The sequence below is a fragment of the Dactylosporangium sp. NPDC049140 genome (assembly GCF_040648435.1).
This window is the reverse complement of record NZ_JBEZDS010000056.1, coordinates 1-57,671: the sequence shown is the minus strand read 5'-3', so window position 1 is coordinate 57,671 and position 57,671 is coordinate 1. Positions and strand designations below refer to the sequence as shown.

Annotated in this window: 52 protein-coding genes and 3 pseudogenes; 17 read left to right on the top strand and 38 right to left on the bottom strand. The window is 70.4% G+C overall.

The window, feature by feature from the left end; all coding sequences use genetic code 11:
* Positions 1-156 precede the first annotated feature (156 nt).
* From AB0B76_RS49715 to AB0B76_RS49675, 9 genes are all read right to left on the bottom strand, one after another.
* On the bottom strand, positions 157-900 hold the full coding sequence (locus AB0B76_RS49715) for a nucleotidyltransferase domain-containing protein (protein ID WP_360390354.1): 744 nt from the start codon (positions 898-900) through the stop codon (positions 157-159).
* 107 nt (positions 901-1,007) lie between these two features.
* Complete coding sequence (locus AB0B76_RS49710; RefSeq protein ID WP_360390389.1) at positions 1,008-1,289, bottom strand: tyrosine-type recombinase/integrase; 282 nt, start codon at positions 1,287-1,289, stop codon at positions 1,008-1,010.
* Between the two features lie 37 nt (positions 1,290-1,326).
* Entirely contained in the window at positions 1,327-2,151 is an 825-nt protein-coding gene (locus tag AB0B76_RS49705) for a hypothetical protein (RefSeq protein ID WP_360390351.1), read from the bottom strand.
* A gap of 2 nt (positions 2,152-2,153) precedes the next feature.
* A complete protein-coding gene (locus AB0B76_RS49700) occupies positions 2,154-2,666 on the bottom strand; it encodes a SigE family RNA polymerase sigma factor (protein ID WP_360390348.1) in 513 nt (170 codons plus the stop codon).
* Positions 2,667-2,740: 74 nt separating this feature from the next.
* Positions 2,741-2,920 (bottom strand): hypothetical protein, encoded by a 180-nt coding sequence (locus AB0B76_RS49695; protein WP_360390345.1) that lies wholly within the window; start codon positions 2,918-2,920, stop codon positions 2,741-2,743.
* A gap of 83 nt (positions 2,921-3,003) precedes the next feature.
* A complete protein-coding gene (locus AB0B76_RS49690) occupies positions 3,004-3,396 on the bottom strand; it encodes a nuclear transport factor 2 family protein (protein ID WP_360390342.1) in 393 nt (130 codons plus the stop codon).
* 73 nt (positions 3,397-3,469) lie between these two features.
* Positions 3,470-3,919, bottom strand: coding sequence for an AAA family ATPase (locus AB0B76_RS49685; protein WP_360390340.1), 450 nt, complete (start codon positions 3,917-3,919; stop codon positions 3,470-3,472).
* Between the two features lie 102 nt (positions 3,920-4,021).
* A complete protein-coding gene (locus AB0B76_RS49680; protein ID WP_360390337.1) occupies positions 4,022-4,627 on the bottom strand; it encodes an AAA family ATPase in 606 nt (201 codons plus the stop codon).
* Positions 4,628-5,630: 1,003 nt separating this feature from the next.
* The gene (locus AB0B76_RS49675) at positions 5,631-6,170 is read right to left on the bottom strand and encodes a hypothetical protein (protein ID WP_360390334.1); all 540 of its coding nucleotides are present in this window, start codon (positions 6,168-6,170) and stop codon (positions 5,631-5,633) included.
* Positions 6,171-6,398: 228 nt separating this feature from the next.
* Here AB0B76_RS49675 and AB0B76_RS49670 point away from each other — a divergent pair, with 228 nt between their 5' ends.
* Positions 6,399-7,400, top strand: a complete 1,002-nt coding sequence (locus AB0B76_RS49670) for a hypothetical protein (RefSeq protein WP_360390331.1) — start codon at positions 6,399-6,401, stop codon at positions 7,398-7,400.
* Between the two features lie 195 nt (positions 7,401-7,595).
* Here the strand turns inward: AB0B76_RS49670 and AB0B76_RS49665 are convergent, their stop codons facing one another.
* Entirely contained in the window at positions 7,596-8,789 is a 1,194-nt protein-coding gene (locus tag AB0B76_RS49665; RefSeq protein ID WP_360390328.1) for a DUF418 domain-containing protein, read from the bottom strand.
* A 23-nt stretch (positions 8,790-8,812) separates the two neighbouring features.
* A pseudogene (locus AB0B76_RS49660) lies at positions 8,813-9,013 on the bottom strand (ATP-binding cassette domain-containing protein); the annotation flags it as partial.
* Between the two features lie 100 nt (positions 9,014-9,113).
* On the opposite strand from AB0B76_RS49660, the gene AB0B76_RS49655 reads away from it, so the two are divergent.
* Positions 9,114-10,001 (top strand): TetR/AcrR family transcriptional regulator C-terminal domain-containing protein, encoded by an 888-nt coding sequence (locus AB0B76_RS49655; protein ID WP_360390325.1) that lies wholly within the window; start codon positions 9,114-9,116, stop codon positions 9,999-10,001.
* A 102-nt stretch (positions 10,002-10,103) separates the two neighbouring features.
* Here AB0B76_RS49655 and AB0B76_RS49650 read toward each other — a convergent pair whose 3' ends face one another.
* From AB0B76_RS49650 to AB0B76_RS49625, 6 genes are all read right to left on the bottom strand, one after another.
* Positions 10,104-10,319 (bottom strand): hypothetical protein, encoded by a 216-nt coding sequence (locus tag AB0B76_RS49650; protein ID WP_360390322.1) that lies wholly within the window; start codon positions 10,317-10,319, stop codon positions 10,104-10,106.
* A complete protein-coding gene (locus tag AB0B76_RS49645; protein WP_360390319.1) occupies positions 10,316-10,477 on the bottom strand; it encodes a hypothetical protein in 162 nt (53 codons plus the stop codon). The genes AB0B76_RS49650 and AB0B76_RS49645 overlap by 4 nt, the downstream gene beginning before the upstream one ends.
* Complete coding sequence (locus AB0B76_RS49640) at positions 10,474-10,827, bottom strand: transcriptional regulator (protein ID WP_360390317.1); 354 nt, start codon at positions 10,825-10,827, stop codon at positions 10,474-10,476. The genes AB0B76_RS49645 and AB0B76_RS49640 overlap by 4 nt, the downstream gene beginning before the upstream one ends.
* On the bottom strand, positions 10,824-11,507 hold the full coding sequence (locus AB0B76_RS49635; protein WP_360390314.1) for a hypothetical protein: 684 nt from the start codon (positions 11,505-11,507) through the stop codon (positions 10,824-10,826). The genes AB0B76_RS49640 and AB0B76_RS49635 overlap by 4 nt, the downstream gene beginning before the upstream one ends.
* 69 nt (positions 11,508-11,576) lie before the next feature.
* Positions 11,577-11,912 carry a hypothetical protein gene (locus tag AB0B76_RS49630; protein WP_360390312.1) on the bottom strand — a complete coding sequence of 112 codons (336 nt, stop codon included), beginning with the start codon at positions 11,910-11,912 and terminating at the stop codon, positions 11,577-11,579.
* A gap of 231 nt (positions 11,913-12,143) precedes the next feature.
* Positions 12,144-12,548, bottom strand: a complete 405-nt coding sequence (locus AB0B76_RS49625) for a hypothetical protein (RefSeq protein ID WP_360390309.1) — start codon at positions 12,546-12,548, stop codon at positions 12,144-12,146.
* A 133-nt stretch (positions 12,549-12,681) separates the two neighbouring features.
* On the opposite strand from AB0B76_RS49625, the gene AB0B76_RS49620 reads away from it, so the two are divergent.
* Positions 12,682-13,608: a hypothetical protein gene (locus AB0B76_RS49620; protein ID WP_360390307.1), complete on the top strand. Its 927-nt coding sequence runs from the start codon at positions 12,682-12,684 to the stop codon at positions 13,606-13,608.
* A gap of 204 nt (positions 13,609-13,812) precedes the next feature.
* On the opposite strand, the gene AB0B76_RS49615 is transcribed toward AB0B76_RS49620, so the two are convergent.
* The 5 genes from AB0B76_RS49615 to AB0B76_RS49595 all read right to left on the bottom strand — a co-directional run bounded on the left by AB0B76_RS49615 (position 13,813) and on the right by AB0B76_RS49595 (position 26,158).
* The gene (locus AB0B76_RS49615; protein ID WP_360390304.1) at positions 13,813-14,055 is read right to left on the bottom strand and encodes a hypothetical protein; all 243 of its coding nucleotides are present in this window, start codon (positions 14,053-14,055) and stop codon (positions 13,813-13,815) included.
* 15 nt (positions 14,056-14,070) lie between these two features.
* On the bottom strand, positions 14,071-14,253 hold the full coding sequence (locus AB0B76_RS49610; RefSeq protein WP_360390302.1) for a hypothetical protein: 183 nt from the start codon (positions 14,251-14,253) through the stop codon (positions 14,071-14,073).
* A gap of 797 nt (positions 14,254-15,050) precedes the next feature.
* Positions 15,051-15,542, bottom strand: coding sequence for a hypothetical protein (locus AB0B76_RS49605; protein WP_360390299.1), 492 nt, complete (start codon positions 15,540-15,542; stop codon positions 15,051-15,053).
* Between the two features lie 448 nt (positions 15,543-15,990).
* Positions 15,991-22,245 carry an RHS repeat-associated core domain-containing protein gene (locus tag AB0B76_RS49600; RefSeq protein WP_360390297.1) on the bottom strand — a complete coding sequence of 2,085 codons (6,255 nt, stop codon included), beginning with the start codon at positions 22,243-22,245 and terminating at the stop codon, positions 15,991-15,993.
* A 100-nt stretch (positions 22,246-22,345) separates the two neighbouring features.
* On the bottom strand, positions 22,346-26,158 hold the full coding sequence (locus tag AB0B76_RS49595) for a helix-turn-helix domain-containing protein (RefSeq protein ID WP_360390294.1): 3,813 nt from the start codon (positions 26,156-26,158) through the stop codon (positions 22,346-22,348).
* Between the two features lie 79 nt (positions 26,159-26,237).
* Here AB0B76_RS49595 and AB0B76_RS49590 point away from each other — a divergent pair, with 79 nt between their 5' ends.
* The 3 genes and pseudogenes from AB0B76_RS49590 to AB0B76_RS49580 form a co-directional block, all read left to right on the top strand.
* Entirely contained in the window at positions 26,238-27,116 is an 879-nt protein-coding gene (locus tag AB0B76_RS49590) for a peptidoglycan-binding protein (protein ID WP_360390291.1), read from the top strand.
* Positions 27,117-27,127: 11 nt separating this feature from the next.
* Positions 27,128-28,264: a GH25 family lysozyme gene (locus tag AB0B76_RS49585; protein WP_360390288.1), complete on the top strand. Its 1,137-nt coding sequence runs from the start codon at positions 27,128-27,130 to the stop codon at positions 28,262-28,264.
* A pseudogene (locus AB0B76_RS49580) lies at positions 28,261-29,601 on the top strand (AfsR/SARP family transcriptional regulator); the annotation flags it as partial. The gene AB0B76_RS49585 and the pseudogene AB0B76_RS49580, both read left to right, overlap by 4 nt.
* 299 nt (positions 29,602-29,900) lie before the next feature.
* Here the strand turns inward: AB0B76_RS49580 and AB0B76_RS49575 are convergent.
* Positions 29,901-31,427 (bottom strand): alkaline phosphatase D family protein, encoded by a 1,527-nt coding sequence (locus tag AB0B76_RS49575; RefSeq protein ID WP_360390285.1) that lies wholly within the window; start codon positions 31,425-31,427, stop codon positions 29,901-29,903.
* 12 nt (positions 31,428-31,439) lie between these two features.
* Positions 31,440-31,820 (bottom strand): hypothetical protein, encoded by a 381-nt coding sequence (locus AB0B76_RS49570; protein ID WP_360390282.1) that lies wholly within the window; start codon positions 31,818-31,820, stop codon positions 31,440-31,442.
* A gap of 90 nt (positions 31,821-31,910) precedes the next feature.
* Between AB0B76_RS49570 and AB0B76_RS49565 the strand changes: the two genes are divergently transcribed.
* Positions 31,911-32,876, top strand: coding sequence for a hypothetical protein (locus tag AB0B76_RS49565; protein ID WP_360390279.1), 966 nt, complete (start codon positions 31,911-31,913; stop codon positions 32,874-32,876).
* A 217-nt stretch (positions 32,877-33,093) separates the two neighbouring features.
* On the opposite strand, the gene AB0B76_RS49560 is transcribed toward AB0B76_RS49565, so the two are convergent.
* Positions 33,094-33,672 (bottom strand): hypothetical protein, encoded by a 579-nt coding sequence (locus AB0B76_RS49560; RefSeq protein ID WP_360390276.1) that lies wholly within the window; start codon positions 33,670-33,672, stop codon positions 33,094-33,096.
* Between the two features lie 339 nt (positions 33,673-34,011).
* On the opposite strand from AB0B76_RS49560, the gene AB0B76_RS49555 reads away from it, so the two are divergent.
* Positions 34,012-36,828 (top strand): BTAD domain-containing putative transcriptional regulator, encoded by a 2,817-nt coding sequence (locus AB0B76_RS49555; protein ID WP_360390274.1) that lies wholly within the window; start codon positions 34,012-34,014, stop codon positions 36,826-36,828.
* A gap of 171 nt (positions 36,829-36,999) precedes the next feature.
* Positions 37,000-38,424, top strand: a complete 1,425-nt coding sequence (locus tag AB0B76_RS49550) for an RtcB family protein (protein WP_360390271.1) — start codon at positions 37,000-37,002, stop codon at positions 38,422-38,424.
* 82 nt (positions 38,425-38,506) lie between these two features.
* Here AB0B76_RS49550 and AB0B76_RS49545 read toward each other — a convergent pair whose 3' ends face one another.
* Together AB0B76_RS49545 and AB0B76_RS49540 are read right to left on the bottom strand one after the other, a co-directional pair.
* Positions 38,507-38,932, bottom strand: a complete 426-nt coding sequence (locus AB0B76_RS49545) for an archease (RefSeq protein WP_360390386.1) — start codon at positions 38,930-38,932, stop codon at positions 38,507-38,509.
* 92 nt (positions 38,933-39,024) lie between these two features.
* The gene (locus AB0B76_RS49540; RefSeq protein ID WP_360390269.1) at positions 39,025-39,549 is read right to left on the bottom strand and encodes a 2'-5' RNA ligase family protein; all 525 of its coding nucleotides are present in this window, start codon (positions 39,547-39,549) and stop codon (positions 39,025-39,027) included.
* A gap of 388 nt (positions 39,550-39,937) precedes the next feature.
* Between AB0B76_RS49540 and AB0B76_RS49535 the strand changes: the two genes are divergently transcribed.
* Entirely contained in the window at positions 39,938-41,557 is a 1,620-nt protein-coding gene (locus AB0B76_RS49535) for a Na+/H+ antiporter (RefSeq protein ID WP_360390266.1), read from the top strand.
* Here the strand turns inward: AB0B76_RS49535 and AB0B76_RS49530 are convergent.
* The 3 genes from AB0B76_RS49530 to AB0B76_RS49520 form a co-directional block, all read right to left on the bottom strand.
* Positions 41,544-41,798: a TIM-barrel domain-containing protein gene (locus tag AB0B76_RS49530; protein ID WP_360390263.1), complete on the bottom strand. Its 255-nt coding sequence runs from the start codon at positions 41,796-41,798 to the stop codon at positions 41,544-41,546. The genes AB0B76_RS49535 and AB0B76_RS49530 overlap by 14 nt on opposite strands.
* Before the next feature lie 78 nt (positions 41,799-41,876).
* Positions 41,877-42,113: a hypothetical protein gene (locus tag AB0B76_RS49525; RefSeq protein ID WP_360390261.1), complete on the bottom strand. Its 237-nt coding sequence runs from the start codon at positions 42,111-42,113 to the stop codon at positions 41,877-41,879.
* Positions 42,114-42,291: 178 nt separating this feature from the next.
* Positions 42,292-42,936, bottom strand: a complete 645-nt coding sequence (locus AB0B76_RS49520) for a helix-turn-helix domain-containing protein (RefSeq protein ID WP_360390258.1) — start codon at positions 42,934-42,936, stop codon at positions 42,292-42,294.
* 65 nt (positions 42,937-43,001) lie between these two features.
* Here AB0B76_RS49520 and AB0B76_RS49515 point away from each other — a divergent pair, with 65 nt between their 5' ends.
* Positions 43,002-44,570: an MFS transporter gene (locus tag AB0B76_RS49515; RefSeq protein ID WP_360390255.1), complete on the top strand. Its 1,569-nt coding sequence runs from the start codon at positions 43,002-43,004 to the stop codon at positions 44,568-44,570.
* A gap of 232 nt (positions 44,571-44,802) precedes the next feature.
* Here the strand turns inward: AB0B76_RS49515 and AB0B76_RS49510 are convergent, their stop codons facing one another.
* Entirely contained in the window at positions 44,803-45,684 is an 882-nt protein-coding gene (locus tag AB0B76_RS49510; protein WP_360390252.1) for a hypothetical protein, read from the bottom strand.
* A gap of 423 nt (positions 45,685-46,107) precedes the next feature.
* Between AB0B76_RS49510 and AB0B76_RS49505 the strand changes: the two genes are divergently transcribed.
* The gene (locus AB0B76_RS49505; RefSeq protein WP_360390249.1) at positions 46,108-46,728 is read left to right on the top strand and encodes a hypothetical protein; all 621 of its coding nucleotides are present in this window, start codon (positions 46,108-46,110) and stop codon (positions 46,726-46,728) included.
* A gap of 343 nt (positions 46,729-47,071) precedes the next feature.
* Here the strand turns inward: AB0B76_RS49505 and AB0B76_RS49500 are convergent, their stop codons facing one another.
* Positions 47,072-48,163 carry an amidohydrolase family protein gene (locus AB0B76_RS49500; RefSeq protein ID WP_360390384.1) on the bottom strand — a complete coding sequence of 364 codons (1,092 nt, stop codon included), beginning with the start codon at positions 48,161-48,163 and terminating at the stop codon, positions 47,072-47,074.
* A 368-nt stretch (positions 48,164-48,531) separates the two neighbouring features.
* Between AB0B76_RS49500 and AB0B76_RS49495 the strand changes: the two genes are divergently transcribed.
* The gene (locus AB0B76_RS49495; protein ID WP_360390246.1) at positions 48,532-49,083 is read left to right on the top strand and encodes a hypothetical protein; all 552 of its coding nucleotides are present in this window, start codon (positions 48,532-48,534) and stop codon (positions 49,081-49,083) included.
* A gap of 610 nt (positions 49,084-49,693) precedes the next feature.
* Positions 49,694-50,455 (top strand): hypothetical protein, encoded by a 762-nt coding sequence (locus AB0B76_RS49490; protein ID WP_360390243.1) that lies wholly within the window; start codon positions 49,694-49,696, stop codon positions 50,453-50,455.
* A gap of 350 nt (positions 50,456-50,805) precedes the next feature.
* Here the strand turns inward: AB0B76_RS49490 and AB0B76_RS49485 are convergent, their stop codons facing one another.
* Entirely contained in the window at positions 50,806-50,994 is a 189-nt protein-coding gene (locus tag AB0B76_RS49485; RefSeq protein WP_360390241.1) for a hypothetical protein, read from the bottom strand.
* On the opposite strand from AB0B76_RS49485, the gene AB0B76_RS49480 reads away from it, so the two are divergent.
* Positions 50,995-51,117, top strand: coding sequence for a hypothetical protein (locus AB0B76_RS49480; RefSeq protein WP_360390394.1), 123 nt, complete (start codon positions 50,995-50,997; stop codon positions 51,115-51,117). It begins immediately after the preceding gene.
* A 32-nt stretch (positions 51,118-51,149) separates the two neighbouring features.
* Here AB0B76_RS49480 and AB0B76_RS49475 read toward each other — a convergent pair.
* Positions 51,150-51,236, bottom strand: a pseudogene (locus AB0B76_RS49475) (hypothetical protein); the annotation flags it as partial.
* Between the two features lie 92 nt (positions 51,237-51,328).
* Between AB0B76_RS49475 and AB0B76_RS49470 the strand changes: the two are divergent.
* Positions 51,329-51,727, top strand: a complete 399-nt coding sequence (locus AB0B76_RS49470) for a nuclear transport factor 2 family protein (RefSeq protein WP_360390238.1) — start codon at positions 51,329-51,331, stop codon at positions 51,725-51,727.
* A 241-nt stretch (positions 51,728-51,968) separates the two neighbouring features.
* On the opposite strand, the gene AB0B76_RS49465 is transcribed toward AB0B76_RS49470, so the two are convergent.
* The 4 genes from AB0B76_RS49465 to AB0B76_RS49450 all read right to left on the bottom strand — a co-directional run bounded on the left by AB0B76_RS49465 (position 51,969) and on the right by AB0B76_RS49450 (position 57,185).
* Positions 51,969-52,781, bottom strand: a complete 813-nt coding sequence (locus AB0B76_RS49465) for a hypothetical protein (RefSeq protein ID WP_360390235.1) — start codon at positions 52,779-52,781, stop codon at positions 51,969-51,971.
* Between the two features lie 403 nt (positions 52,782-53,184).
* Positions 53,185-54,147, bottom strand: a complete 963-nt coding sequence (locus AB0B76_RS49460; protein WP_360390232.1) for a sialidase family protein — start codon at positions 54,145-54,147, stop codon at positions 53,185-53,187.
* A 517-nt stretch (positions 54,148-54,664) separates the two neighbouring features.
* Positions 54,665-55,810 (bottom strand): endo-1,4-beta-xylanase, encoded by a 1,146-nt coding sequence (locus tag AB0B76_RS49455; RefSeq protein ID WP_360390229.1) that lies wholly within the window; start codon positions 55,808-55,810, stop codon positions 54,665-54,667.
* 730 nt (positions 55,811-56,540) lie between these two features.
* Positions 56,541-57,185 carry a PQQ-binding-like beta-propeller repeat protein gene (locus tag AB0B76_RS49450; RefSeq protein WP_360390227.1) on the bottom strand — a complete coding sequence of 215 codons (645 nt, stop codon included), beginning with the start codon at positions 57,183-57,185 and terminating at the stop codon, positions 56,541-56,543.
* Between the two features lie 122 nt (positions 57,186-57,307).
* On the opposite strand from AB0B76_RS49450, the gene AB0B76_RS49445 reads away from it, so the two are divergent.
* A partial coding sequence (locus tag AB0B76_RS49445) for a transposase (RefSeq protein ID WP_360390381.1) occupies positions 57,308-57,671 on the top strand: 364 nt, incomplete at its 3' end.

Sequence of the window (57,671 nt, the reverse complement as noted above, 5' to 3'; positions counted from 1 at the left end):
CCAGTACTCCGGCCGCACTTCACAGAGTTGGAGTCTTCGCTGGTAGTGGCTGGTTCGGGCCCGGAACTGGTGGCGGCGGAGCCATCGTGACCATCGATCAATAACGCCTGCACAACGTCTCAAGACGTGACCGGCGCGCGCAGCACCCGCGGAAGATCAGCGCGCCTGCCGGACCGCTCGGGAAATTCTCGGCGGCAGGGAGCCGGGTCCCGCTGCGAAGGTCCGGATGAGTTCGATGTCGCTGCCCCAGGCGTCGAGCACGTCTGCGTGTCCGTGGTGGCGGGCCAAAGCTTCGACCGCAGGGAAAAGGCCGGACGCTTGAGCGAAGACCCGCGTCGGCATGAGCGCGGCGTTCCAGTCGCCGGGGAGCGGGAAGTGCTCCAGCTCCCATTGGAGGTACTTGTTGTAGGGACGGAGCCGCCCGTGCAACGCGAATACGGTCTCCAGGAGCCAGGGCACGCTTTCGGCCTCGTCCAGGTATGCCGCCTCGACGCAGCCGTCCCGGTGACTCTTGACCGCCCGGTAGAGCTGGTTGATGTAGCCGTCCAGTGCGGCGCGCGCCTGCTGGACGGCTTCCTCTTGCGAGGGATTCGCCTGCCGGTCAACTAGCTGTGCGATGCCGCCGTCGAGCCGGTCCAGGAGTACCTGCGCGCCGCGGAAGGCGTACCGCTGCCAGTGCAACGAGGTGTCGGCCAACGCCTCCAGCGTGTACACCACCTCGTCCAGTTCGGCCGTCCGCATGGTGTGCCGCCAGGGCACGGTCTGCTCGGCAACCACGATGACGACGTCGTAGTCGGACCACGCGGTGGCCATACCGCGGGCACGCGAACCGGTCAGGATCACGCCGCGAACAACTGGATCAATGTCCGCACGGGCCAGGACCCGCTCAAGGATCTCCATGCGTACGCCCCCTACATCGCCGATCACACTCCAGGCCAGGCTCAGACGTAACGGACCGGCGCTACCGCAGCAACGGATTTCCACATGTATGGTCGCGAACCGCTGGGTCAGGTTCCGCAGGTCATGTAGGCGGCGAGGATGTAGTTGGGGTGGCGGTCGAGGTTGTTGCGGGCTCGGTCGTAGCGCATCGTCGTGTGTGGGTCGGCGTGGCGGGCGGCGATTTGGACATCGCGGAGGCTGACCCCGGCTTCGAGCATGGTCGTGACGAATGTATGTCTGAGCATGTGAGGGCGCATCCTGGGCATCCGCACGCCGGCGGCCGCGGCCAGGTGTCTGAGCCGGCGGGACGCGGCGTGGCGGTCCATCCGTCCGCCGAGCGTATTGCGCAGGAACGTGGCTGGCCACCACCGGCTACGGCGACGAGGATCAGCCGCGGAAGTCGGGCAACACCGCGAGGTCGGCCAGCTCCTGGTCGGTGAAGACTGGCTGGTCCAGCATGCCGAAGCCGGGCTGCTGGGCGCCGGGCCCCTGCTCCACGGACACCGCCCGGTCGTCGGCCACCCAGGTCGCTCGGACCTCGCGCGGCACCTTGCCGCTGCCGCCCCGCCAGGACACCGAGACCGGGGTACCGGTGACCGCGGTCAGTACCGTACAACCGTCGTACGAGCCGGCGGCCTGGTAGGCGGCGGCGCACGGATCGTTGGTGCCGGGCGGGCCGTAGTCGGTGAACGAGCTGACCCGCACCATGCCGGCCTTGCCGTCGCGGTAGACCTCGGTACTGATCGAGTAGCGCCAGCCAGTCTGCTGCCAGCCCTGCACATATGCGTAACGGGTGAGCGGGTGGCCCGCCGCCGGAGTGGCGCCCGCCGCCGGAGTGGTATATCCGGCCGGTATCGCCGCAATGAGCACGGCCAGCATCTGGTTGGCGCGCTGCTGCTGGGCTTCCGGGATCGTCGACACCGCACGACCGGTGGGCGACTTGGTCACTCCCGGGCTGCGTGCGCCGACGGTGCCTGATGCGCTGACGGTGCCTGGCGTGCCTACGGTGCCTGGCACGCTGGGTGCCGGTACGACCTGGGTCGTGGCCGCCACCGCGGCGACCGCGGCCAGCGCGACTCCGCCGACCCACCACCGGCGCCGGCGGTTTCTGGCCCGCCGCCCGGCCGCCACCATCTCCTCCCGGCTCACCGGCCGCGGCCCGGCCTCGCCGACCACCCGCGCCAACAGATCCCGCACGTCGTTGTCGTGCATCGTCACTCCTTACCTGTGAAAGCGGTGTCGGGCACGCCGAGCAGGCGGCGCAAGGTTTCCAGCCCGCGGGAAGCCTGGCTTTTTACCGTGCCGACCGAGATCCCGAGCAGCTCCGCGGTCTCCTCGACCGACAGGTCCTCCCAGAACCGCAGCACCACTACGGCGCGCTGGCGCGTGGGAACGGCCGCCAGGGCGCGGCGCAGGATCAGGCGGTCGTCGACCCGGTCGGTCCCGGCCGGGGCACCCGGGTCGAGGTCGACGAACTCGGCCGTCGGCCGCTCCCGGCGCCACGGCCGACGGCGCTCGTCGAGGAAGACCCGCACGAGGGTTCGCCGCACGTAGCGGTCGATGGGCTCCTTACGTTGGATCCGGGGCCACGCAAGATAGAGCTTGGCGAATGCAATCTGGGTGAGGTCGTCCGCCAAGTGCCAGTCGCCGCACAACAGGTAGGCCGTCGCCCGGAACGCCGCGCCCCGGGCGGCGTAGTAGTCGCCGAACTCCTGATCGCGGCTCATGCCCGATCCCATGTGACCTCCCTCGTCCCTGACGGCAATACTCACGTAAGCAACGGGCGGGCGGGTTGCACGGATTACAAGGCGATCGTGGACCGGTCCTCGTCGCGGATGAAGGCCACCACGCCGCCCACCACCTCCGAGACCTTCGCGATCCGCCGGTACCCGAGCCCGTTGGTGGGTCGCAGGCGTGCGCCGGTCCAGGTGTCGGCGACGAACGCTTTCCGCGCAAGGGATCTCGGCGTCCCGCCCGTCACGAACGACCGGTGCCGGGATCTTCACAGGCGACGAAATCGCCGTAACGCGTCCAAGCGGGTGCTCAGCGACCGAGGACTGTCTGCTAAGGGTGGTCGATGGAGGTCGCCTGCGACCAACGGGCCCTCCAGAGCCCGTCCTGCTCGCGGCGGTAGCAGTCGAGATGCCAGCATTCCAGCAGCCCCGCCTCTTGTCCCCGGACCGCGATGTCGATGACTGACCTGTAGCGCAGAACGGCCAGGTCGCCGTCCATCATCACGTCGATGCTCGACACCGCCTCGAAGCGGCGGTAGTTGATGTCACCTGACGCGATGCCGCCGAGGTACTGCTCCTTGGACCAGACCCCGCCGCTGGGATGAACGAGCTCGAAATCCGGGGCGTGCAGGGCATCTGCTTCTACCAGCCTCACTTCGACCAGCGCCCGAAGCCGCCGTCGTTCAGTGTTCGCCATCTCAGTTGCCAGGGCGTCTGCTGTCACGTCGCCAACCTAACCACCCTCGGCGCTCGTGTGATCGCCCGCATCGCGTAGGCCGTGCACCCATGCCGGCAGATCAGGACGCTACGGCAAGCAACCTCTCGACGATGTCGGCCAGCTCTCCGACTGGACGCCGGCCGTCGAGTTCCACGGAGGCGCCGAAACGCAGCAACGGTTCCACCTCGCCCAGATAGCGCTCGATCTCCGCTCGCTGCCCGGCTGTCTTCCCGTACGGGTTGTTCAATCGCTTCAAGACACGGTCGAGAAGAACGTCGAGTGGTGCACTGAGCAGAACGACCTGGTCGAAACGGTCGTAGAAGCGGCCCTGGTTCTCCACCGTCCCCGACACCACGACGTCGCTCCCCTCAGCGAGCAAGGCCGCCATGCGGGGCTCGTCCCACGTGCCGTCCGACAACGTCCAACCGTCGTAGTCGGTATCGACGACCAGGTAACCGCGACGCGAGATTTCCTCGAGCAGCGTGCTCTTGCCCACGCCCGACATTCCCGTCACCAACACCCGCGCCACGCCGCCACTTTAGGGACCGGTCGGCCACGATGACCGAGCGGGCGCGATGGACTTCCGGCCGACTCGCCTCGCGGGCAGAACAGGAAGCTGCGGTACCTTCGTTCAGTCCTGTGTCCGGCAGCCCTGCGAGCCCGGCTGCGGAGCGATGCCGAAATGCGTGATGGTCATGTCGGCCACGTCGGCGGGACTCCGCCTGGTGTTGTCGATGCGCAGGTAGTCGGTACGGTCGTCGAACCGGCCTCCCGAGCCGAGGCGGTACTGCTGATCCAGTTCGAGCAGGTTGCGCTCCGAGAAGGCGACATCCCGCTTGGACGGCTTCTCCGCCAGGCGTGACGCGCCGCGATTCCGCCGGAGCCGTTCCTCCTGACTGGCCTCGAGCTCAAGGAAGAGGACCCGGCCGCCGCGGCGTCTGAACGGCTCCGCGAAGCCATCCACTGCCAACTCATCGTCGGGAAGGTCGAAGGCCCAGACAAAAGTGAAGATCAGTCCGGGCAGATCGCTGGCCGCCACCTCTTCGATCAGGTCGCGACGGAACCGGTCAACCAGCCGCCCGAACGGCGGACTACCGAACGGGAAGAACCGAAGCACCGGCTCAATCGCCATGTGGTTGTGGAACAGCCGCAGGCCGGTCCGGGCGGCGATCTGCTCGCCCACGGTCATCTTCCCCACGGCCGGCGGCCCGACGATGAACAGCAGCGTCCCAGTCACCTCGCCTACGCTAGTGCTCCGACTGGGAAGGTTCACCGGGTCGTTGGCGCGTTGAAAGGCCGGGCCTGGCGAAGAAAACGCCTGAGACGGTGCGGGTCTCCGTAGCACCCGTGAGGTTCCCGTGACGATTTACTTCTATGGTGCCGACGAAGTCCCTTATGTCCGCCGCTCTATCCGATTGATCAATCCGAGGACTTCGGGGGACTCGAACCCCCAACCTGCGGCTCCCTGAAGTAAACGGTGCCTGCACACCGGGTATGCGGTGTGGTCGCGCCTCCCGAGATCAAAGACGGCGACGGACGAGCTCTTCACCGGGGAGCCATCCCCTCCAAGATGTAACCGTCGCCTGCGCACCGGGAAGTGCGTGCACGAGGCTAGCTCGGGTGTTGATCAGCGGGCAACAGAGTTTGCCATGTCTGTGATCATGAACCGGTTGTCCGGCAACGCGCCAGCGGTGCTCCCACCTCGGCGCGACAGTGCACCGGCCACAGACACGGCTCCGTGACGAACGGTCGAAACTCGCGGGCCCCGCCGGCGCCGTGAGCGTGTGCCGATTGGGCTACGGCTCAGCGCCCTGATCCTGCGCCCAGTCGCCGGAAATGGCGGTCCAGATGGGCCGTGTCGGCCGGCCCAGCAAGCGTTGGTGAGTACGGGTGAGCATCCAGCCAAGCCAGGGTTGTGAGTAGCACTCGGTCGCAGTCGGCCATCGAGCGTGGCTCGCACACGTTGGGCAGCGAACACGTTGGGTCGCATGCTGTACGCCACCGGCGCGATGACAGCGGCATGATCGAGTACGCAGTCTTGGGCGATTCGTGGTGGGCAGATGCGGACGTTGCGAGTAAGCCGCGGGCTTGACCGATGTCATCCGTAGGGTCGGATCCGTGTGAACCTCGCGTGGAGGCGTTCGGGAAGCGCGTCAACCAGTCCTTGCCCGGGCCGGGTCGGTCCTGGCAGCATGTGGGTGCACCTGGTCAAGTGATTCTGACGAGCGCCTCACAGCCCGTCACACCGTCGGATGGTGCCCGAAGTTGGCCATCGTGGCGCCGGTCGCCTTCTCGTACAGCAGCACGTCGCTGAGGCCTACCCGTCGCCCGTCGGCGAGGCTTCGACACGACGGCCACAGGACCGATCGCAGTCCAGGATGTTCGACGGCGCGCAGCGATGCACTCGAATCCAGCTCCACCCCGCTCTCGTCGCACCAGGCGACGACCGCGGCCCAAAAGAGGTCTACCGATTCCCAACCGTCCACCGTCCGGGGCCCTCGCAACGGCAACAGCTCCCCTGTCGTGAGGAAGCCCTCCGTGCCGTGCGATGCCGCGTTCTGAAGATCCTCAAGGAACTCCAGCGCGCCACGCGACACGTTGCCCTCCTCGACGAGCAAGTCCTCGACCACGGCAAGGGTCGCCGCGACCCGCCCGCTGCTGCGGCGTACGACCTCCATGACAACGTCCCCCACGGGGATCTCACCGCCTGCGGTCGGCAGCCCGGCGGCGGCCATGAGCCGCTTGACGGGAGTCGGCGGACGCCGCTTGAAGAGTCCCATTCCACCACCTCGATCATGGCGACGTTCCAGCGGCCGCCCCGCGGTCACATGATCATGTCAGCAAGGTCCATCCGTGCCAAACAGTTGCCTCCTGCCAGGCAACATCGGTCGGCGGCAAGTCCGTGCACCCGGTCAAGTGGCTCTTACGGCCGTGACGCTCGATTGGTGGTGCAACGTACTGGATCTTTGCGTCGCCTGCCAGCACGGTTTTCGCGTACCGTCGCGGGCGTGTATTTCGTCTACCGGACGCACTACGAGGGCCCGCTGAGCCGGCGGGTGCGGCGGCTGCCCGACGCCAGCGTCCTGGACTGGTTCCGGCGCGGATGGGGCTGCGACGACGGGTGGGACTGGGTCGCGGCGGAGCTCGACGGCTACGCATACGGCCTCGCCTCGATCTTCGACGACGCGCGCACGGAGCCTTTGCCCCGGCCGGAGACGGTCGACGAGCTGCGCACGCTGCTGCACGAGCACCTGTACGTCGAGGGCGGCCCCGATTACATCCGGCTGGACGAGCACAGCCTGCGCGCGCGTACCAACGACGACGAGGTCGAACTCGCCTACTTCTTCCTCGACGACGACGTGGTCGCGGCCCGCGGCGACCGGCTCGCCTATCTGCTGCACGCGGCCTGGCCACTACCCAGCGACGCGGGCGGACCGGCGGCGTTCGACCCGGGGTGCGCGGTGACGGTCGCGGCACCGGCCGGCGGCGGCGACGCGACGACCTACGCGGTGTTCCTCACCCATTACGACGGCACGACCCTGGCCCGGCTGGCACCGCTCGCGTTCCCCGGCGTCGACCTGCCGGGCCTGGCCGCCCACCTGCGCGCCACCGACCCCGCCACCGATGCCGGCTGGCCGCCCGAGCTGCTCGTGCTGCGGGCCCTCGTCGCGCCGGACGACGACACGCTCGAGCCGGCGCTACGCCGGTGCAACCACTGGCCGGGCTTCAACCTCAACGACGACCCGTGGCCGCGGGGCATGCCAGACGCGCACGCCGCCGTGCACCGCGAGGCCCTCGACCTGATCGCGGTCGGCGAGTCTACCCACGAGCGAAACCCCGACGCGTCCCTGCTCCAAGTCGACCAGCACCTCGCCCAGCTGGCAATGCACTGCAACAAGCCGTTCGGCTACCAGCAATGGTTCCTGTTCGACACCGTCTGGGCGGCCGCACATCCGGACCTGGCGCGCTCTCTGCTGCGCTACGCCGGACACTGGGACCCACTCGACTGATCGACCGGCTCGCCGGCAACCCTCGACGAGCTGGTCGGTGACGACTCGTCCCCCGACGTACAGTAAGCGCGGGGTCCCAGCCGGGCACTACGATGCGTGGCTGGGTATGGGCCAACATTCTGCCTGCGGCCGCAGAGCCGACGTGACGGCCGCACACCTGGACGCCGCCGCGCAGCTGGTGGTGAGCTGTCGGGCCTATCGTTGCATGGCGGGTCGCCTGCTGTGCGTCCACGCGCGCAACGCCCATTCGAACGGGCCGTACCGGAACCGCCGCATCCACCAGTAACTGGCAGCCGCCTGGACCACAAAGATCGTCAGTGCGATGAACAGCGTCTGCGCCGGCGAGGTGTGGCCGGCCAGGCCGAGCCCGACGCCGGTGAAGACGAGCACGCAGATGAGCGACTGGCCCAGGTAGTTCGTCAGGGCCATGCGTCCCGCAGGCGCCAACGCGTCCGCGACGCGCGGTCGCCGTGTGAACAGACGCAGCAGGGTCGCGGCGTAGGCCGCCGCGAGGAACGGCGCGGTGACGATGCTGACCATCAGTCCGGTCATGTTCGCCGTGCCGCCGCCGATCGCGAACACGGTGGCGCCGGCCAGACCAACCGGATAGCCGACCCGCTCGCAGCGGCGCAGCAAGTTCTCGTGAGTGTCCACGGCGGCGAGCATCCGGTGCTTGCCGGCGGCGAGACCGACGAGGAACGCGGCGAAGGCCAACGGCCCTTGTACGGCAAGTGCGCCGAGCATTGCCGGCAACGAGCGCAGGTGCTCCAGGACGACATCACCGAGCCCGCCGAGCAGGGCCTCCGTCGAACGCGCACCGGCGGTGACCGCGGCGGCCTCGTCCGGGACCACCGCGGCACCAAGAACCGCGGCCAGACCGACCACGAACGCGATCACGCCCACGACGATCGCCGCTGCGACCAGGGCGGTGCGCGGCTCGATCCGCCGAACGGCGAGCAGCGGGAGACCGAGCAACGCGTACGTGATGAGGATGTCGCCGTGGAACAGCAGCACCGCGTGCAGCACCCCGAGCACGAACAACCCGGAGAGCCGGCGCAGGAACGACCGGCCGAAGGCCGCCCCACGCCGGGCCGCCGAGTCGAGTTGCAGGGTGAAGCTGTAGCCGAACAGGAATGAGAACAGCAGGTACGCCTTCATCGCGAACAGTAGTTCCACCGCACCTGCGACCAGCCGGTCGAGCGCACCGTACGCCGGATCGTCGACCAGTTGGAACGCATAACCGGAGCTGAAGTACCACACATTGACCAGCAGGATGAGCAGCAGCGCAATCCCGCGCAACGCGTCGACAACGTTGATCCGGGCGTCGTCATTGTTCTCAGCGGCTACATCCGGGGCGTGGCCCTGCTGGTCAGGTCGGAGCACACTCATGACATCGAGCCTCGCGAGACCACGGTGCCGTCGATGAGCACCTGCCCGGCGGTGGGCCGGTCCAGGCCGGCCGCGCACTGCAGCAGGGTGCTCTCGCCCGAGCCCGAGGGGCCCATGACCGCCGTGAAACTGCCCGCGGCGAAGCCGACGGTGACGCCGTCGGGCGCGGTCACCGGGCCATCGTAGGTCTTGCGAAGCGACTCGAAACGAACGACATCAGTCATGTCGTACAGCGTATTGGTGCACTAGTACCGGTGACAGTGAGGCTGCCCCCAGTATTCGTCCTCGGGGTACCGTGAGTGAACTAGTGCACGGGAGGCTGCCGTGGAGGAACCGCCGTACCGCCGGATCGCCGCTGATCTCGCGGACCGGATCGCGTCGGGCGAGCTCGCGCCCGGAGCGAGGACCCCGTCGACCCGGCAGCTCATGGCCGATTACGGGGTCGCGATGGCGACCGCGACGAAGGTCCTGACAACCCTGCGCGAGCGGGGTCTCGTCGAGCCCATGCGGGGCGTCGGCACCGTGGTCGTCGCGGCCGGTGCGGGTAGAGCACCCGGCCCCGACCGCGAACAGGTGGTCGCCACCGCCGTGGCCATCGCCGACGCCGAGGGGCTGCACGGCCTGTCGATGCGCCGACTCGCCGGCCAGCTCGGCATTCCGACGATGGCGATCTACCGGTACGTGGCCGACCGTGAAGAGCTGGTGCTGTTCATGATCGACAAGATCATGGCCGATAACCCGCCCCCGGCCCTCACCCCGGACCGCGACGGCTGGCGGGCCTGCCTCGAGGCCGTCGCCCAGCTACATTGGGCGATGTACCGCCGGCACACCTGGCTGGCCCAGGCGGTCTCCTTCACCCGGCCGCTGCCGGCCCCACACGCCATGGCCCACACCGAGTGGACAATGCGGGCCCTGGACGGGCGCGGGCTCGACCTGAACGCACAGTTCACGGCCGCGGTGACGGTGGCCAACTACGTGCGCGGCACGGCGGTGAACCTGGCCGACGAGGCGCAGGCCGAGCAGGACAGCGGCCTGACCGACACCCAGTGGATGGAGGCCCACGAAGAACGGATCGGCACGGTCCTGGCCGACGGGCGGCTCCCGCTGATGGCCCGCTTCATCACCGCCGACGACGCGGTCTGGAACCTGGACATGCTCTTCGAGTTCGGCCTCCAGCGGCTCCTCGACGGCCTCACCCCGCTCCTGCGATGACGGAATCCGCCTCGCGCGCCGCCACGACGACCACTGGCGCTGCGGGCTCAGCCTCGCCGCGAGATCGTCACCGAGCCGGCGAGTGCGGCGGCCACCATCCATCTACCCAGCGACCGGATCGTCAACAAGCACTACGACCTGACCGGCGGCGCCGATCTCGTCGTGCTTCTCGACGAGCTCATCGCCCTGCTGCTTCACGATGAGGTCCCCGCCGCGGCCGTGGTTTTCCACGCGCAGGATGGCGGTCCGAGCGACCAACCAGCCGATAGGCAGCGCGCCCCTCGCGGCAGATCCGTGCGCCAAGATCGTCGCGATCACGGTCCCGACACGATGAGGCCCGGTGGTGGGGGCAGCGTGAGCCGTGCCGGGCCAGATTCGGCCTGGGCCGCCCACCCGCGGCCGGCGCCGAGCGGCACGGCGGCCCCGGTGGCGGGCGCGGCGGTGAGCAGGTGTCGACGGGTCAGTGCGGTGGTCATCGGTCCTCCGGGGTGTCGGTGGTCTCGACACGGGCGATGAGCAGCTTGAGCCGGGCGATCTCCTCGGCGAGCGCGGTGTCGCCGGCAGCGGTGAGCGTGATCCAGGTACGGCCGCGCTTTCCGGCGTAGCCCTTCTCGATCTCGATCAGGCCGGCCGTCTCCAGCACGCCGAGGTGCTGGGAGAGGTTGCCGGCGGTCAGCTGCAGCTGGGTGCGCAGATAGCCGAACTCGACCCGGCGGGCCTCGTGCGTGATGGCGAGAATGCCCAGGCGGACCCGCTGGTGCACCACGTCGTCCAGGCCGTTGACCGGATGCTCGTGCGGGTCCGGGGTCCCGTCCTCTGCGGTCACCGGTGCCGCTGGCGGGCCAGCGCGAAGCCGATCGCGCCCAGCAGCAGCAGGGTGCCGTTGATGGCCTGCTGCCGCAGCGAGTATCCCCAGTCGGCACCCCAGCCGAAGTCGATCGGCACCAGCACCACCGCCAGATACCCGAGGGTGAACGCCAGCAGCGCGACGTGGCGCTCCAGCCAGGCCAGCACCAGCAGTGCCACCCCGATCGTGCCCCACGGTGCGATCAGGCGGTCCAGCAGCAGCGCCCAGTACGGGAGCGGGTGGGTCGGCACCGGGTGGCTAAGCAGGTACTGGCGCACCACCAGCCCCGCGGCGGTGTACAGGACGGCCCCTGCGGCGCCGGTGAACGCATACGGCAGCACCCGGGCGCCCAGCCCCCGCGCCCGGGCGACCCGCACGTAGCAGACGGCGATCGCCGTGTACGCCAGCAGCAGCGCCGGCGGCCAGTAAAACGCCGCGCCCCGATGCCAGACGCGGCATTCGGAGCCGTCGGGCGTGGGCACGCAGTGCGCGTCGAGGAAGTACCAGTCGAACGCGATCCCCACGAAGGTTGCCGCGGCCAGCACCAGCAGCGCGAACCAGGTCACCCGCTGTTCAAGCCGCACCCGGTGGGCGAGGGCCCGCACGTCCGACAGCAGCCGGCGGGGATCGCCGCCGGCGGGTACCGAATCAGTGGTCATGCAAATAGATTTCCATAGCAAACCTATTTGCGCCAGTATCAACTGCGACGCGAGGAACCGGCCCCGAAGTCAGCGATATTGATCAAGGAAAAGTGCCCAACCCGGTTCCCGAAGTCGCGCATACCTGTTCCCCGTTCCCACGAACGAAGCCAGGCGGCGATCCCTGAACGCCTCCATGACGAGGGCGAGCGTGGACGGATCGTCGTCGAGGCCGTGGGACGTGGCCAGGCAAACGCCCACGCCCCAGTCCTCGTCGTGCCGCAGCATCGTCGGTACCGCGCCGAAGCGCCCTAAGGCCAGCGCGATCGCGGCCCGTTCACGCCACGGAGACTCTGCGAGTGCGACGGTGACGGTGATGATCAGGACTTCAACGTCGCCGCGGCCTTCGCTCGGCTCGACCCACACGGCCACCTGCTCGATCCCGTCGCCCAGTACTCTTCGCTGACCGGAGTTACAGCCGCGACCGCCAGCTCGTCGCCGTGGAAGTCGGACCCAGATGCGGGGGTTCTGCACGGCCGAGCCAACGATCCCCACCAAGCGGCTCCAGCCACATCAGCAACCAGCCGGCTGACCCGTTCGGGACCTCCATGATCGCCATGGCCGCGCTGTAGTGCAGCGCCGCCCGACTCGGTGTCGTCACGATGCTGCTTCTGCGTCCTGCGTCCGATGGACGTTCGGGTGACTCTCGTCCCCGGTGAGCACGGCATCGGCGGTCTCGGCATAGGCGATGAGCGAGACGGGGTTCAGCCGGGCCGCGACATGTTCCTCGTCGGCCCCGTCGATTAGCCACGACCGGTAGTCGCGGAGGAACTCGCGAAACGCCTCGACGCGCCCGTCGTCGGTCAGGAACTCGTCGACGCCGATGTAGCTCGCGCCGTTTCCCTGGTTGCCGACCGAGTGCAGCCAGAACTCCCGCCACTGCAGCAGCCACGGCACCGCCGAGTACTTCGGGGTCGCCGCCACGTACATCGCGGCGGACTCCATGAACGCGTCCTGCTGGACGTCGTGCGCAAAGGCCCAATGGTTTCGGTACATCAGCATCGACCAGCTCACGGCGGTTCCCCGTCCCCTCGTGCGGTCATGCGTCGAAACGCAAGACCAACCGTGCCCGGTCGCCATCGTAGCCAGGCCGCGAGAGTCGGTCGCCTGGCTTTCGAGCCCTACGATGTGCGGCATGCAGCCGACCCGATACGACCGCGAGCGCGAGGCCAACGAGCTGGCCGGGATGGCGACGCAAGCGCACGCCGCCGGCCGGTTGGACGAGGCACTGGCTCATGCCGACGGTGCCGTCGCCGCCGCGGAGGCGATCGTCTCGGCCCACCCGGCTGATGCCCAGGCGCGGTGGATGCTAGCCGGTCAGCTGTACAACCGCGCGGGCGTCCACAACACACTCGGCGACCATGTGGCGGCCGGCGGCGACGCCCAGCGCTCCTTCGAGATCTACCAGCGCTTGGCAGCGCTGGCGCCGCCGTGCATACCGCAGCGGGCCGACGCCCAAGCGAGGCTGGCCCGGGCGCTGGCCTTCGCCGCCACGCGGCCGGGCGTGAGCGCCGTCTCCGCCCGCGAACACGCCGAGGCCGCAGTACAGACATACCGCGAACTCGTAGCCTACGACGCCGCGCAGCGTCCCGGCCTGGCCCGGGTGTACTACCTCCAAGGCGAGGTGCACCGTGCCCTCGACGGGGAGGGAACGCCCGGCTCGATCGCGGCGTACGCGGCCGCGGCCGCCGAGTACCGAGCACTGGGCCCGGTGTCCCCGGCGGATCGGCTCTCCTTCGCGGACGCCGTCATGCGCCTGGCGTACGGGTACGCAGAGGCGGAAGCACTCGACGAGGCCCGCGACGCCGCGACGGAGGCGGTGGATCAATACGCGCTGGTGGCCCGCGAGACCGGGTTGCACGAGAACTACCCGCGGGCTCTGTCGCTGCTCGGCATGGTGCAGCGCATGCTCGGCGATCCGGAGGCAGAACAGTCCCTGGTCGACGCGCGGTACCTGATCACCCGGCTACACGAGCCGCTGGCCCCCGACCTCGCCGAGATCCGCGATTGGCTCGACCCGGCCGCAACCCGGCGCCGGCCGAGCGAGCGGGACCCAAGTTGACGGAATCGAGACAGGTGCGCGCTCATGTGCCAGTTGCGGACGTCCGCGGCTCCACCGGACCGGTGACCGACCGTAAGGAGCGGCTACCTGGTACGCACGCACGAACGGCGGCCATGTGCGCGCAGCTGATCAAGCCGTCCCGTCCGGGTGGTTCGAGGTGCGCGCAGTCGACGGAAGAGCGGTACCACTGCGGATCGCCGTTGATCAGTTCGACGCGAAGTTCCACTGCGCGGGCAGGGCGCTGCCGCACTGGTGCATAAAGTCGTTGTCCCGCACGACGTTGCGTTCGCCGCAGGCGGGGCAGCGCCGGAATGTGACCTTGTCGGTGAAGTCGTCTGGATGCCGTACGCCGATTCGGTCGAGCGCTTCGCCGACAGCCGGCCAGGACTCCGGGTCGGGGCAGTACCCGGTCGAGCGGGCATGCCATGCGTTCGTCTCTGTCTGCACGAGCAGGAGGCATGACTATGGACGTGGTCTCTCCTGATCGAGAATGGTGACCTTGTCGTCGTCGTCACGGGTGAACTGTGCGCTGTCGCGCCAACGAGGCAACTTGCGCTGCAGCCCACGAAGTACTTCGATCGTCTCCGCGTCACTGAAACCCGACGTGAAGCGCCAGTCCAGACCCGAGCCGACCACATCACTCACAAAGACAACGTGGCAACCGGCAACGCACGACCCCTACATGATCCGGTGAGCGCCCATCGGCACGAGTACGAGCCAGCGGCGCCGAGCCGTCGCCACAGAGCGTGGCGATCTTCAGGTCGGCCCGGCGCACGAGACCTGCGGCATATGCGGATGCCATGATCGTCACAGGACACAGCGACCTCACGCGCACCTGGCGAACTCGGGAGAGACTCGGTCGCAGACGGTCTCGGTCCCCACGAAAGGTCCTGAGGAGCGAGGCGCGGGGAGGCACGGTCGATGCCGAGGTGGTCGACATCCAATACATCGCCTCAGGCCGGCGGGTCTACGACGTCCGATTCGATGTGGCCGGGCGTATCTGCTCGGCCCAGGTGGACTCCGGCTCGAACCCGCTGCCGCGTGAGGTGCACATCGGCGGGACCTCGAGGCTGCGGTACTCGGCGTCCCGCCCGTGCACCAAGGTGCATGAGACCACCAGCCCTGGGCCCGGACCGTTCCCGATCGTCATCGCGGTTGTAGCCGTCGGGTTGTGGACGGGGGTATGGCGGCTCCGGCCGGGTCCGAACACGCCGATGCCGAACCAACGCCCCGCGTCCGGACCGGGCGAGGCCCGATAGCAACCACATATAGGCACGGCGCAGATCAGTTCCCGAGCGGCAAGTCGGTGTCGGGCAACGTCGGGCCCAGGCGCTGGCCGCCGACGCCGAGCAGATCGCCCGGTCCATCACCAACCGTGCCGCATGCGCGGCCACACCTCCGTCTCCACCGAGGGCGGCCGGCACACGGTACACCTCTGACCGCTACTCGTAGACCTGCACCGCGCCCGCGCTCAGCCGCCGCCACTCCTCAGCGGTCTCCGGGTCGACGTCGCGCAACTCGATCCGGCCCGACCAGCCGTGCGTGGCGAACATGTCGAACGGGACCCGCGGGTACACCCGCGGGCTCGTGACCATCAGGACCACGTGGTAGACGACGTTGGTCGCCGCCAGGGCGAGGAACACGGGGAAGAGGTCGTAGAGGACGCTGGCCCGGCCGGCGATACCGGACGCTATGCCGGCCAGGACGAGCACCAGCATCACCGCCCTCAGCGCGACGGCGCCCACGATGAGCCCGTGGACGGGGCGCAGGCGCCGGGCCTGCTCGGCGGTGAGCGGCACCCGAACGCGCACGATCCGCAGGCCGGCGAAGCCGAGGACGTTGAGCGCGACCGGGGCGGCGTGCGCGGAGCCGTCGACGATCGAGCGGGACGGCAGGGGGAGATCACGGGCCTTCACATCCCACGAAACCTTCACGACGTCATGGTCCTACCGTCCGTCAATGCGTGCGGGCCCGCCGCATCAGCAGCTACGCCCAGTGCACGGCGAGCCACGTTTTGCCGACTCCCCCGGTGCCCGCAATTAGGACAATGACTACCGCCTTACCCGGGGCGGCGGACTCGTCAAGGGCAGCGGTGAGCCGGCCAAACAGCCGGCGCCGCACGCAAGCGATCCGGAGACCGCGGCGAGGCTCTGGGACGCGAGCGCCACCGCCGGGCTGTAGAGCGGGTGTAACCGGCGCCGCGCCCGCCATCTGAACGATCAGCGGCGGGAGGCTCCGTTGCCGACACCCGCAACGGCGCGCTGTCGATGTCCTGGTAGAAGTTGCCGGCGGCGGTCACGACGACCCGGTGCAGTGGCCACCAACGTTCGCCGGGGCAGCGCGCGCCAAGCCCGCGTCGAACGTTGGTGGACACCCCATGTCTCATTCGCCTCCGGTGTCTCCGAACAGGTCCCACGCATCGAGTTCGGTGGCGCCGGCAATTCCCACCGCGTTGATGGCAAGGCCGCGTTCGAGCGGGTGCAGCAGGAACTGGGCCTGGCTGAATCGGCTGAACTGGCTGCCCCGGCTCCGCATCTCCGATGCCGCCCGGCGCCCGGCCTGGGCCGGGTTGGCGCCGGCCCGGCTGGCGGCGGCGCGCAGGCCCATCCTGACGTCGATGGCGCCGCGTTCTCCGTAGTATGCCGCTTTGGCGACGTCCACCCCGACCTCGACGCCCTTGGCGGCGTGGAAGGTGAGGATGCCGACTGCGGCCCAGGCGAGTGCCCCGGTCCCCTCGCCGTGGGTCGCCTCGAGATAGCCCAGGGCCAGGTCGGCGCCGAGGGCGATCGCGGCGCAGACGCCGGGACACAGCGGTGTGAAGGACAGGATGCCGGCGGTGACGGCAACGATGGGCAGGACCTTCTGCCACCAGTGGTGCTTATTGGGATGGTCGGCCTTCTCCACCTTCTCCACTGTGTGCGCGATGGACTCCGCACCGCAGTAGAACGCCTGGGTCAGGCAGGGCGGATCCGGCCGGTACCCGCAGTAGAAACCGGACACGAGGCACGACTTCTTGCTCGCCGCGTGGCCCGCGGACCGTCCGGACGAGCGGTGCGAGGAGCCCGACGGGTGGTGCTTGGAGCCCGAGGAGTGGTGGGACTTGGGCTTCGCTCCGCCGGCGTGGCCGGTCGTACCGCAGCCGCCGTGCCCGCTCTCGCACGGCACCATGAGACCGGTAGGGTCGGCAAAGGTCGTCGGGTTGCCGGAGGCGTAGCCGTACGGGTTGGCGCTGTCGGGATCGTCGTTGTTGTCGAGCGGGTCGGGCGAGATGAACATCGCCATGGCCGGGTCGTAGTAGCGGCTCCCGAGCAGGTCCAGCCCGGTCGAGGCGTCCTGGACCTTGCCGAGGAAGCCGCGGTCGCCGGGCGTCTGGCCGGCGCCGCCGCGCGGTGCGCCGTAGGGCAGGTAACGCTGCCGGCTGACGGTACCGCCGGGTGTGATGGCGAGCTGTTGCGAGCCCTGCAGGTCGGCGGTGAGCCAGGTCAGCCCCGCCGGTGTGCGCTCGGCGACGGTGGCGCCGGACGCGGTGTAGTAGCGGGTCGCGGTCGCGGCGGCGGTCCCGGTGGTGGTGAGTTCGGTGCCGTCGAGGAACACCGTGGTGGAGCCCGGGTCGTGGCGCACCAACCGTTCGCCGTTCGCGTCGTAGACGTAGGAGGTCGTCATCCCTGCGGTCGTGACGCTGGCCAGTTGGTTGCGCTGGCTCCACGTGAGGGTTGACGTGGTCCCGCCGACGGTCCGCGTGACGAGTTCGCCGTTGGCGTCGTAGCCGTAGCTGTTCGTGCCGATCGTGGTGGCCGCGTGCGGGCGGACCGCGCCGGCGCCCTGGGCCGGGTAGCTGTAGGTGGTGGCGGCGCCGTTCTGCGTGACGGACGTGATGTTGCCGGCGCCGTCATAGCTGTAACCGAGGTTGTAGGGCACCGGCCCACTGGCGTCGGCCGGCTGGGCGCAGCCCGTGCTGTTCGTGTAGGCACTGGTCAGGCGCTGCCGGCCGTCGTAGCCGAAGCACTGCGTCTGGCCGGCGATGCGGTCCACCGTGGACGTGACGTCGCCGCCCGCGTTGTACGTGTACCCGTCGTCCTGGACGGTGGCGCCGTTGACCAGGGTCTTGATGGTGGACAGCCGGTCGGTGACGGGGTCGAAGCCGTACTGCCGCTGCAGCGTCGGACTGTACAGGCGCCCGGTGAGCTTGCCGTCGCCGGAGAACGTGGTGCCGGCCACGTAGGTGTCGGCGCCGGCCAGCACGTTGGGCAGGCCGAGGCCGGTGTAGTTCTCGGTGACGGTCTCCTGCGGCAGCCCGCCCGCGGCGGGGTAGGTGATGGACGTCTGGTGGTCGGCCGAGTCGTAGCCGTAGCCGAAGTCGTAACTGTCGCTCAGCCCGGTCTCGGCGACCGGGATGGTGTACCGGCGGCCCGTCACGCGGTACCGCGCGTCGTATCCGGTGACCGCGTCGGTATAGGTCTGGCCGTCGGCGTACGTGGTGGAACTCGCGGGTTGGCCGATCGCCCCGGGCACGGAGTCGTAGGTCAGGGCGGTCAGCCGGGTGCCGCTGGTGATGTCGCCGCTCCAGGTCGACGTCACCCGGTTGAGCGCGTCGTAGCCGGTCGAGATCTTCTGTCCCTTGGCGTCGGTGGTCGACGTGACGTTGCCGGCCAGGTCGTAGGTCGAGGTGGCCGCGCCGCTGTCCGGGTCGCTGTCGGTCAGCTTGTGCCCCAGCCAGTCGTAGGTGTAGCTGGTGACGTTGCCGTTGGGATCGGTGACACTGGCCAGGTCGCGGTGGTCGGCCGTGTAGGTGTACGTGGTGTCCTGGTGGTTCGTGGCGTCCAGGTAGTCCTGCGTCTTGGTGGTCTTGTCGAAGGCGTCCGTCCAGGTGACGACCTGGCCGCCGGTCGGCGGCACGGTGACGGTGTGGTCGCCGTGGTCGGTGCTCGTCGTGCGCCACAGCTCGCTGCCGGTCGATGTCGCCGCCACCACGGTCTTCTGCTCCAGCGCGTCGTAGCTGGTCGTCGTGGCGTTGGGGATCGCCGCGGCGGCCGGGTTGAGCAGGCCCGAGCCGGGCGCGCCGGCGTTGTAGAACCGCTGTGAGCTCAGTGCCGTCAGGCCCCGGCTGTCGTACCGCGTGACGGTGACCTCCCGGCCGCCGGACTGCGGCGACGGCACCTGGGTCTCCACCGGCTCGGCGAAGCCGTCGTCGTACTCGTAGCTGCTCAGCCAGACGGCGTTGGCGCCGGTGCCGGACTGCAGCTGCCGGGACGTGATGACGGTCGGCCCGGTGGGCGAGCCGATCCCGGTGGCCGGCGTGGCGTAGCTGAAGGTGTACGACGGTGTCCCGCCCGAGCGCGGCTCGCTCGCGAGGTAGATCGCGGTGATCCGGCCGAGCGCGTCGTAGTCCCGCTCGGTGGCCTTGCCGTTCAGCTGGCCGTTGGCGTCGTGCCCGTTGGCGTCGGCGACCTTCGTCGCGTCCCCGAAGGCGGGGCTGGTCCACGTCGTGGTGCGGTGTCCGAGCGGGTCGGTGACGGTGACGCCGTTGGTCGGGAATCCGGTCGCCGGGTCGTACACGGTGGTCGTGATGTGGTGCAGCGGGTCGGTTTCGGTAAGCACCCGGCCCTGCTCGTCGTAGGTCTTGGCGACCGAGCTGTACGTGCCGTCGTCGAGGTAGGAGCGCACCTCGGTGCGGTTGCCGTCGATCGGCTGGTTCACCGTGTCGTCGGTCGACGTCGCTCCGTCGTAGAGGGCGACCGTCCGGCCGATCACCGGCCCGGTGCAGGGGCCCTGGTGCGCCTCGACGGTCTCCGGATAGTCGATCATCCACCGCCAGTCGGCGGTGTTGCGCGCGTAGCTGGTCGTGGTGCAGGTGTCGTCGGCCGCGACTGCTGTGTCGCCCTTGTCGATCTCGGAGGAGACCAGCCCGTACGTGTCGTAGACGTCGTCGGTCTCGGTCGCCCGCCAGGTGCCGCCGTCCAGCAGGTCCCTGGTGAGATGGGTGGCCGGGCGGATGATGTGCGCATTGTGCAGGCCCGGCCCGTTGGCCGTGATGCCCGAGTCCCAGTAGGTCCAGCGCTGCGACGCCAGCTCGGTGAGCGACGAGTCGGCGTTGAGCCGGTACCGCTGTTCCTGCAATGCCAGGCCCTGCAGGAAGTGCGAGTCGGGCCAGGGGTGTTTGTCGTAGTCGGTCAGCGACACGCTCTTCTTCGTGCCGTCGACCTTGAGGTCCTGGTCCATGCCGCGGAAATAGGTGTTCGTGGTGACCGTGCGCTCGGTGCTGGCGCCGCTGCCCTCGACGGTCTGGACCGCGCCGTAACCGCGCCAGTCGCCCCACGACTGCTGGTCGTCGGCGCTCAGCAGGGCGTCGTCGTGGTGCCAGGCCGCGCCGCCCAGGTAGGTGTACGCGGACACCCGGCTGGGCTGGCCGCCGACGTGGTCGACGTCGGTGACCGACCGCACCACGTACTTGTGGAAGATGCCCCAGCCGGAGGCGGCGCCGTCCGGCTTGAAGTACTCCGGATAGCATTCGTCGGTGTTGGTGTCCCAGTGGCCGTTCTTCTTGGCGTACCAGGCGCTCCAGCCCGACGCGCCGGTGCCCCCGGTGAAGCAGGCGTTCTGGTGCCCGTACTGGATGTTGGTCTCACCGCCGTAGGTGTTGTGGACGGCGGTCACCCGGCGCATCGACAGCGGCCGCACGCCCAGGGACGTGTTGTAGTCGACGCGGTTGTCGAGGTTCGTCCCGTCGAACGCGGTCACCGCCTCCCGGATCGTGCCGCCGCGGTAGCCGATCCGGCGCACGTAGTCCAGCCACAGCTGCGGATCCGAGCCGTCGCCGGTCGCCGGGTAGGAGTGCTTCAGCTGCCACTTCGTCACCTCGTCGTAGCCGCCTGCGGTGTTGCGCACGAAAGCGTGGATCGAGTCCAGCATGTCGCTGATGAAGAAGGTCGGCGAGTGCTTGCCGCAGCCGCTGGAACAGATCAGATCGGTCGGCACGTCGGGGTATGACGACGGCGAACTGGCGATCGTCGGGCAGGTCGGTTCCGGGGTGGTGTCCGGGTCCACCACCGCCACCCGCTGGGTGCAGCGGTTGTAGTGGGTGAACGACACGTACGCCGGGGCCGGGGCGTCGGCCGCCCACACTTTCCCGTACTCGATCTTCGACAGGTACCCGCCCCGGATGTAGGACAGGTCGTTGCCCGACGACGCGCGGCGGTAGGTGTTGGTCTCCGTCTCGTAGTAGTACACCTGGTACGTCTCGTTCGGGCTGTGGACCTCGTCCACGTTCCAGCGGTAGGTCTGCTGGCAGGAGGCCAGATTCGACTGGTGGCACGGCTCGCCGGAGTCGTCGCTGACCACCGGCACCGTCCAGTTGGAGTTCGTCGGGGCCGCCGTCGACTTGCGTTGATCCTGCCCGTATCCCAGGTAGTACTGCGTGCCGTCCAATGTGGACACGGTCCAGTACTCGCCGTCGTTGTCCCCGTTGGGGCCGCCCGTGTGGTGATCGATGCGGTACGCCTGGTCGTCCTTCATCCGGTAGCTGCCGTCGGCCGCCTTCAGCAGTTCACTGCTGTGCCCGCCGATCGAGATCGTGTACGCGGCGCCGGCCGGGTCGCCCGAATACGGCGACGACCAGCACAGATCGCCCCACGACGGGTTCCCGTCCTCCGCGCACGCCTTGTATCTGCGCTCGATGAACGGAAGGTCGATGTTCCAGCCCTGGCCGACCCAGGAGGCCTGGTTGTTGGTACTGGTGGTGCGCCCGTCGACGCCGCTGGAGTCATAGGACAGCGCCAGGTCCGGCGCGTCGCCGTAGGGCGGTTCGGGCAGCGCGATCGGATACGTGTAGTCGAAGCCGCCGCCGGACTGTCCCGCCGTCCACTTCTGCGCGACGTTGAGATCCGTGGCCCGGTAGTCGCCGGAGGAGCCGGACGACGTCGACAGCACCGCGTACGTCGCGCCGGTACCGGACACGTCCACCGTCGCGGCGAGCGTGCGGGTGGTGAGGTCATTGTCGGCGAGCACGGGCGTCCCGTCGGCGCATCCCGGTCCGTCCGGGGCCGTGGCGCAGCCGGCCGGCAGCGTCACCAGCTGCAGCCGGCCGGCGTAGTCGCCCCCGGCGGCCTGGGCGAACCGCGAGTAGTCCACGGTCAGCCGCACCGGTCCGGCGGCCGTCTGACCGTCGGCCCGCCGCAGCACGAACGCCGTCGCAACGCCCGCACCACCCAGTTTCGTCGCCGCTTGGTGGTCGAGGCCCTCCGCCGTCACCTTCGCCGGGACGTTCGCCGACGCGGCCCACGCCGCGCTGGCCGAGGTGCCGCCCGCGGCGCCGGGCTGCGCCACCGACAGCGGCAGGGCGCCGAGCCGGACGGCCTGGGCGCTGCCGGGCGCCGGGATCTGCACCGTCGCCGAGGCCGCCGGCGGATATGCCGGCGCCGCCAGGGCCGGCGCCGGGACGTCCGGATCGACCCGCTGCACCGCCGCCGGTGCGCCGCGGCCAGGGACGGATGCGCTCAGGGTGCCCGGCGGCACGGCCGGCTGATATCGCACGGCCTCGGCGGCCGCCGGGTCGGGGGTAGCCGCCAGCAGCCCGGCCACGAGGGAAAGGCACATGGCCCACACCGGCGAGGGGCGGGCGAAGCTCTGGAACATACGCATGGACGCTCCCTGGGCCGCGCGAACGAGGACGGTCCGGGCCAGACTGCGCCGTGGTGGTTCACACACCGGTTAGCGAACGGGTACGCTCGCCGGTCCCGCGTCAGCAGGGCCTGCGGTACGCCATCTCCGGGATGTACCGCCGCCAGCGCTGCGCGTCGAGGGCGCCGCCGGTGACGGCGCAGATCCGCGCGATCGCGTGGTCTACGTCGAGGTCCCACAGCATCATCGTGTGGTCGTCGCTCGCGCTGGCCAGGACGGCCCGGCTCGGGCTGACCGCGACGGTGTCGACGGCGGCGGTATGACCGGCGAGCGGACCGACCTCGGCGGGGTGCGCCGGGTCGGTCACGTCCCACAGCCGGATGGTGCCGTCGTCGCTGCTGCTGACCAGGGTCGCGCCGTCCGGGGTGAAGCCGACCGAGTACACGATGCCGGTGTGGCCGGTCAGCGGCTCGCCGATCGGCGTCGGGTCGGCCGGGTCGGTCACGTTCCACAGCCGCAGCGTGTGGTCCTGGTTCGCGGTGGCGACGGTGTGCCCGTCCGGGCTGAACGCCACGCCGACCACGCCGCCCGCCGTGGTGGTGCGGGGCGGCGCCCAGGCGACCGGCCGCGCCGGGTCGGCCACGTTCCACAGCTGCAGCGTGTCGTCGGTGCCGCCGCTGGCGAGGGTGCCGCCGTCGGGGCTGAACGCGAGGCGGTAGGCGGTGTCCGGCCGGCCGGCGACCTGCCCGGCGAGGCGTGGTACGGCCGGGTCGGCGACGTCCCACAGCTGGATCGTCCCGTCGGCCACGGCCGCGGCGAGGATGTCCTTGCCGGGGCTGAACCGCAGCCAACCGACCGTGGCCTTGGCCGGCAATGGCGCGCCGGCCGGCGCCGGGTGGGCCGGGTCGGTCACGTTCCACAGCCGCACGGTGTGGTCGCGGGCGCTGGTGGCGAGGGTCCGGCCGTCCCGGCTGAACGCCACGCTGACCACCGCGGCGGCGTGCCCGGCCAGTGGCGGGCCCAGCCGGGCCGGGTGTCCGGCGCCGTCGACGCCCCACAGGCGCACCGTGCCGTCGGAACCGCCGCTCGCCAATACCGCCCCGTCGGTGGGCCGGAACGCGACGGTGTTGACGTAGTTGGTGTGGTCGGTGCGGACGGTCGGTGGCAGGTCCCACAGGCGCACGGTGCCGTCGCCCGACGCGGTGGCCAGCGCGGTGCCGTCCGGGCGGAACGCTAGCCAGTACACGTAGCCGGTGTGCCCGGCGAGCGGCCGGCCGAGCGCGACCGGCCGGGCCGGATCGGCGACGTCCCACAGGCGGATCCCCTGATCGGCGCCGGCGGTGGCGAGCGTACGCCCGTCGGGGCTGAACGCGATCGCGTAGATGGTGTCGGTGTGCCCGGCCAGCGGCTGGCCGAGCGCGACCGGCCGGGCGGGGTCGGCGAGGTCCCACAGCCGGACGGTCCGGTCGCCGACGCTGGCCAGCGTGTGCCCGTCCGGGCTGAACGCGACGGCGTAGACGGTGTCGGTGTGCCCGGCGACGGGCGCGCCCAGCGGAGCCGGCCGGGCCGGGTCGGTCACGTTCCACAGCCGGATCGTGTGGTCGTGGCCGGCGCTGGCCACGGTGCGCCCGTCCGGGCTGAACGTCGCGGAGGCGATCGCGGCGGAGCCGGCGTCGATGGGCGGTCCCCAGGCCGTGGCATGGGCCGGGTCGGCCACGTTCCACAGGATGAGCCGATGGTCGTACCCCGCGCTGACCAGCGTGGTGCCGTCGGCGCTGAAGGCGACCGAGAAGACGTAGCTGGTGTGGCCCCGCAGGGGCGGTCCCCACGGGACGGGGTGCGCCGGGTCGGTCATGTTCCACAGCCGCACGGTCCCGTCCCGCCCGGCGGTCGCGAGCGTGTGCCGGTCGGGGCTGAACGCGACCCAGTAGACGTAGCCGGTGCCGGTCGCCAGCGCAGCGCCGAGCATCCGCGGCCCGGTGCCGGTCATGTTCCACAGCCGCACGGTGCCGTCACGGCCGGCCGAGGCAAGGGTCCCCCCGTCCCCGCTGAAGGCCACGTTGTACACGGCGCCGGTGTGACCGGTCAGTTCGGTGGACAGCGGCGTGTTCTCGGTGCTGATCAGGTCGGCGTAGGTTCGCGGGGTCGGCCGGAGCCGGTACGAGGCGAGGCTGAGCTGCGCGGCGAGCGAGACATCGGTGCCGCGGACCTGCTGCGCCTCCGAAGCCGTCTGCGCGGCGACGGCGCGGACGAGGGCGGCCCGCGCGTCGGCGCGTTGCCGTACCGCGACGGCCGCACCGCCGGCGGCCAGCACGACCAGGACGCAGAGCGCGGCGAACGCCGCCATGCGCAACCGGGCCACCCGGTTCGCGTGGCGGTTCGACGCCGACAGGAACTGCGTGATTGTCGCGCTGCCGCGCACGTCCTCCGCGTGGTGCGAGGCCCAGTCGATCGCGGCGGCCAGCCGCGTACCCCGGTAGAGCTGCGCCGGATCACGCTTGTCGCGTTGCCACTGCGCGGCCGCGTCGGAGAGCTGTTGCTGCATCAGCAGGCCCGCCCGGTCCTCGTCGATCCAGGCGCGAAACCGGGGCCAGGCCTGCAGCAACGCCTCGTGGGCCAGCTCGACGGTGTGGATGTCCAGCGTCACCAGCCGCGCGGCGGCCAGCGCCTCCAGCACCGGCGCCGTCGACGCGCTGAGCCGATCCCGCTCGACCGGGCGCTTGGTGTCGTCGGTGCCCTCGCCGACCGCCACGAGCTGCCGGAAGACGCTGCGGGCCAGGCGCTGCCGCTCGGGGCCCAGACCGGTGTACACGGTGTCCGCGGTGCGCGCGAGGGCGTGGCGCAGTCCGCCCGAGGCCTCGTACCCGGTAAGCGTCAGCGCGTTGCCGCGCCGGCGCAGCCACGTCTCCCGCAGGGCGTGCGAGACCAGCGGCAGCACGCCGGGCCGGCCGGTGGCTTCGGCGATGATCCTCGCCACCAGCGCGCCCTCGATCGTGCAGCCGGCGTCGACGGCCGGCTGGCTGACCGCGCGGCGCAGCTCCTCGGTGGTCATCGGGGGGACCGGGAAGTGCGCCTCGCCCAGCGCGGTCGCCAGCTCGAGGCGGCGCAGGCAGTGCGGGTAGAAGTCGGCCCGCACGCCGAGCACCACCCGGCAGCGGCTGTTGGGTGCCTCGGCGGCGTACACCAGGGCGGCGATGAGCCGCTCGCGCTCCCCCTCGTCCTCGCACTGGGTGAAGACCTCTTCGAACTGATCCACCAGGATCAGCAGCTCGGCGCCGGCCGGTACGGAGGCCAGCGCCTGCAGCACCGCGAGGTGCAGCGCCTCCGGGCTCGCGGCCAGGTCGCGGTGGACCGTCAGGGCCGAGCCGCCGCCCGCCGCCGCCAGCTGCGCGGCGCACTCCTGCAGCGGCCGCGGCCCCGGCGTGAACAGCACCGCCGCCGGCATCCGGGGCAGCAGCCCGGCCCGCAGCAGCGACGACTTGCCGGAGCCGGACGCACCGAACACCACGACCAGCCGGTGTACGCGGACCCGCTCGACCAGCTGCGCGGTGAGCCGCTCCCGGCCGAAGAACCGGTCCGCGTCGACGGCCTGGAACGCGACCAGGCCGACGTACGGGCAGCCGGTGTCCGGCGGGTCCGCGCCGGGATCGGCCGCCCCGGCCACCTCCGCCAGGTCCGCGGCGACGGCGTGCCACCGCTGTTCCCACTCGGCCGGATCGGCGCCGCAGGCCCGCACGTACGCCTGGGTGACGTTGAGGCTCGGCAGCCGGTGCCCGGCGGCGGCGTCGGCCAGGGTCGAGCTCGAGTAGTGCGCGAGCTGGGCGAGCTTGCGGTAGGGCGGGTTGCCGGCCTTCTTGCGGAGCATGCGCAGCTCGGCTGCGAACGCTGTCAGCGCGTCGTCACCATCGTCCAGCGGCCGCTCGGTCCGAGGCATCGCGCCATTATCCGCAGGATTGTTGTCCGGTGTCCATCCATCGACACCGGACAACGTCCGGCCGGTACAACCAGTGCTCATGAGACGGACTTCTGCGCTGGTCACCCTCGCATTGCTGGCGGCCATCCTGTTCCTGCCCGGGGTCGCCTCGGCCGCGACGACGGCGAGCGCGGCCGACATCAAGCTGGCCCAGACCGACCTGAACGGGCTGGCGTACAACGCGGGCGAGGTCGACGGGCTCGCCGGCCCGCAGACCCGGGCGGCGACATCGGCGTTCCAGAGCGATCAGTGCCTCACGGTGGACGGTCTGATCGGCGACGAGACGCTCGGCCGGCTCCGGACCGTGGTCGGCCGGGTACAGACGGCCGCCGGTGTCCCGGCCGACGGTGACTACGCCCCCGCGACGCGCGACGCCGTGAAGGCGTTCCAGACCGCGCACGGCCTCGAGGTCGACGGCATCGCCGGACCGGTCACGATGGCCGCGATGGGGATCGAGCGGGTCGTCCCCGACTGCCACAGCCCGTCGGGCACCGGAGCGGCAGTGGTGCAGATCGCCAAGAACGAGATCGGCACCGTCGCCAACGCGAACCGCTGCGTGCCGGGCAAGGAGTACAGCATCTGCAACGAGTGGTGCGCGTCGTTCGCCACCTGGGTGTGGCGGACGGCCGGGATCGACATCCCGAAGATGACCTATGTGCCCTCGGTCTACGACTGGGCCACCGCACACGACAAGTGGTACGGCACAAGCCGGCTCGGCCTCGCCCAGCCGGGCTACCTGATCATCTTCGGCAGCGCGAACAACCGGTACCACATCGGCGTGGTGGACCACGTCAGCGGCTCCACGGTCTACGTGATCTCCGGCAACACCACGAACCCGGGCAACCCGGGCCAGTACGGCGTGTTCGACAAGAGCTATCCACTGTCCGGGTCCGTGTTCTACGGCCTCGTGCACTTCTGATCGGGGGAGACGTGTTCCGCACCGCGCTCACCGCCGCCACACTCTGCGCCCTGCTCGGCGGCCTGCTCTGGGAGCCAACCGGCGCCGCCGCCGCGACCACCAGCCTGCGCGGCCTCGACGTCAGCGGCTACCAGGGCAACGTCGACTGGCCGGCGGTCGCGGCCGGTGGCGCGTCCTTCGCCTACATCAAGGCCACCGAGAGCACCGGTCATGTCAACGGGTACTTCGGGCAGCAGTACAACGGCGCGGCGTCGGCCGGGCTGATCCGCGGTGCGTACCACTTTGCCCACCCTGACGCCTCCAGCGGCAGCGCGCAGGCCGACTTCTTCGTCGACCACGGCGGCGGCTGGACCGCCGACGGCCGGACCCTGCCGGGCGCACTGGACATCGAGTACAACCCGGGCTCCGGCGGAACCTGCTACGGCCTCGGCCGGACGGCGATGATCGGCTGGATCGCGTCGTTCACGGCGCGGTACCGGTCCCGCACCGGCCGGTCGCCGGTCATCTACACCACGACCGACTGGTGGAACACCTGCACCGGCAACACGGATACGTTCGCCGTGGACGACCCGCTGTGGATCGCCCGCCCGGCGGCCTCGCCGCTGTCCCTTCCCAACGGCTGGAGCACGTACACCTTCTGGCAGAACCACGGCGCCGGCACCTTCCCCGGCGACCAGGACGTGTTCAACGGGGGCCCGGCCGACCTGCGGGCCTTCGCGCTCGGCGACTACACCCCGCCGCCGCCCCCGCCCAGCTGGCCGTACGTGCAGCAGAACCAGACCGGCCGCGTGGTGACCACGGTGCAGTACCTGCTCAACGAGCACGGCACGAGCCTGGCCGTCGACGGGGTGTTCGGCGCCGGTACCCGGGCCGTGGTCGTCGCGTTCCAATCCGCCGCCGGCCTGACCGCGGACGGCGTCGTCGGCCCCGACACCTGGCAGCGCCTGGTGGTGACCGTCCGTCAGGGCGGCACCGGCCCGGCGGTGCGCGCGGCCCAGGCCGAGCTCGCCGCCCACGGCGCGACGCTGGCCGTCGACGGCGTGTTCGGCCCGGCGACCGCCGCCGCCGTCGCCGCGTTCCAGTCCGGCCGCGGCCTGCCCGCCGACGGCGTCGTCGACGCGGCGACCTGGCAGGCGCTGGTCTCATGACGGTCGAGATCGGGGTGCTCGGGCCGGTGACACTCGCCGCCGGCGGCCGGCCGGTCAAGCTGGACCGGCGCAAACAACGCGCGCTGCTCGCCGTGCTGGCGCTGCGGGCGGGACAGGTCGTGACCGTCGAACACCTGCTGGAATGCCTGTGGGACGCCGCGCCGCCGGCCACCGCCCGCAAGCAGATCCACGTGTACATGTCGATGCTGCGCCGACTGCTCGTGCTGGCCGGCGACGCCGGCCGGGTCGTCGAGACGACGCCGAACGGATACCGGCTCTGCGTGCCGCCGGCGACGGTCGACCTCACGCTGTTCGCCGATCAGGTCGCGGAGGCCGGGCGCCAGGACGCACCCGAGGACGCCAGCCGCACGCTGGGCAAGGCCCTGGCGCTGTGGCGGGGCCCCGCACTGGACGGCCTGACCGGCCGGTTCGTCCACGGCGAGGCCCGGCGCCTCGGTGAGTTACGCAGCACCGTGCTCCAGCGCCGGCTCGACCTCGACCTCGGCCTCGGCCGGCACGCCCAGCTCGTCCCTGAGCTGACCGGCCTCGTCGACGCCGACCCGCTGCACGAGGGGTTGCGGGTCCGGCTGGCGCTCGCCCTGCAGCGGTGCGGCCGGACCGCCGACGCGCTCGCCGCCTGCCGGGAGGGCCGCCGGCTCAGCGTCCGGGAGCTCGGCATCGAGCCGGCCGGCCACCTGCGCGCCACTGAGCTGGCGATCCTGCGGGGCGAACGGGCCGGCGCTCCGGTCACCCCGGCGCCGGTAACCGTGACCGCGCCGTGCCAGCTGCCGCGGGCCACCGCCGGCCTGACCGGCCGGGACGCGCAGGTGCGCCGGATCCGCGCGCTGCTCGAGGCTCCGGACGGCCCGGCGGCCGTGGTCGTCACCGGGCGCCCGGGCGCGGGCACCAGCAGCGTCGCCCTGCAGGTGGCGCACCAGGTCCGCGAACGGTTCCCGGACGGGCAGTTCTACGTGAACCTCCGCGCCACCGGCGGGTCGCTCGACCCGCTGCTGCGCACGCTCGGCGCCGACGGCGCCGCGCACTACCGGCAGCTGATCGCCGACCGGCGGATGCTCGTCGTGCTCGACGACGTGGCCGACGAGCGTCAGGTCCGCGCCGCCCTGCCCGGTGCGGCGGGGACGGCCGTCCTGATCGCGAGCCACTCGTGGCTGCCCGGCCTGGACCCGGCGCGGGCGGTGGAGGTGGACGCGCTCGCCGCGGCACCGGCGCTCGAGCTGTTGTGTCGAGCGGCGGGTGCGCCGCCGGACGCCGCCGCGGCCCGGGTCGTGCGGCTGTGCGGCGGCCTGCCGCTCGCGCTGCGCGTCGCCGCGGCCCGGCTGGCCAGCCGCCCGCACTGGACGATGACCGACCTGGCCGCCGCGCTGGAGTGCGGGTGCACCCGGCTGGACCTGCTGACCGCGGGCGACGTGGCGGTCCGCGCCAGCCTCCGGGCGGCCTACCTGGGCCGGTCAGCGCCGGCCCGCGAGCTGTTCCGCATGCTCGGCCGCGGCGTCCCCGAGACGCCGGTCCCGCGGGGGCCACTCGACGAGCTCGTCGACGCGCACCTGGTGGATTCGGAGGGACCGCAGCGGTACCGCCTCGACGCGCTCGTGCTGCTCTACGCCCGGGAGTTGGCTCACGCATCCTGCAACATCGGCTGCCCGTCCAGAATGACGAACCGCTTCGCGACCGAGGCGGTCACGTTCGACGGGTCGTGCTCCAGCGCGGAGGAGACGGTCACGAACTCCGCCGTCAGCTGCTCGGGCGTGAGCACCGCTCGCACGTAGCCGCGCTTGTTCGCGATGTACCGCACGTGCGGGTTCTTCGCCAGGAAGGCGGCCGACGGGTCGGCACTCGTGTTGATCGACGAGATCGAGGTCGTCACGAGCTCCGTCCCGACCGGCGCGGCCGCGGTGTCCCAGTAGTCGATCTTGAGGTTCGCCGCCCAGTGCCGGTGCACGTCGCCGGTGAGCACGACCGGATTGCGCACCCCGCGGTCGACCCAGCCCTGCGTGATGCGTCTCCGCTGCGCGGTGTAGCCGTCCCAGGCATCGGTGTTGACGTCGCACGTCGACGGCGCGCCGTCGGTGTCGGTCTGCGCGAACATCACCTGCTGGCCCAGCAGGTCCCAGCGCGGGGTGTGATCGGTGAACGCGTCGAGCAGCCACTGCTCCTGTACCGCGCCGGTCAGCGTGCGGCCGGTGCTGCGGATCGCCGCGCAGTCGCCGGTCGCGGCCTGGGCGGTGCGGAACTGCCGGGTGTCGAGCATGTGGAACCGGGCGAGGGTGCCCCAGTCGAGCTGCCGGTACAGCGGCATGGCGGGTCCGCTGGGCAGCGCCGTCGACCGCACCGGCATGTTCTCGTAGTACGCCTGGAACGCCGCCGACCGCCGGGCCACGGACGGGTCGGAGGTTCCCGCGCCGGCCCAGTTGTTCTTCACCTCATGGTCGTCGAAGACCACCACCCAGGGCGCTGCCGCATGGGCCGCCTGCAGGTCGGGATCGGTGCGTTGTTGCGCGTACCGCTGCCGGTACTGCGCGAGCGTCTGCACTTCGCCGGTGACGACGAAGCCGCGCACGTCGGTCGCGGCGCTGGACACCTTCTCGTAGATGTAGTCGCCCAGGAACAGGATCAGGTCCGGCCGTTCCTGGGCAAGGTAGCGGTACGCGTGGAACCAGCCCTGTTCGAAGTGCGCGCAGGAGGCGAAGGCGAACCGCAGCTGCGCCGGCAGCGTCCCGGCGGCGGGGGCAGTACGGGTGCGGCCCACCGGCGACACGTGCTCGCCGAGCACGAACCGGTAGTAGTACTCCGTGCCCGGCTGCAGCCCGGCGGGCTCGGCGTGGACGCTGTGTGCGCTCTGCGGTACCGCGGCGGCCGTCCCGGTGGCCACGATGTCGGTCATCCCCTGGTCGGTGGCCACCTGCCAGGTCACCTCGAACGGCTCGGCCGGCATCCCGCCGAGCCCGTCGGTGTTCAGCGGTGCCGGGGCCAGTCGCGTCCACAGCACGAAGCCGTCCGGGGCCGGATCACCGGAGGCGACGCCGAGCGTGAACGGATAGCGGACGGTCGTCGCGGCCGGCGCGGGGAACCTCGCCACGGCCAGCGCCGCGGCACCGCCGAGCACGAACGTCCGCCGGCTGATGTTGTGCTCTGAACCTCGCATCGGTCAGCGCCCTCACGCGTAGTCGGTGACGCCGGCGTTGCAGCTGCCGGCGATGATGGTCCGGGTGGCGGCCTCGCCGAGACAGACCTGGTAGTAGATCCAGCTGCCCTCGGCGAGATCGAGGTCGGCGTCCACCGCAGTGCCCGTGCCTCCCGAGCTCCACACCGAGAACGGCCCGGTGCCGCCCTGCAGCCAGTAGCGGGCCACCGCGGAGTGACCGTCGGCGAGCATGTCGTACACCCACAGGTGCTCGCCGTACGAGACGAACTCGGCCTTCCCCGCGCAGCCCGACGGCGTGCACGCCGTGCTGTCGGCCTGCGCCGGCGCCGCTGCGAGCAGCGCACCGCAGACCGCCGCCACACCGGCTCCCACCAGGATTCGTGTCTTCCGCATCGGCTCATGCTGCCCGGTCCTGCTTTACGGTCGCCTTTACAGCTGGGTATGCGTACCAGTCCGCATAGCACGGCCTGCTTGAGTGGCCGCATGAAATGGCGACTCCTGCTTTCCACCGCCACCGCCGTGGCGACGGCCGCCCTGCCCGCGACGGCTCGGCCCGCGTCGGCTCTGCCAACGGCCGGGGCGCCGGCCGGCCTGCACCGGTTCGTCGTCGCGATCGGCGAGGTCTCCGCGAGCGAGCGGACCAACTGGGTACGGCTGGGCACGTACGAGTTCGACGACACCGGCCAGGTGAGCGAGGCGCACTGGCACTGGACCCAGCGAGAACGCGTCACCCGCAGCTCCACCGGCGTGTCGGCGTCCGGCTGCGTTGCCCGCAACTGCACGGTCCGGACCGCCAACGGCTTCCAGTCCGCCGGCGCCCCGAACACCCTGCACGGCACGTACACGGCCACCGGCTCCCTGCTGCGGGTTACCTGGGACGGGACCACCGGCTGGGAGGAGTGGACGATCAGCCAGCCCGCGCCGGGAAAGTTGGCCAAGCTGTCCTTTGTGGACAACTCGTTCGGCGCCACCGTCGGCTTCGGCTACGGCAGCAACGCCGCTTGGACCACCCGCGCGTCGACCCAGCAACTGTCCATGGTGGACACCAGCCGGCTGATCCATGACTACTATCTGTGGAAGACCGACAACGGCACGCCGTACGTCGACCACGGCGACGGCAGCCCGTTCTGGAACCGCGACTGGACGCCGTGTGCCGGCGGCCGCTGTCTCGGCGGCGTCACCAGCGGCACGCAGTACTACCTGTCCCGGCCCAACACCACCGCGACCGACCGGCGGGACACGATCTGGCATTGGCGCACCGTGCTCGCCGACGCCCGCGGCGAGACGTGCTACACCGGCAATTCCCACGTCAAGCCGATGCTGGAGATCGTCGACAGCGATGGCGTGTTCCACGGCTGGGTCGGCGTCGAGGCCTCCATCAACCAGTCCGTCCCGGCCCAGGGCACCAGCGCCGACGACATCGGCGTGTTCACCATCGCCGACGCGTGAACGTGTACGCGGGAGACGGTAGTGGTGGAGGACTGGGTCCCGGGACCGGTGTCGGCTCTATCTACGGGGTCGAAGCCGTTGACGGCGTCCATGTCCCTCTCTGCGCCCCGGTGACGAAAGGTTACCGACTCTCAGCGAGCGCCCACCCGTGCGCCGCTGTCCAGACCAGCGCCACCCGGTGAGCCGGGTGGCCGCCGTGCCGTGGACTGCCGGTGCGTCAGGCCTCCAGGACCTGCCACACCTTGGGGACCCAGACCCAGTGCCCGTTGACGTTGACCAGTCCCTCGAAGGCGAGCCCGAGGTCGTCGCCCGGCTCGGTGTACTTCCACCGGTACACCGTGAGGCCCGGCTTCAGGTGCGGGCCGATCTGCTGGTAGCCGCCGGGAAAATTCGCCGCGACGGCCGGTGACCAGGCCCGGATCTCCTCGGTTGTGGCCATGAAGACCTTCAGTTCGGTCTGTCCCGGTTTCCCGGCGACCTTGACCTCGCTGCCGTTCCACAGCTTCGCCTTGTAGTACCGCTCGGCCTTGGCCGCGAGGTCACCCTCGAACACGGCCTGGTAGTCCTCAGTCGTCGGCTCCAAGTGCTGCACGAGCGTGAGGTCGTTGCCTGCCCGCAGCGCCTCCAGCAGCGCTTTGGCGCCTTCCTCAGTGTCTGGGTAGGTGCTGTTGGCCGCGTTCTGCCCGGTCGCGGGCAGGACGGCCGGCGGCTGGGCGCCGGGTGTGTCCTCCGCTCCCGCCCCGCAGCCGGCAAGGGCGGCCCCCAGGAGTGCGATCAGCAGTGTCCAATGTGCCAAGCGCTTTGCCCTTGCGGGTACGCGCATGCTCGTCCTCCGATCACGAGACCTGGCCCGCGAAGTGCGGGCCAGGCGAACCGGCCCGGTCCGGGCCGTTCCGATCAAGGATCGGCGGACGGGTTCAGAACAACATCAGCGTCCGTTCAAAGCCGCGACCGACCTGCCGGCACGCCCAACAACGGCGTGACCGGAGCCACCACCATCACCGCGAGCACGGGCCGTGCGGCCACAACCAGTGCGGCGTGCTCGGAGCAACCTCGCGACGGCCGGCGTCCGGGTTGCGAGGGCGAGCTAGCGTCGGATGGCGGCAGCCAGCCTCACGATGCGGAACGGGTGATCATGCGTTCGCAGCCCACCGAGCCACCGCTCGTACCGGTGCGGGTGTGTCTCCTCGGTGCCGTGTCGGCGCACACACCACAGGGCCCGCTACACCTCGGGCCTCGCCAGCAGCGGCTGCTGCTGGCGATCCTGGCCCTGGAGGCGAACCGGCACGTTCCCGTCGATCGGATCGTCGACCTGATGTGGCCGGCGGCGCCTCCCCGCACCGCCCGGCACGCGGTGCGGGTCTCCGCGTCGAGGCTGCGCATCGCGTTCGCGCCCGTGAGCGACGCCGCCGCGATCGTCGGCGCCGCCGGGGGGTACGCGCTGCGGATCGACCCGATGGCGGTCGACGCGCAGCGCTTCCGCGCGCTGCTCAGCGAGGCCGACGCGGAAACCTCGGACCAGCGGCGCCTGACCCTGCTGGACCAGGCCCTCGCGCTATGGCAGGGCACCAGCCCACTGGCCGACGCCGCACAACCCGACGTACGCGACCGGCTCGGCGCGGGCCTCACCGAGGCCCGCCTCCGAGCTGTGGAAGACCGCTTCGACCTCCGGCTGCGGCTCGGACAGCACACCCGTCTGCTGGACGAGCTCGCCGATGCCTGCTCGGCGCACCCGGCCCGCGAGCGACTCGCCGGGCAGCTGATGTTGGCACTGTACCGGTGCGGTCGCGGCGCCGAGGGCCTCGCCGTCTACCACCGGCTGCGCGACCATCTCGCCGAACAGTTCGGCCTGGACCCCGGGCCGGCGTTGCGCGGGCTGGAGCGGCAGATCCTCCAGCAGGACCCGGCGCTGGAGCGGCACCCGGCTCCTCGTCGCCCGCCCGTTCCGGCGCAGCTGCCGGCGATGGCGGGCCTGGTCGGACGCGAACCCGAGCTGGCCCAGCTCGAGGCGCTCGCGCGCGACACGGAAGGGGACGCTCCGGGCACCTCGATCGCGGTGATCACCGGCACCGCCGGCGTGGGCAAGACCGCCCTGGCCGTACGGTGGGGGCACACCGCCGCTGCGCGTTTCCCGGACGGGCAGCTCCATGTCAACCTGCGCGGCTTCGACCCGTCGGGACCCGCGCTCGATCCAGCCGCGGTGCTGCGCGCGTTCCTCAACGCGCTCGGTGTTCCGGCGCAGCAGATCCCCTCCGACCAGGATGAACGCGCCGCCGTGTACCGCAGCACGGTCGCCGGTCGACGGCTGCTGATCGTGCTGGACAACGCCCGCCACGCGGAACAGGTGCGGCTGCTGCTGCCCGGCGCGCCGGGCTGCCTGACCGTGGTGACCAGCCGGGATCCGTTGCGGTCGCTGGTCGCGATCGAAGGTGCCACCCCGCTGGCCCTGGATCTGCTGACCGCCGAGCAGTCCCGGAACCTGCTCACAAGCCGCATCGGCGGCCCGCTGCACGCCGGGGAACCCCTGATCGACGAAATCGTCAACCGCTGTGCCCGGCTTCCGCTGGCCCTGGCGGTGGCGGCCGCCCGGATCACCACCCGCCGGCACCTGCCGCTGGCAGAGGCCACGGCCGAACTGCGTGACGCGTCCACCGTGCTCGACGCCCTCGACGGCGGCGATCCCGTCACCGACCTGCGGGCGGTACTGTCCTGGTCCTACCTGGCCCTCGGCCGGGACGCCGCCCGGCTGCTCCGCCTACTCGGAACGCATCCGGGCGCCGACATCCAGGAGCTGGCCGCGGCCAGCCTGGCCGGCCTGCCGGCGGCGTACACCCGCTCGCTGCTGGCCGAGCTGGCCTCGGCGCATCTCGTCACCGAGCACACCGCCAGAAGGTACACGCTTCATGACCTGCTCAAGGCGTACGCCGCCGAGCAGTCGCAAACGACCGACAGCGCGGAAGACCGCCGAGCGGCGATGCTCCGGCTGGCCGATCACTACCTGCACACCGCGCACCCCGCCGCGCTCCTGCTCGACCCGCTCCAAGTGCCCATCACACTGACCGCACGGCGGCACGGTGTCGTGGCCGAGGCACCGGATCAGGCCGACGCCGCGCTCGCATGGTTCCACACCGAACACGAGTCGCTGGCCGCCACCGCCGCCCGCGCATCAGCACTCGGTCTTGACGAGCACGCGTGGCGGCTCGCGTGGACCCTGACGCCGTACCTGCTGCGACAGGGCCACTGGCAGGCACTGCGCGCCGCCGGTCAGCTCGCCGCGGACGCGGCCCGGCGCCTCGGCGACCGCGGCGCACTGGCCCGCTCGCTGCACGGCATCGGCATGGGCTACGCGAGGTCCGGGCAGCACGGCGAAGCCGCGCCGTTGCTGCGAGAGGCGCTCGACCTGTTCACCTCGAACGGCGACGTCCACGGACAGACCATCGTCCTGGAAGATATGGCCTGGGGAGCGGAGGCCGAAGGCGACGCGCAGCGCGGCCTCGCCCTCGTCGAACGGGCCCTCACGATCGCGGAGACCGCCCGCCACACCACCGGCCTGGCCCGGCTGCACAACGCCATCGGCTGGTTCCACACCCTCCTCGGGCGCCACACCGACGCCATCGACCACTGCGAGCAGGCTCTGGCGATGTTCCAGCAAGTCGACGACCCCGCAGCGGTCGCCGCCACCTGGGACACGCTCGGCCACGCACACCGCCAGCTCGGCGACCATGAGCTAGCCACCCGCTGCTACCGCGACGCCATCCGCTTCTACCAAACCCTTGGCGACCTCTACAACGAGGCGGCGACGCTTGCCGAACTCGGTCACGTGCTGCACGAATCGGGCCGGCCCGACCACGCCCGACAGGCGTGGCGGGAGGCGTACGAACGCTACGAGCAACTCGGCCACCCCGACGCGCGGCAGATCGCGGACCTGCTCCAGCCCGCCGCCGGACGCTGACGAATCACCTCGAGCTGCGACTGACCGGCGTTGCTGGAAGGCCCACATCGGCGCCGACGACCGGCAACTCGGTTGAACGCGGGCCGCGGACCTGATATCGCGTGGTGTGTCCGTGTAACCGGGAGTGGCAGCGGGTATCTGGAACACACGCGAGCCGAGGGGGTGGTGAGCGTGAAGGTGGTGCGGGAGTCCGACTACCGGTTCCGTATCGACCCGTACGGCGAGATGCGGGTACCGGGAATGGTGTTCGCCTCGCGGGCGCTGCTGCCCGATCCCGCCGGGGACAAGTCTCTGGAGCAGGTGGCCAACGTCGCCACGCTGCCTGGGGTGGTGGGCGCCTCGTACGCCATGCCCGACGTGCACTGGGGGTACGGGTTCCCGATCGGCGGGGTCGCCGCCACTGACGTCGCCGCCGGCGGGGTGGTCTCCCCCGGCGGTGTCGGGTTCGACATCTCCTGCGGCGTGCGGCTGCTCGCCGCCGACCTCGACCGCCAGGAGCTCACCGGGCCGTCGCTGCGGGCGCTGATGGATGGCCTCGCCGCGGCGACTCCCCGCGGCATGGACCGCGGCGCCGTGTGGCCGCTGCACGGCGATGCCCGCCAACTACGGGAGGTGCTGGCCGGCGGCGCCCGGTACGCGGTGCGGGAGGGCCACGGGGTACAGCGCGACCTCGAACGCTGCGAGGACGGCGGCGCGGTGGCCGACGCCGACCCCGGGCAGGTCAGCGAGCGGGCGGTGCAGCGCGGGCTGGGCCAGGTGGGCAGCCTCGGGTCAGGGAACCACTTCCTGGAGGTCCAGGTCGTCGACCGGATCTACGACGAGCCGGCGGCCGAGGCGTTCGGGCTGCGGGCCGGCCAGGTGTGCGTCATGATCCACTGCGGGTCCCGGGGGCTCGGACACCAGATCTGCACCGACCACGTGCGCGCCATGGAACGCGCCATGCGCAGATTCGGTATCACGGTCCCGGATCGGCAGCTGGCGTGCGCGCCGGTCTCGTCGCCGGAGGCTCAGGCGTATCTCGGGGCGATGGCCGCGGCGGCCAACTACGCGCGCGCCAACCGGCAGCTGCTCGCCGTGGCGGCCCGGGGCGTGTTCGGCAGGGTCACCGGTCGGGAGCTGGCGCTGGTGTACGACATCTCGCACAACCTCGCCAAGATCGAGACACACGAGGTGGCCGGGGTGCCGCGGCGGCTGTGCGTGCACCGGAAGGGCGCCACGCGGGCACTGCCGCCGGGCCATCCGGACCTACCGGCCGACCTGCGCGGCGCCGGGCAGCCGGTGCTCATCCCCGGCACCATGGGCACCGCGTCCTACGTGCTCACCGGGCGGCCAGGTGCGCCGGCGTTCGCCTCGACCTGCCACGGCGCCGGCCGTGCGCTCAGCCGCCACCAGGCGGCCAAGACGGTGCACGGCAAGGAGCTGCGCGACCGGCTGCAGGCCGAGGGCATCGCGGTGCGCGGGGCATCGTTGCGCGGCCTGGCCGAGGAGACGCCGGAGGCGTACAAGGACATCGACACCGTCGTGGACGTCGCGCAGGGCGCCGGGCTGTGCGAGCGGGTCGCGCGGCTGGTGCCGATCGGCGTGGTCAAGGGGTGATACAAACGGCGGGCTGCAACATCGCCGTGCGCGGCACCTCCCGCTGCGGTCCGGCCGAAGGGCTTACCCGCTTCGTTGCGGCCTACACGTCGATGGTCACCGAGCACGACCAGCCGGACCCTTCGCGGCCGAACCGCAGCTCGTGCAGCGAGACCCCCTTGGGTACCGCGCCCACCAGCTCCACCTGGCCGGCGTTGACCATCGACAACCGCACGTCCAGAGCACCGTCACCGGCCTCCACCTGCGCCGCGATCGGAAGCCGGCCCGTGGTGTCGATCAGATAGATCACCTCGTCGAGCACCGCGACCAGCAGGTCGGCATCCGATCCCGGCCCGGCCCGGAAACGAGCAGTCGCGGTCGGCACAGCGCCCGACACCTCGGCGAAGGTGCCCACCATCGCCGCGACCGCCTCCACCACACACTGTTCCCGCGCCGGCGCCCACGACTCGATCCGCACGTCCGCGGTGTGCGGCACGCTGCGATGCCCCGCTGCCGGCCGTTCACCCATCACACCCTCCGAACCGCCACCCACCGCACCAGCCGTGCCGGGGCAGAGCGACCAGGCAATCGTACGATCCTTCGGGCGGTCCCCTCTGTCTGTCAGGGCACGTTCGGCAGCGGCCACAGCTGCCCGGTTGCGCTGTCGATGAGCGCAGCGCGGGTGATCCGGGCGGTGAGCGGGAGGATGCCGTAGACCGTGGTGGCGACGACGGGCAACCGCTCGGTCCGGGCGCGTGGGGCGACCGAGCAGTGCGGCAGCCACGCGTCGATCTCATAGTGTGCGTGCACCAGCGCACCCGTGGCGCGGACCGCCTCGACGACGCCCTGTTGTCGCGCGATGAGGTCTGCGGGCACGGCGGGAACGAGGCAGATCCGGCCCCGCCGGAAGGCGCCCAGCGCGTCGAAGGTGACCTCGCAGCCGCCCCGGTCCGGGAGCCCCGCCACGGTGTCGCGGACGGCGGCGAGATCCCACCGCAGCAGGACGACGTACGACAGATGCGGATGATGCATCCCGTGGGTGTGCGAGCGCAGTGTCGCGACGCCATGCTCCTCGAGCCTGTCCCACAGGCTCGTCAGGGCGCGTTCGGTGCGACCGTCGAAGAGCAGGCAGACAGCCAGGGCCACCGCTCGACGATAGCTCCCTCCCGATCTGCGTTCCCCGGCCGACCGCCGGCAAATCCCTAACCTTTCCCTGAGCCGTTCCCAGGTTTCGGCCTGTCAGCCGCCTGGAGATCCGCGGTGCGGACGTGTGGGGCCAGTGTGTGGGCGCTGTGGGTGGGGTGGGACGGCGTCGGTCAGGAGGCTGGACGCACCAGATCCCTCCAGCCATGAGGAGTCATCGTGACCGCCCTGACAACACCTGAGCGAGCGCCTCCAGGCCGCCGCCCACGAGGGCTGCGCCCGGGCTCTACCGCGCCCGTCGGGCCGAGGACCCACAGGATGCGTTTCGTAGGCATTTGCCGGTTGTCGGCGATGCCGTGGAGCAGCAAGCCCGGGTACCGTTCGGAAGACCATGAACGGTGCCGCATTTTCCCTGCTGGCTCTGCTTCTGGCGTCGATCGGGCTATATGCGCTGTCGCTGCGCATCGCCGTGCCGTACCCGATCCTGCTGGTCCTCGGCGGGATGGCGATCGGGTTCGTGCCGGGCATGACCCAGGTGCGCCTGTCGCCGGAGGTGGTGCTGCAGGTCTTCCTCCCACCCCTGCTGTACCACGCCGGCTACTACAGCACCCCGCGCGAGCTGCGCAGGCGGTTCCGGCCGATCGCCTTGCTGTCCCTCGGCCTGGTGCTGGTGACGGCCGCCGCGGTCGCCGCCGCCGGCCATTATGTCGCCGGGCTGTCCTGGCCGGTCGCACTCGCCCTCGGCGCGATCGTGTCGCCGACCGACCCGCTCGCCGCGACCGCGATCGCGTCGCGGCTGGGCGTACCCCGGCGGGCCATCACCCTGCTCGAGGGTGAGGGGCTGTTCAACGACGCCACCGCCCTGGTGCTGTTCCGGGTCACGGTCGCGGCGGTGGTGGCCGGCGCCGGGTCGCTCGACGCCGGCCGCGCCCTCGAGCAGTTCGCGGTCGGCACCGCCGGCGGCGTCCTCGTGGGGCTCGGCGTCGGCTGGCTCGTCGGCGAGCTACGCGGCCGCGCCAGCGACCCGGTGGTCGGTGTGACCCTGACGATCTTCGGCGCCTACGCGGCGTACCACACGGCCGAGCACTTCGGTTTCTCGGGCGTCCTGGGCACCCTCTTCTGCGGCCTGTACCTCGGCTGGCGCATTCCCGCCGTCGCCACCCCGGCCAGCCGGCTGCTCGGTAAGCCCGTCTGGCAGATGATCGTGTACCTGCTCAGCGCCGCGCTGTTCCTGCTGCTCGGCCTGCAGCTGCGCCCGATGCTCGCCGAGCTCACCGACTTCCGCGCGGTCGACATCGTCGCCGTCGCGGCGCTGCTGGCCGCCGTTGTCCTGCTCACCCGCGTCGCGTGGATGCTGCTGGTACCGCACATGCTGCCCCGTGTCGAACGGCTCGTGGTCGGGTGGAGCGGCATGCGCGGCGCGGTGTCCCTCGCGATCGCCCTCGCCCTGCCGGTGCGCACCGCGTCGGGCGCCCCGTTTCCCGACCGGGAGGTGGTCATCCTCCTCGCCTTCGGCGTCGTGCTCGCCACCCTCGTCGTCCCGGGGGTCACCCTGCCGATGCTCATCCGGGCCACACGGGTCGCCGGCACCGACGGCGGGGACGGCGACGCCGAGGCACGGGCCAGGCTGACCGCGACCGAGGCCGCCATGGTGCGCCTCGAGCAGCTGGTCCTGCGCGACGGCCTCGACAAGCGCACGATCGGGCGGCTCGAGGACGTGTACCGGTACCGCCGCGACGAGCTGGCCACCGGGGCGGGCGTGCGGCACGACGCGGACCACCGGCAGCGGGCCGAGCGTGCCGCGTCGCTCGAACTCGTCGAGGTGCAGCGGCACACCCTTCTGCGGCTGCACCGCAAGGGCGCGATCAGCACCGACGTGCTGCACCGCATCCAGCGCGAGCTCGACCTGCAACACGCGCTGCTGTTGGCGAGCCCAGGGGCAGGCCAGCGGGAACCCGCCGGTTCGCCTGAAGATGAGGCGTCGTGGCGCGGCCGGATCAGCCGAAGGTGAACAGGTCGCGGCGGCGGTGCGCCGTTTCCAGGCGGCACCAGACGAGGATCTCCTCGACCGGGGCCGGGACCTCCACCTCGCCGGCCCGCAGCGAGGACCACATCGCCTCCCACGTGGAGTCCTCGTCGCCCGCCCAGAACACGCCGTGCGCCTGTGAGCCGGTGAAGCCGGCCCGGCTGAACGTGACCGGTGCCTTGCCGCACGAGCGCAGCACCGAACCGTACGCCGCGGCGTAGTACACGGGAACCGGTTGTTGCCGGTGGCGCCGACCGAGCGGTGACGCAACGTGCTCGACGGTATCGACGGCACGTCGTCGCGCCTACTGCGGTTTACCGTTGTTGAGCAGAAACCAGACGGCCGCCACGAGGCCGCCCACCGCGATCGCGGTGACGATCGCGCTGCCGGCGCGCACGGACCGCTCCACGCTGCCGATCGACGGAACCTTCGGCACGGAGTCGATGATCCGGGCAATGTCCGCGCTCTTGTCGACCCGGTGCCGCGCATTGCGGTCGTACGAGCCAACGACCGCCGACAGCGCGGCGTCGAGCGAGATCATCTCACCGTCCGTCAACCGGAGGTAGACGCCCAAATCCTCAAGGACCACCACGTCGTCGACGAGGTGCCTGGGCACGTCGATGCGGCGGAGCCCGTTGCGGACACTGATCCGGTCCGCCGCGGCCCACGGGCACCGGTCCGAGCACCCCCGATCGGCACGGCCACCGGCTCGGTGCTGTTCACGCCGCGGCGGCGGTCACCGGACGCAGGCGCGTGAGTAGTTGCCGATGGCCGGTGGCGGACAGGCCGAGTCGCATGGCGCGCTTGAGATCCATGGCGCCGGTGAGCAGCCCGAGCACGGCGCGCGGCGGCCCGTCCAGGACGAGGTCGGGTTCGGCGGCCCGGCCGATCGTGGTGCGGATCTGGCCGTCGCCCAGCTCGATGACGGCCAGCTCGCCGGCCGCGACGAGCTGGATGACGGCCGGCGGCCCGTCGGGGTCGGCGTCGGTGGTGAACCACGTCGGGGCGTAGGCGAGCCAGCGGGCCTGGAACGCGTCCCCGGGCCGCTCGTCGGTCATGTACTGCAGACCCCACAGCCCGAGGGCGTGGAGCACCGGCTCGAGCGTCAGGCCGCGCTCGGTCAGCGAGTACAGGACAGTGGCGACCGGCGGCGGCGCATCGTCGCGGGCGACCAGCCCGGCGTCCTCGAGCTCCTTGAGGCGGGTCGAGAGCAGGTTGGTCGCAATGCCCGGCAGCCCGTTCTTCAGGTCCGTGAACCGGCACGGGCCCTGCAGCAGCAGCTCCCGGACGATCAGCAACGTCCAGCGGTCCCCCACGACGTCGAGGGCCCGGGCCACCGAGCAGTACTGGCCATAGCTGCGCATGGGCCAAGTTTAGCCCGTCTACCGCATGGTTGAAAAATTAAACCAACTGTGTTTATTCTTCAACCATGACTCGTGCGCCGTCGAAACCACTCGTGCTCATCGCGCTGCTGATGGCCTCATTCGTAATCAACCTCGACACCACGCTGGTCAACGTCGCGTTGCCGGCCCTGACCCGCGAGCTCGGTGCCACCACGACGCAGCTGCAGTGGGTCGTGGACGCCTACAACCTCGTGTTCGCCGCGCTGCTGCTGAGCTCGGGGAGCCTGTCGGACCGCTTCGGCCGCAAGGGCATGCTCATGGCCGGGCTGCTGGTGTTCGGCGTGGCCAGCTACATCGGCGGATACGCGACGTCCCCCGCCCAGCTGATCGCCGCCCGGGCGGTGATGGGCCTGGGGGCCGCGATGACGTTCCCGGCCACGCTGTCGCTGCTCATCGGCGTCTTCACCAGCCGTAAGGAGCGGGCCGTGGCGATCGGCCTCTGGGGCGCGACGGCGGGCCTGGCCATCGCGCTGGGGCCGATCGCGGGCGGGTACCTGCTCGCGCACTACAACTGGTCGAGCATCTTCTACGTCCTCGGGCCGGTGTCACTGGTCGTCATCGCCCTGACGGCGCTGTTCGTGCCCCGGGCGCGCAACCCGATCCGGGAGCGCCCCGACCTGCTGGGCCTGGTCCTGTCCGGCGGCTTCATGGGGCTGCTCATCTACACCATCATCGAGGCCCCGAACCGCGGGTGGACCTCGGCGGCGTCCCTCACCGGCTTCGCCGGCACCGCGATCCTGCTGGTCGCGTTCATCGTCGCCGAACGCCGGACCCGGCAGCCGATGCTGGACGTACGGCTATTCAAGGACATGCGCTTCAGCGCCGCCAGCGCCTCGGTCACCATCGCGTTCTTCACGCTGTTCGGGTTCATCTTCCTCATGACGCAGTTCTTCCAGTTCGTCCGCGCGTACAGCGCCCTGTCCACCGGAATCCATCTGCTGCCGGTCGCCGTCTCGGTGGCGATCGGATCGACAGTGGGGACGCGGCTGGCGGTCCGGCTCGGCACCAAGGCCATCGTCGTGACCGGGCTCGCGCTGCAGGCCATCTTCTACTTCTGGGTCGCCAGCGACATCTCACCGACCCTTGGCTACGACGTCATCGCCATCCAGATGGTCGTCTACGGCCTCGGCATGGGCCTGACCTCCGCGCCCGCGACCGAGTCGATCATGGGTGCGGTCGCGGAGGACCAGGCCGGCGTCGGCTCGGCCGTCAACGACTCCACCCGCCTGCTCGGTGGAACCCTCGGCGTGGCGGTCATCGGCAGCGTCTACGCCTCGCTGTACGGCACGCGGCTCGACACCGCCCTCCCGGCGGCGCTGCCCCGCACCCTCATGGACCTGGCCCACCAGTCGGTCGGGGCGGCGTTCGGCATCGCCGGCCAACTTGCCGCCCAGGGCCAGCTCGACCTGGCCGGCGCCGTGCGCGCGGCCGCGACCGACGCCTTCGACCACGGCGCCGCCATCGGCTGCGTCGTCGCCGGGATCGCCGCGGTCGCCGGCGCGCTGTTCGCGGCGGTCTTCCTACCCGCCCAGCCGCCCGAGCCGGAGCCCCAGCCGGCCGGCGCCCCGAGCTACGCAGGCGATCTCGTGCCATGACCGGCGGCGGGCCTGGTCAGAGGGCGGCGAGGTCGCACTCGGCGAACAGCCGGTCCATGTACTCCTCCTTGATGACCACCCGGAGGCACTCGCGCAGCGAAACGCGTGCGGCTCCGGCCACCCCGGCCCCTCGACGGGCTCCAGCGTCTCGTCGGCCTGCGCCCGGGTCACCGCCCGCACCCGCACCCGCGCCCGCCGGTCCTCACGCACGGCGGACTGGTGATCGCGTCGATCAATCCGCGTTGGTGTTCAGCGTGGCAGCGGCGGCGGCCAGCAGGGCCTGCAGCCGAGCGTACGGAAAGTGGTCCGTTCCGGCCGCCGGTTCCATGCGGGTGCTGTAGAAGTCCGTCTCATGGACGGGTTCCTGGCGGGCCCACAGGTTGCCGGCCTGGTCGCGCTGCCAGACGACGTGCTGACCGCGGAAGTCCGCACGGTCGAGCCAGTCGGTGCCACGCGGCCAGTAGCCGTCCCACTCTTGCGGGCGCAGCGAGGCGTACGCCGCGTCTACAGCGGCGACGGCACGGTCCACGTCGTCGTCCTCGAAGACCGCGGCGAATCGGCACAGCAGCGCCAGCGGCGCCCCAGGGTGCGGCAGCTGTGGGTCGAGGGCTGCAACCGCCCGGCAGATCAGGTCGAGTTCGGACCAGCGCAGCGCATACGGGTGCCAGTGCGCCAGGTCGTCCCAACCAAGTTCCGCCGTGTCGGCTGAGTCCGAGGCGACGATCCCCAGGCTGTAGGAGTCAACCTGGCTATCGACAGTCAGCAGCACACGGTGGCCGCCACCGACATCGAACTCCGCATCAAGCGCCGCTTCTTCCGACTGCTCATCATCATCGAGGTCGTCGTCGAGCAGCTCTTCGAGGTCGCCGAGCCGGTCGGCTCCGGGGCCGTCCTCGTGGGCGAAGGTGTACCGCGCCCAGAACACTGGACTCTGCAATGACTCACGCAACGGTGATGGGATGACCATCCTATGATCATCGCTTACCGGTACGGGCTCGGTCAGATCGCATCGAATCGTCACCACATCGGCTGGTCGACTCACGCTCATCGGCCGGAAGCCCTCGACCTCGCCGAACTCGTCGCTCGCTGTTACGACCAGCCATCCGCCGCGCACCTGCCACGATCACGCAAGGTACCAAGTGCTTCAGCCCTGATTAGCGACCAGTTAGGCCCCCTGGCCGCTTTGCCCAAGCTGCGGTCCGAGCACACCGGCAGCCACCGCTCGTCGCCGCACGGCTGGCCGTCCCCATCGATCAGGCATTCGTAGACCTGGTGACCGCCATACCGTGCGGTGTCGCAGCCACATCCGACCCAGTACAGCCGCTTCCGACCGCCGCCGTGGATGTACCTGTGTCCGCGGCGACAGTGGGTGGCAGAGACCGGATTAGAAATGTACAAACCGATCCCTTCGACGAAGTCGATCTGCACCGGCTCGGTTCCGTCGGGCTGCGGCGGGATGTCACTCATCCAGTCAACATATCCAAGAGGTACGACTCCACGAAGATCGTGAGATTGCGTGCGCTGTATGGCGGGTTTGGTGAAGGACCTGGTCGGGTTCGGTGGCACAGCGATCCTGAAGGTCGCTGTGCGGGTACCGTTCGCCGCTGTGATCCCGCCCCGGCGCCGGTACGACGTGCGCAAGTTCAAGGTCGCGCACTGGATGATCGCCGCCGCCCTGGCGACGGCGATGGCGGTGCTCGGGTGGTTCGTGCTGCCGGTGGTCGAGGTCGCGTGGTGCCTGCATGACCTCGACACGTGCACCACAGGACACCCTGGCATCCCTGACGTGCAAAACATCGCCGCGCTCAGATTGCCGAAGGATGCACGGCTGCGCTACTCGTTGTACAGCGCATGGCTTGAGTGGGAGCTGGACGTCATCGTCGAATTCCCCAGCGCCGAGACGGACCGGTTCCTTACCGACAACGCGGTGCCGCCGCTCAGCGCAACCGACCGCGCCGTCCCGGACGGTTGGAGCCTGACCGCCGCTGACGACCCTCGGCCCGAATGGCATCCGGAGCGGGTCGACTCCTACGCCGGTGTCCACGCCTGCACCGCGACGAGGTGCCGGGACCTTATGCTCGACAAGGACGAGGCCGGGGTCACCGTGCTGTACATCTACATGCTCTCCGACGACCAGCCGCGCCCGACGCCGAGCTGACACGACTCAGCCGGTTGTCGTGCCATGGCGAACGTCGTGAAGCAGCACGATCCTGCACACCGGGGAGAACCGCGACATCCGGGTCGACGTGACCAATGTGCGGGCGTTGGAGTTCCGGCTTACGTGCGAGCAGCCGGCGGGCAAGATGACCTTGTCGGCCGCAGGACTGGCGCAATGAACCTTGCACATGGCCTTCTACGCGGCTCGGTCGCGGTGGGACCGCTCTCACGAGCGGCCATGGCGGGCACAGCACCACCGGCTTGCCGGCCGCGTTCCGCGCGGCGGTCGGCAGGTCGGCGCGCGCCGCGATCCATCGGTGCCTCGCCGGCGCGTGCCGGGGCCGCTACGACCGCCTGGCCAGGTGGGCCGGGGTGTGCTCGATGCCGCTGCACCAGACGCGGCTGATCGAGCGCACGGCGCGGATGTCGTGCAGCGGGTCGCCGTCAACGAGGACCAGGTCGGCCCGCCGTCCCGGTTCCACGACGCCGCGGTCGGTGAGGCCGAAGTGTTCGGCGGGCAGCACCGTCGCGGCGCGCAGCGCGTCGACGGTGCTGAGGCCGGCATCGACGAGCAGTTCCAGCTCGTAGTGCAGGCTGTCGCCGAACGTGAAGTCACCCGGCGCCTCGGCATCCGTGTTGGTATCGGTGCCCGCCAGGATCGGTACGCCGGCACGGTGAGCGGCGACGACGCTCGCCCGCGCGCTGTCGAAGCTCGCGCCGGGCATTGCCCACTCCGCCCGCATCTGCGGCGGCGTCGACGGCCCCGTCAACGACTCCATCATGACCAGCGTGGGGATCAGCGCCTGGCCCACGGCCGCCATCCGGTCCGCCATGATTCGGTCCAGTGGCCGGTCCAGCGGCGTGTGCGTGAGGGCGTCGACCCCGGCGGCCTGCGCCATTTCCGCGGCCTCGTACGACAGGGCGTGCGCCACGACGTGCCGCCCGAGCCGGTGCGCGGTGGCGACGAGTGCGTCAACCGTGGCCCGGTCGGGGCTGGGCCCGGGCAGATCGATCAGCACCTTCAGATAATTGGAGCCCTCGGCGCAGCGTTCGGTCACGAATCGCTCAGCCTCGCCGGCGTTACGGATCAGACCGCGTTCGCCGATCTCCGGAATCTGCGAATGGACGCAGCCCGGGGCCAGCGCCGCCGTGCCTGCGCTGCGGATATCGGTGAGCCCCCGGATCCCTCGCATCGAGTCGATGAACTCCGGCGGGGCGTTGGCCATGTCCAGGGCCGTGGTCACCCCGAAACGCACCAGCCGCTGGAGCGCGGAGCGCCCGTCGAGGTGCAGGTGGGCGTCGATCAGCCCGGGTAGAAGCGCCGCCCCCGCACCGTCGACGACCAGCTTGGCGTCCGAGGCGTCGAATCCGATGCGGTCATCGTCGAGCGCCACCGTGGCGGGCGGGAGAAGTTGCCTGCCGTCGAACACGCGCACGTTGCGCAACTCAGTCTTCATGCGAGCGCAGGTGCCCACATTCCACGCCGATGAACACCCGCCAGGGTGGTGGAAGTACGGCGCCGTCGCGACGAAGCGTTCGGGTGATGCTCGCCCTGCGTGGCCACATGGCGTTACGGCGAACGTGCTTCACGCGACGTCGAATTCGTGGCCTTGGCCATTCACCGCGTGTCGATCACAGCCCGTCGGTGACCGGCTGATCTTTCCGGGCCAGCCCTGCGCTCACGGTGGGCGGCAGATCAGGACGTTGTGCGTTCCCCCGGGTGCGGCCGGTTTGTGGCAGCATGCCGGGCTATGGGGATAGCCGGAGCCATGACGCAGGGTGGCGTCGGGACGGTGCGGCGGCCATGTCGGCGATAGCGTCGTTCTACCTGCTGGACCGGTCCGCCGTACCCGGGCTCGCGCAGGCCGCGAACGCCGAGCCGGTAATGATCCCAGCCGCCACCCACCGCTGGCCCGTGATCAGGAAGTTCAGGAATCGAATCGGCTGGAGGAACCCAACCTCGTCGATCATGGTGGTGCCCGTATACAACTACCTCCAGGAAAACGATCTAGGCGTATCCGGCGGGTTGTACAACTGGTCTGGCTATGCGCTGATGCATCTGATGGTTCTTCTGGAGGACACGGGCACCACCCTCGGGACGGCCGAATACCGTGCGGAGACGGAGGCCGTCAATGCGGTGTACGACCTGACATACCTGATCACCTCGGCCGACAAGCGTCACCTACCCGCACTGGACCCGGCACGGCTGGACCGTGCGGCCGCCGAACGGTACTTCGATGGCGCGGGAGGCGGCTTCGAGGAGGTGCAGCAGGCCCTCGACGATGGACTCATCCTGCTACACAGGCTCATAGCAGCGCTGCACGACAACGAGGCCTTAGTGATCCACATCGGATAATCGCGGTCGCAGCGCAATGCCAGCGCCCGCCACCCCGACGTACCCGCCGCGCAACGCCGCAACACCCGCTGCGCGGCGAACGCATCGACGCTGAGGGCCCAACAATCGAGCGCAGCCTGACCAGACCCAGCAAACGTTCGGGGTCATGCCGACAAGCCGGAGGCGCCCTCATCTCGGCAGAGTCGGAGCCCTGTCGCAGGAAGCTCGACCACTCGTTGTCACGATGGATCGAGCGCCGGCGAGCGCGGAGCTCACAGCGGCTTCGCCTCGACTGGATCCGCCTCCCGTTGCGGTGCTGCGAAGGCGGCCAGCGGCAAGGCGAAGACTTTCATGCGCCGCGGATCACGGTCATTCGAAGCCTGACCACAACAAAGATCGACTTTCCGCACATCGACAGTTAAGCGCGCCGACCGAAGCGGGACGTCGTCACGCGGCGTAACAGACGTGGTCGAGGTCGCGCACCCTCGCCGCCAAATTGGTACCGGTCATGTCCTCTGGTTACAGCTACGGTGGGTCGGCGCTACAGGCTGGGGGTCAGGAGGAGGGCGCAGGGGTTATGCGTTCGTGGGCGTCGTTCATACCCGCTGAGCAGACCCTACTGCGTCGCGCGATGTCGGACAGTCGGCTCGCCGGGACGGTGCAGGTCTACGGGGTGGATCTGCGCTGGGCGGGGGCCGATGGGGCTCCCCCGCCGCGCAGCTATACCGAGCACGAGCAGCGCGCGCTGGTTCCGCAGCTGGCTGTGGTGACCTTGGATCTCGTTGACCGTGGCCTGCTGACGGTCCGCGAGTCGGCCGGTCTGGTTTCCTCCGTCGCCGACATGACGGTGGAAGGCAGCCGCCTGCGCGCGGTCCTCACGAAGGCGGAAAACTGGCTCTGGTCACCGTCTACGCCGTCCAGGTTCCGGTTGTCCGCTCCTCGGTTCGTCCTGGAGCATTGGTTTGACGACGCATACCCCACGGCGGACATCAGCGGTCTTCCCCGCTGGGACGAACTGGGCGTGGATCAGCGCTTGGTCCTGGTCTGCGCCAGTGAGGCCAGCGGGATGCTGACCGGGCCGTTCGGTATCTGGGACGGCCCGCCGGCTGAGCTGGACACTACGCAGCGCTTTGACTGGGTCGATCGGCAGCTGGCCGCGTTGCTGCCCTTCGTCCGCGATGGGTTGATCGAGGTTCGCCGCTCCGAGACGGCCAGCGATGAATTCACGGTCATCGGCATAGACCGTCTGCGCGACACTCTGACCGAGCCCGCCCTTTGGTGCAGTGATCTTGATTGGGGTGTCGGGGTGGGATGCGTGTTCACCTACGCCGGACTGGCGGTCTGGCGCGGTGGTTGGAGCGGCGCCTGGAACGCGCGCCTGACGTTTGAGTGACCATCACAGGTCCACAATGCCCGCCATAAGCGCTCTCGTTGGCTCAGCCACATCGTCGGGGAACGCACTCATCTCGGCACGAGTGCGGGCCAGCGGCGCCGAGCCGTCGCCACTGAGCGTGGCGATCTTCAGGTCGACCCGGCGCTGAGGCATGTCCGCGCACCCGGCCAACCGCTCGGGGACCACGCTGTCGCACCCATCGCGTCCTCACGAGCCCTCATGCTGCGGCTGCTTCAGCGTTGCGTGCCAGGGTTGGTCTGCGTCTCGGCGTTGGCTTGTTGCAGTTCAGCGCTGCACGCCGGTCCGCACGAGGACGAGGAGCCGACGGGCGTTGGCGGGGTCGGTCGCGGTCAGGCTACGCCAGTGGCCAGCGCGAGCAGGTCCTTTGCGGTCAGCCCCGGCCGCAGGTACGGGGCGGCTCGTGCGACCAGCGTGGTGGCGGTCTCGATGATCGTCTGGTGCGAGTGCCCGGACAGCTCGGCGCGGCTACCGGGCGGCCCCTCGGTCGCAGCTATGGCCAAGGCGCGCCTGGTCGTCACATGCTCGACCTACGCGTCGAGCCCGGTGAACAGGTCGGCCTCGGCGCCCAGCCGGGCCAGGCGCTCGACCTCGTCGGCGTAGACCGCCACCAGCAAGTGGCGCGCGTCGGGAAGTGGCGGTAAAGGCTGGCGTTGCCGACGCCGGCCCGTTTCGCCACCTCGTCAAGCGGCACCTCGGCCCGCCGCTCGGCGACCAGCTCACGGGCCGTGGAGAGCAAGCGGTCGGCGTTCGCCCGAGCCATGACGTCTCCTTCCGGCGAGGAACACCCTTGCCAAACGGGGAGGTCCCCATTTAAATGGGGATGCCCCCACTTCGAGCGTACGGGAGTATCCGATGGCTCTTACCGCAAGCGACCGGCAAGCCATAACCAACCTGATCAACATGCACGGCCACCTCACCGACCAAGGCGAATTCGAACGGATGGACGAGCTGTTCACCCCGGACGCGGAGTTCGACCTCAGCGACTTCGGACTCGGCGTGCGGGCCGGACTGGCCGCGATGAACGACGCCATCAATGCGATCGCGGAGCACCCGGTCGGGCACCATGTGACCAACATCGTGCTGTCCGAGGGCGACAACGGCACCGTCCACGTGATCAGCAAGGGCATCGGCATCGGCATGAACGGGCACTGCGGCAGTGTCGTCTACGAGGACACACTGCGCGCAGGGCCGGCCGGATGGCGGATCACCCGACGCGCGATCCGCCTGCGCCGGATACCGCTGCAAGCCTGAGCTCAGAACTTGATTCCATCGAACATGGAAAGACCACCCGACCTGCGCGCCACCCATCCAGCAGACCGCCGAATCGCGCACGACACGCCGGCGCTCAGCCGATTGACCGTGTCGGGCACCTCCACTGGCGGCGCGTCCATCTGTTCCAGCCTCTATTGAAGCGTGACATCGCGATCAAGGTGTCACGCACGTTCAGGCTCCTCACTGCCCGTGCCGTGACTCGCGTGACACCTCTGTCGCGCTAGTCGGAGTAGGGGACGGGGGCGAGCGGCAGCGCCGCCAGTTCGTCGAGGCCGGCCGGGCGCACTCGGATGCCGTCCGGGGCCGGCCACGTCTCGTTCGCGGCACCCACCACATCGATGCCGATCTGGTAGGTGCCGTCGACAACGGTCCACTGCCCGTCGTCGAACTGCCGGCGGACGGTGCAGTCCCGGCACCGCCACACCGACACCCACAGCTCCGCGGACCCCTTCATGCCGACGCCGAGCGTCCCGCCGTCGGCCCTCGCGGCGACCACGTCGTAGCCCGGAACTACCGGCAGGACCCGCGGCGCCGACGCGAACATGGCCTTGCGCCAGCGGTGCTGCGAAAGATCGTCATAGGCGATCATCAGCGGCGCAGCGGCCAGGACGACCACGCTCGCGAATACCCGGACCCGGTGCGACACACCCCGGCCGAATGCGACGCCGGCCCCGCCGTACAGCAGCGCGACGACCAGTACCCAGCCCAGCCGCAGTTCGTTCACCGAGCCGGACGGCCCGCTCGCGCCCGCGCCGACCGCCAGCACGACATACACGACGAAGGGTGCGACGATCACCCAGGAAAGCCGCCGCCGCTCCGCCCACCGGTCGGTCAGACCCCAGACCACGACCACCCCCAGCAGCGCGGCAGCGATCGCGATCATCGGCCCGTACATGACGAAGACGACCAAGCCGCCGAGGTCACGGTCGACTGAGCCCGTGAGCGCCGCGACCGCCCAGATAATCGGCAGCGCCACGCCGAGACCGACGAGACCGGACCGCCACCACCCGACCGGCACCGCCCTGTTCTCCACCGCGGCAGCGTGTCAGCCGCCGCCCGGGTCGCGCAACACCGGCCGGAATCTCTTCACGACATCACCACGGCGCGCAGATTCCGTACGTCCTCAAGGTTTACCGGCGAGGCCGCAGTCGTCGCGGCGAGTTGCCGCTTCGGAGGCTGCCGCTCGGGTTCAGCGGCGGCCGGGACGCCGCTGAGCGACGAGCCAGCCTGCGCCGAGGCCGGCGGCCAGTCCTACGAGCGACCATGCGGCTGCTGTCAGCGGCGGCGACGGTGTCCGGCCAGCTCGAGGTGGCATCGTTGTCCCGCCCGGGTCGATCGGGTCCGGCGCGCCGATCGACGCAGGTTCGGCGGTAATGGCGGCTTCCGTCCGTCCGGCCACGGTCGCGGGTGGCGGTCGGCGAGCCGCCGCGGTCGGCTCAGATCCGTACGACGCCAGCCTGGATCGGACCGTCCACGCCATAGGCCGGGCCGGTTACCACGAAGACGAGGCCCGGCTCCCGGCGCGAACCCGTACCGGACAGGGGGATGGTCTGCCGGCTGTAACCGCGGGGGATCGCCGACGTGACCCGCGTCCACCTGCGAGGGTCCCCGAGGTGCCGGTTCACGAAGAAGTCCTGATCGCTGTTCGCGGTGACCACGATGGTGCCCGCGGGGCCGCCCGAGTCCGACCAGGACACGGTCGGCGCGGCCGACGGGATGTACCCGTCCTGGTCATGCAGGACGAGGTCCGGGGCCGAGTCGAACACCTCCGGGTCCCGGGCCAGCCGGTAGTGCACGGCGTACGGGTTGCCGGTCTTGTCGTTGCCGTTCTCATACGTCAAGATCCACAGGTGCGGGTTGATCTGGGCGAGGGTGGTCATCCCCGGGCGCAGGTCGTAATCGGGGTCCGCCACGTCGTTGATGACCGGTCCCCACGTACGCAGGTCGGTGCTGGTCTGGTGGGCCAGCTTCTGCCCGTGCTCCGGGTCCCGCTGGTCTGAGTAGTAGACGACGAGCCGGTTGTTGTGCAGCAGCAGGAACGGCTCCCACACCGGCGTGCCGCCGTTGTTCGGGTTCGGCGGGCCGCCCTGCGCCACGGTGCTCAGGTGGCGCCAGGAGACGCCGTGGTCCCCGCTCGCGTACAGCTCGATCTTGGTGCTGGTGAAGTCGCCCAGGTCGTTGCCGGCGAACAGCAGCGCGCCCTTGGGCAGCCCGGCGAAGGCGCGGGGCAGCTCGTACAGGGAGGGCTGCAGCCAGACCCCGGACGCGTCGCCGGTGCTCGGCACGTTGCTCAGGTGATGCCAGGTGTGACCGTCGTCGGTGCTCCGGAAGATCGGGAACCCGGCCGCGCCGAACTGCTGGTACGACGCCAGCCAGGTGCGCGAGCTGCCGAGTCGCACAGCGCGGGCGTACGCGGCGCCGCTTCCCGGGTCGGTCACGACCACCGGACCGAACGGAGCCTCGCCCCGCGGTACCGGCGCCGCTGACGCGGGTTCGGCGAGGCTCAGCGGCAATCCGGCGACCACGACTGCGCCCGCACCCAGAAGGGTCCGGCGCGACAAGCTCGCGCCTCCTCGCTTTCCCGGATCAATGGACGCGTGCGGTTGGCCTTGACGTTGGCCCTGCAAGGTTCCCCCAAAGGTGGAGGCTTCCGCTCATCCGCCGACCGGGTGAGTCACCGGACCAGGAGGCGAGAAACGGAAGACCTTCAATGGATTGTGTACCGCTGTCAAGGTGCCGGTCGCCGATGAGATGGTCACGTCGGGGACCTTGGCCCCTGTCACTGCCCTGCGGCACAGGCTCCGGCAGCCGCTGAATCCATTGCCGATGCGCTCGACATGGGTCAGGTCGACTGCCGGCCCCCTGTGCCCGGCGGTCCCGAGCCCGCGATCGCAGACCGAGCACCGCCGCCCGGGATCAGTGCCCGGTGCCCGGGCGGCGTAGAGCGCCGCCTGTGGCCAGCCGCAGGTCCTGCTGCAGGACCGTGTACGCCGGCTTGGGGTTGAGGTTGACGTCGTAGATCAGCGCGTAGCCCTCGCCCGCAAAGACTGCGGGAATCCAGGAACTGGCGTCGGTGAGGCCCCAGATTGTGAACGAGATGCACTGGCGGACGAACAGGCAGGCTTTCAGCATCTGGTCGTACTCGAACGGCTGGGCGAAGACCGCCAGGTGGTCCGTAGGTACGTTCTCGGTGGCGTTGTTGACGAACGTGCGTACGTCGGCCTCGGTGATGGCGACCTTCAGGCCCAGGTCCGCGTACCGCTGGAGGTCCTGCTGCATGAGCGGGCCGGAGAACCCGTACTGGGTGTCCAGGTGGCCCTGGTCGCCGATGCAGTCCAACGGCACCCGGTCGGCCAGTGCCTGCTTGGCCCACGCGTAGACCGCGTCCGCCTTGGCGTTGCTGCCGTCCTCGCCCGCGATGTTGTAGTCGTTGTAGCACAGGATTGCGTGCGGATCGGCCGCGTGCGCCCAGCGGAACACGTCCTCGAGAATGCCGGTACCGAGGTGCGCCACCCAGAAGTCATTCGGGTTCATCTGCGACGGCGTGGTGTCGGTGAAGAACTCGTTGGCCACGTCCCACTGCCAGATCTTGCCTCGGAAGTGGGTGACCTCGTCGGTGACGTGCTTGTGCAGCAACGCCCGCAGCTGGTCGTTGCTGATCGTCCCGTTCGTGACGCCGTCGGTCAGCCAGGTGGGCAGCTGGTTGTGCCAGGCCAGTGTGTGCCCGCGGACGAGCTGGTCGTGGGCCCGGGCGAACGCGACCAGGTTGTCGCCGCCGGACCAGTCGTAGGTACCCCGGGTCGGCTCCACGAGCTGCCATTTCATCTCGTTGCCGGGCGTCACGACGGAGAACTGGTCGCCGATGATCTGCCCGTAGCTGGCCAGCTCGGACGGGACCGCGGCGGTACCCATGCGCAACCCGATCGGTGCGGCCAGGGCGCGCAGCGAGTCGGCCGGCGGCCGGAAGTCCGTGTGACTGGACACCGCACTGGAAGCGGTGCCTCCAGTCAGGACGAGCCCCGCGAGCGCGGCTGCAACGGTGAGCAGACGGCGTGATCGCACCGTGAGCCTCCTTGAACGTGGCGTAAGGGATTCCGGTACGGAGGACCGAAATTTTCGCAACTTCTCTCGGAATTTTCGAGGCGAGAATATCGACGCGTTAGACCGGCGTCAATATGAGAGCCGTGGCACCTCATGGCCGGTCCGTCCGTGAAAATGCCATGAGGACGCCGGGGCCCTGGTCGCGCCATCCGCAGCCCTTGCGCATATTCGCGGGCCGCATGCCCACAACGGCGCTGCTCCCGAATGTCGGGGAGACCTCACACGCAGCGCCTTCCGCAACCGCAGTGTGCCGTCGCCAGGGCGAGTACCGGGGCGCGCATCCCGCGCCACGACACCGCCGCGACCGCTCGGCAACTACGTGGGACGTGGCATGGGAGCGCGTGGCAGGTCGATCATGGGAGACCCCAGAAATGTCGACCTGTACGACCGCCGGCGCGATACTTACATCGTCGGCAACCCCGACGTGATCTTCTTTGTCGGCCACAGCGGCGACTGAACCCAGCGGCTTCGTTCGGCAACGAGACCGATCCGAAGCCGTGCGCCGCCATCACGGCCACCCACGCCGACCCCATGATCACGTGCCCGCTCATCGGCACGCGCGGGTGCCGGGCCACCCGTGCTCGACTTCACCAAGCGTGGCGGTGCGACTGGACGCCTACGCGCGACCTGCGGCAGATACGGATGGCAAGATCGCCAGCTCGGATGGCGCGATGGCGTCGTCCACGGGCGTCTAGGGGCGGATCGCGTCGACGAAGGCAGCGCAGAACGGGGCGCCGTGGCTGGTGGCCGAGCTCAATTCGGCACGAGTGCGAGCCAGCGGCGCCGAGCCGTCGCCACTGAGCGTGGCGATCTTCACGTCGGCCCGGCGCACGAGACCTGCGGCATATCCGCGCGTCGGATCAAGCGATGTGGTCAGTGCTCGATGTGGTTGGAGCCGGATGGGAATTGGCCAGGCCAGTGATTCTCCTAGGGCATAAGGTGCATCGAACGGGTTGGGTGTGCCGCTGGCGAGGTCAACTCGTGTTACAGGGTGATAGCCGCGCCATCCGCCCAGCACGACGACGGACCCGCTGGCGGTCAAGTATCGATGAAACTTCAGACCGGGTGTCGACCACATCGGGCGGCCGCTCTGCAGCTCGAAGCAGTGCAGGACACCCCGCTGGCTCAGATAGAGGCATCGTCCCTGCGCGACGGCGGCCGTGCCCCAGCAGTCCTCGACGCGCTGCTCCCACATCAGCGACCCGGTCCCCGGATCCAACCGCACCAAGCGCGAGTGTCGCTCCGCCACGATGAGGACATCGGAGGCTGCCACTGTCGTCGCGCTCGACCGTATGCACAACGACCGCGACCACACGATTTCCAAGGGTTGATCCACCGTCAAAGGCTACGTACCGGGCGACGTCGCGACCCCGCCGGCCGCAACCGCACATCGGCGTGGCACGACCGCAGCCCGGCCAGGCTGGGTCGAGGTGATCGGCGGGGTCGCTCTCACATCGGCTGCCCACTGCTGTCGGTCGGCAGCACAAAGACCGGGTCTGGGCAGTAGAAGGATGCAACGGCATCGGCCGGCACATCGCCCAACGACTGGTCGCCGACGGCGAGACCGTGCTCGACGTGCCGGCGAAACTGTCCGCGCGAGCCCGGCTATTTGACACCAACCAGTCTCGCAAGACCGACCCCGCCGACGCCCACTGCATCGCGGTGGCAGCATTGCGCGCCAACGGATTGCGTCAGGTCACCATCGATGACGTCACTGCGGCGTTGAAACTGCTCGTGGACCGCCGCGACGGTCCGGGACATGCCCGGACCGAGGCGCTGAGCCGGCTGCACCACCTGCTGCTCGAGCTCGTCCCGGGCGGGG

What these genes read in the sequence shown, in the direction of transcription:
- AB0B76_RS49715 (WP_360390354.1), bottom strand. Translation starts at nt 900, where the DNA reads ATGGAGATCCTTGAGCGGGTCCTGGCCCGTGCGGACATTGATCCAGTT.
- AB0B76_RS49480 (WP_360390394.1), top strand. Translation starts at nt 50,995, where the DNA reads ATGCTCGACCTACGCGTCGAGCCCGGTGAACAGGTCGGCCTCGGCGCC.
- AB0B76_RS49620 (WP_360390307.1), top strand. Translation starts at nt 12,682, where the DNA reads ATGCAGCCGACCCGATACGACCGCGAGCGCGAGGCCAACGAGCTGGCC.
- AB0B76_RS49645 (WP_360390319.1), bottom strand. Translation starts at nt 10,477, where the DNA reads ATGACCACCGCACTGACCCGTCGACACCTGCTCACCGCCGCGCCCGCC.
- AB0B76_RS49535 (WP_360390266.1), top strand. Translation starts at nt 39,938, where the DNA reads ATGAACGGTGCCGCATTTTCCCTGCTGGCTCTGCTTCTGGCGTCGATC.
- AB0B76_RS49525 (WP_360390261.1), bottom strand. Translation starts at nt 42,113, where the DNA reads ATGATCTCGCTCGACGCCGCGCTGTCGGCGGTCGTTGGCTCGTACGAC.
- AB0B76_RS49665 (WP_360390328.1), bottom strand. Translation starts at nt 8,789, where the DNA reads ATGAGTGTGCTCCGACCTGACCAGCAGGGCCACGCCCCGGATGTAGCC.
- AB0B76_RS49625 (WP_360390309.1), bottom strand. Translation starts at nt 12,548, where the DNA reads ATGCTGATGTACCGAAACCATTGGGCCTTTGCGCACGACGTCCAGCAG.
- AB0B76_RS49565 (WP_360390279.1), top strand. Translation starts at nt 31,911, where the DNA reads ATGAAATGGCGACTCCTGCTTTCCACCGCCACCGCCGTGGCGACGGCC.
- AB0B76_RS49590 (WP_360390291.1), top strand. Translation starts at nt 26,238, where the DNA reads ATGAGACGGACTTCTGCGCTGGTCACCCTCGCATTGCTGGCGGCCATC.
- AB0B76_RS49515 (WP_360390255.1), top strand. Translation starts at nt 43,002, where the DNA reads ATGACTCGTGCGCCGTCGAAACCACTCGTGCTCATCGCGCTGCTGATG.
- AB0B76_RS49700 (WP_360390348.1), bottom strand. Translation starts at nt 2,666, where the DNA reads ATGAGCCGCGATCAGGAGTTCGGCGACTACTACGCCGCCCGGGGCGCG.
- AB0B76_RS49600 (WP_360390297.1), bottom strand. Translation starts at nt 22,245, where the DNA reads ATGCGTATGTTCCAGAGCTTCGCCCGCCCCTCGCCGGTGTGGGCCATG.
- AB0B76_RS49490 (WP_360390243.1), top strand. Translation starts at nt 49,694, where the DNA reads ATGTCGGACAGTCGGCTCGCCGGGACGGTGCAGGTCTACGGGGTGGAT.
- AB0B76_RS49470 (WP_360390238.1), top strand. Translation starts at nt 51,329, where the DNA reads ATGGCTCTTACCGCAAGCGACCGGCAAGCCATAACCAACCTGATCAAC.
- AB0B76_RS49575 (WP_360390285.1), bottom strand. Translation starts at nt 31,427, where the DNA reads ATGCGAGGTTCAGAGCACAACATCAGCCGGCGGACGTTCGTGCTCGGC.
- AB0B76_RS49555 (WP_360390274.1), top strand. Translation starts at nt 34,012, where the DNA reads ATGCGTTCGCAGCCCACCGAGCCACCGCTCGTACCGGTGCGGGTGTGT.
- AB0B76_RS49495 (WP_360390246.1), top strand. Translation starts at nt 48,532, where the DNA reads ATGTCGGCGATAGCGTCGTTCTACCTGCTGGACCGGTCCGCCGTACCC.
- AB0B76_RS49595 (WP_360390294.1), bottom strand. Translation starts at nt 26,158, where the DNA reads ATGCCTCGGACCGAGCGGCCGCTGGACGATGGTGACGACGCGCTGACA.
- AB0B76_RS49635 (WP_360390314.1), bottom strand. Translation starts at nt 11,507, where the DNA reads ATGACCACTGATTCGGTACCCGCCGGCGGCGATCCCCGCCGGCTGCTG.
- AB0B76_RS49545 (WP_360390386.1), bottom strand. Translation starts at nt 38,932, where the DNA reads ATGGGTGAACGGCCGGCAGCGGGGCATCGCAGCGTGCCGCACACCGCG.
- AB0B76_RS49705 (WP_360390351.1), bottom strand. Translation starts at nt 2,151, where the DNA reads ATGCACGACAACGACGTGCGGGATCTGTTGGCGCGGGTGGTCGGCGAG.
- AB0B76_RS49520 (WP_360390258.1), bottom strand. Translation starts at nt 42,936, where the DNA reads ATGCGCAGCTATGGCCAGTACTGCTCGGTGGCCCGGGCCCTCGACGTC.
- AB0B76_RS49570 (WP_360390282.1), bottom strand. Translation starts at nt 31,820, where the DNA reads ATGCGGAAGACACGAATCCTGGTGGGAGCCGGTGTGGCGGCGGTCTGC.
- AB0B76_RS49675 (WP_360390334.1), bottom strand. Translation starts at nt 6,170, where the DNA reads ATGGGACTCTTCAAGCGGCGTCCGCCGACTCCCGTCAAGCGGCTCATG.